48 protein-coding genes and 3 riboswitches (2 of these 51 running past the window's edge) are annotated in these 57,671 nt (G+C 66.6%); of the genes, 33 read left to right on the top strand and 15 right to left on the bottom strand.

From position 1 onward, the window contains the following. Together FNV92_RS23730 and FNV92_RS23725 are read left to right on the top strand one after the other, a co-directional pair. Positions 1-5,725, top strand: partial view of a leukotoxin LktA family filamentous adhesin gene (locus tag FNV92_RS23730; RefSeq protein ID WP_143844323.1) — the 3' end only. The gene continues 10,586 nt to the left of window position 1, outside the view; only the last 5,725 of its 16,311 coding nucleotides appear in the window; the start codon falls outside the window, past its left edge; it ends in the stop codon at positions 5,723-5,725. 11 nt (positions 5,726-5,736) lie between these two features. Continuing rightward, positions 5,737-7,425: a ShlB/FhaC/HecB family hemolysin secretion/activation protein gene (locus tag FNV92_RS23725; protein WP_143844324.1), complete on the top strand. Its 1,689-nt coding sequence runs from the start codon at positions 5,737-5,739 to the stop codon at positions 7,423-7,425. Between the two features lie 118 nt (positions 7,426-7,543). Here the strand turns inward: FNV92_RS23725 and bluB are convergent, their stop codons facing one another. The 3 genes from bluB to cobU are packed head-to-tail and all read right to left on the bottom strand — an operon-like array spanning position 7,544 to position 9,466. Next, positions 7,544-8,176: a 5,6-dimethylbenzimidazole synthase gene (gene bluB / locus FNV92_RS23720; RefSeq protein ID WP_143844325.1), complete on the bottom strand. Its 633-nt coding sequence runs from the start codon at positions 8,174-8,176 to the stop codon at positions 7,544-7,546. Between the two features lie 4 nt (positions 8,177-8,180). Then, positions 8,181-8,963 (bottom strand): adenosylcobinamide-GDP ribazoletransferase, encoded by a 783-nt coding sequence (gene cobS / locus FNV92_RS23715; RefSeq protein ID WP_143844326.1) that lies wholly within the window; start codon positions 8,961-8,963, stop codon positions 8,181-8,183. Then, positions 8,960-9,466: a bifunctional adenosylcobinamide kinase/adenosylcobinamide-phosphate guanylyltransferase gene (cobU, locus tag FNV92_RS23710; RefSeq protein ID WP_143844327.1), complete on the bottom strand. Its 507-nt coding sequence runs from the start codon at positions 9,464-9,466 to the stop codon at positions 8,960-8,962. Before cobU ends, cobS begins: the two co-directional genes overlap by 4 nt. A 151-nt stretch (positions 9,467-9,617) precedes the next feature. Between cobU and cbiB the strand changes: the two genes are divergently transcribed. Continuing rightward, the gene (gene cbiB / locus FNV92_RS23705; RefSeq protein WP_143846228.1) at positions 9,618-10,553 is read left to right on the top strand and encodes an adenosylcobinamide-phosphate synthase CbiB; all 936 of its coding nucleotides are present in this window, start codon (positions 9,618-9,620) and stop codon (positions 10,551-10,553) included. Between the two features lie 11 nt (positions 10,554-10,564). Further along, positions 10,565-11,530 carry a threonine-phosphate decarboxylase CobD gene (cobD, locus tag FNV92_RS23700; RefSeq protein ID WP_168213591.1) on the top strand — a complete coding sequence of 322 codons (966 nt, stop codon included), beginning with the start codon at positions 10,565-10,567 and terminating at the stop codon, positions 11,528-11,530. Here cobD and FNV92_RS23695 read toward each other — a convergent pair. Together FNV92_RS23695 and cobO are read right to left on the bottom strand one after the other, a co-directional pair. Next, a complete protein-coding gene (locus FNV92_RS23695; protein WP_143844329.1) occupies positions 11,519-12,967 on the bottom strand; it encodes a cobyric acid synthase in 1,449 nt (482 codons plus the stop codon). The two genes, cobD and FNV92_RS23695, sit on opposite strands and share 12 nt — an antisense overlap. An 11-nt stretch (positions 12,968-12,978) precedes the next feature. Then, positions 12,979-13,614 carry a cob(I)yrinic acid a,c-diamide adenosyltransferase gene (gene cobO, locus FNV92_RS23690; protein ID WP_143846229.1) on the bottom strand — a complete coding sequence of 212 codons (636 nt, stop codon included), beginning with the start codon at positions 13,612-13,614 and terminating at the stop codon, positions 12,979-12,981. 39 nt (positions 13,615-13,653) lie between these two features. Further along, a riboswitch (cobalamin riboswitch) is annotated at positions 13,654-13,875 on the top strand. A 97-nt stretch (positions 13,876-13,972) separates the two neighbouring features. On the opposite strand from cobO, the gene FNV92_RS23685 reads away from it, so the two are divergent. From FNV92_RS23685 to cobJ, 7 genes are read left to right on the top strand one after another with little or no spacing between them, the layout of a single operon-like run. Beyond that, a complete protein-coding gene (locus FNV92_RS23685) occupies positions 13,973-14,347 on the top strand; it encodes a DUF1636 family protein (protein ID WP_143844330.1) in 375 nt (124 codons plus the stop codon). Further along, positions 14,344-15,378 carry a cobalamin biosynthesis protein CobW gene (gene cobW / locus FNV92_RS23680; protein ID WP_143844331.1) on the top strand — a complete coding sequence of 345 codons (1,035 nt, stop codon included), beginning with the start codon at positions 14,344-14,346 and terminating at the stop codon, positions 15,376-15,378. Before FNV92_RS23685 ends, cobW begins: the two co-directional genes overlap by 4 nt. Then, positions 15,378-18,626, top strand: coding sequence for a cobaltochelatase subunit CobN (cobN, locus tag FNV92_RS23675; RefSeq protein ID WP_143844332.1), 3,249 nt, complete (start codon positions 15,378-15,380; stop codon positions 18,624-18,626). Before cobW ends, cobN begins: the two co-directional genes overlap by 1 nt. Beyond that, positions 18,623-19,786 (top strand): precorrin-3B synthase, encoded by a 1,164-nt coding sequence (cobG, locus tag FNV92_RS23670; protein WP_143844333.1) that lies wholly within the window; start codon positions 18,623-18,625, stop codon positions 19,784-19,786. The genes cobN and cobG overlap by 4 nt, the downstream gene beginning before the upstream one ends. Continuing rightward, positions 19,786-20,415 carry a precorrin-8X methylmutase gene (locus FNV92_RS23665; protein WP_143844334.1) on the top strand — a complete coding sequence of 210 codons (630 nt, stop codon included), beginning with the start codon at positions 19,786-19,788 and terminating at the stop codon, positions 20,413-20,415. The genes cobG and FNV92_RS23665 overlap by 1 nt, the downstream gene beginning before the upstream one ends. 2 nt (positions 20,416-20,417) lie before the next feature. Then, positions 20,418-21,149, top strand: a complete 732-nt coding sequence (locus tag FNV92_RS23660) for a precorrin-2 C(20)-methyltransferase (protein WP_143844335.1) — start codon at positions 20,418-20,420, stop codon at positions 21,147-21,149. Then, positions 21,146-21,880 (top strand): precorrin-3B C(17)-methyltransferase, encoded by a 735-nt coding sequence (gene cobJ, locus FNV92_RS23655; protein ID WP_143844336.1) that lies wholly within the window; start codon positions 21,146-21,148, stop codon positions 21,878-21,880. Before FNV92_RS23660 ends, cobJ begins: the two co-directional genes overlap by 4 nt. On the opposite strand, the gene FNV92_RS23650 is transcribed toward cobJ, so the two are convergent. After that, positions 21,856-22,602 (bottom strand): cobalt-precorrin-6A reductase, encoded by a 747-nt coding sequence (locus tag FNV92_RS23650; protein ID WP_143846230.1) that lies wholly within the window; start codon positions 22,600-22,602, stop codon positions 21,856-21,858. The two genes, cobJ and FNV92_RS23650, sit on opposite strands and share 25 nt — an antisense overlap. Here FNV92_RS23650 and cbiE point away from each other — a divergent pair. The 8 genes from cbiE to cobT all read left to right on the top strand — a co-directional run bounded on the left by cbiE (position 22,601) and on the right by cobT (position 29,807). Next, complete coding sequence (gene cbiE, locus FNV92_RS23645; RefSeq protein WP_143844337.1) at positions 22,601-23,782, top strand: precorrin-6y C5,15-methyltransferase (decarboxylating) subunit CbiE; 1,182 nt, start codon at positions 22,601-22,603, stop codon at positions 23,780-23,782. The genes FNV92_RS23650 and cbiE overlap by 2 nt on opposite strands. Then, positions 23,779-24,147 (top strand): cobalamin biosynthesis protein, encoded by a 369-nt coding sequence (locus tag FNV92_RS23640; RefSeq protein WP_143844338.1) that lies wholly within the window; start codon positions 23,779-23,781, stop codon positions 24,145-24,147. The genes cbiE and FNV92_RS23640 overlap by 4 nt, the downstream gene beginning before the upstream one ends. Then, positions 24,144-24,926 carry a precorrin-4 C(11)-methyltransferase gene (gene cobM / locus FNV92_RS23635; protein WP_143844339.1) on the top strand — a complete coding sequence of 261 codons (783 nt, stop codon included), beginning with the start codon at positions 24,144-24,146 and terminating at the stop codon, positions 24,924-24,926. Before FNV92_RS23640 ends, cobM begins: the two co-directional genes overlap by 4 nt. Continuing rightward, the gene (locus FNV92_RS23630) at positions 24,926-26,236 is read left to right on the top strand and encodes a cobyrinate a,c-diamide synthase (protein WP_143844340.1); all 1,311 of its coding nucleotides are present in this window, start codon (positions 24,926-24,928) and stop codon (positions 26,234-26,236) included. The genes cobM and FNV92_RS23630 overlap by 1 nt, the downstream gene beginning before the upstream one ends. Beyond that, positions 26,233-26,964: a uroporphyrinogen-III C-methyltransferase gene (cobA, locus tag FNV92_RS23625; protein WP_143844341.1), complete on the top strand. Its 732-nt coding sequence runs from the start codon at positions 26,233-26,235 to the stop codon at positions 26,962-26,964. The genes FNV92_RS23630 and cobA overlap by 4 nt, the downstream gene beginning before the upstream one ends. 45 nt (positions 26,965-27,009) lie before the next feature. Then, positions 27,010-27,228, top strand: a riboswitch (cobalamin riboswitch). 37 nt (positions 27,229-27,265) lie between these two features. Then, positions 27,266-27,943 (top strand): energy-coupling factor ABC transporter permease, encoded by a 678-nt coding sequence (locus tag FNV92_RS23620; protein WP_015687203.1) that lies wholly within the window; start codon positions 27,266-27,268, stop codon positions 27,941-27,943. 46 nt (positions 27,944-27,989) lie between these two features. Next, positions 27,990-28,739, top strand: coding sequence for a precorrin-6A synthase (deacetylating) (cobF, locus tag FNV92_RS23615; protein WP_143844342.1), 750 nt, complete (start codon positions 27,990-27,992; stop codon positions 28,737-28,739). Positions 28,740-28,754: 15 nt separating this feature from the next. Beyond that, positions 28,755-29,807 (top strand): nicotinate-nucleotide--dimethylbenzimidazole phosphoribosyltransferase, encoded by a 1,053-nt coding sequence (gene cobT, locus FNV92_RS23610; RefSeq protein ID WP_143844343.1) that lies wholly within the window; start codon positions 28,755-28,757, stop codon positions 29,805-29,807. Between the two features lie 6 nt (positions 29,808-29,813). On the opposite strand, the gene FNV92_RS23605 is transcribed toward cobT, so the two are convergent. Further along, positions 29,814-30,386 (bottom strand): histidine phosphatase family protein, encoded by a 573-nt coding sequence (locus tag FNV92_RS23605; RefSeq protein ID WP_168213592.1) that lies wholly within the window; start codon positions 30,384-30,386, stop codon positions 29,814-29,816. A 72-nt stretch (positions 30,387-30,458) separates the two neighbouring features. Then, positions 30,459-30,660, top strand: a riboswitch (cobalamin riboswitch). Between the two features lie 116 nt (positions 30,661-30,776). Between FNV92_RS23605 and FNV92_RS23600 the strand changes: the two genes are divergently transcribed. Both FNV92_RS23600 and FNV92_RS23595 read left to right on the top strand, forming a co-directional pair. Then, positions 30,777-33,146, top strand: a complete 2,370-nt coding sequence (locus FNV92_RS23600; RefSeq protein ID WP_168213593.1) for a TonB-dependent receptor — start codon at positions 30,777-30,779, stop codon at positions 33,144-33,146. Between the two features lie 12 nt (positions 33,147-33,158). Beyond that, on the top strand, positions 33,159-34,580 hold the full coding sequence (locus FNV92_RS23595; RefSeq protein WP_143844346.1) for a PepSY domain-containing protein: 1,422 nt from the start codon (positions 33,159-33,161) through the stop codon (positions 34,578-34,580). A 1-nt stretch (position 34,581) separates the two neighbouring features. On the opposite strand, the gene FNV92_RS23590 is transcribed toward FNV92_RS23595, so the two are convergent. Continuing rightward, positions 34,582-35,949, bottom strand: coding sequence for an amidase (locus FNV92_RS23590; protein ID WP_143844347.1), 1,368 nt, complete (start codon positions 35,947-35,949; stop codon positions 34,582-34,584). Then, complete coding sequence (locus FNV92_RS23585) at positions 35,930-37,126, bottom strand: MFS transporter (protein ID WP_143844348.1); 1,197 nt, start codon at positions 37,124-37,126, stop codon at positions 35,930-35,932. Before FNV92_RS23585 ends, FNV92_RS23590 begins: the two co-directional genes overlap by 20 nt. Before the next feature lie 29 nt (positions 37,127-37,155). On the opposite strand from FNV92_RS23585, the gene FNV92_RS23580 reads away from it, so the two are divergent. After that, positions 37,156-37,491, top strand: a complete 336-nt coding sequence (locus FNV92_RS23580) for a hydroxyisourate hydrolase (RefSeq protein WP_168213594.1) — start codon at positions 37,156-37,158, stop codon at positions 37,489-37,491. Here FNV92_RS23580 and FNV92_RS23575 read toward each other — a convergent pair whose 3' ends face one another. From FNV92_RS23575 to FNV92_RS23560, 4 genes are read right to left on the bottom strand one after another with little or no spacing between them, the layout of a single operon-like run. Then, entirely contained in the window at positions 37,492-38,307 is an 816-nt protein-coding gene (locus FNV92_RS23575; RefSeq protein WP_143844350.1) for an ABC transporter permease, read from the bottom strand. Next, a complete protein-coding gene (locus tag FNV92_RS23570; protein ID WP_143844351.1) occupies positions 38,304-39,170 on the bottom strand; it encodes an ABC transporter permease in 867 nt (288 codons plus the stop codon). Before FNV92_RS23570 ends, FNV92_RS23575 begins: the two co-directional genes overlap by 4 nt. Before the next feature lie 21 nt (positions 39,171-39,191). Further along, positions 39,192-40,238 (bottom strand): ABC transporter substrate-binding protein, encoded by a 1,047-nt coding sequence (locus tag FNV92_RS23565; RefSeq protein WP_143844352.1) that lies wholly within the window; start codon positions 40,236-40,238, stop codon positions 39,192-39,194. Between the two features lie 30 nt (positions 40,239-40,268). Further along, the gene (locus FNV92_RS23560; RefSeq protein WP_143844353.1) at positions 40,269-41,363 is read right to left on the bottom strand and encodes an ABC transporter ATP-binding protein; all 1,095 of its coding nucleotides are present in this window, start codon (positions 41,361-41,363) and stop codon (positions 40,269-40,271) included. 88 nt (positions 41,364-41,451) lie between these two features. Between FNV92_RS23560 and FNV92_RS23555 the strand changes: the two genes are divergently transcribed. Then, the gene (locus FNV92_RS23555) at positions 41,452-42,843 is read left to right on the top strand and encodes an amidase (RefSeq protein WP_143844354.1); all 1,392 of its coding nucleotides are present in this window, start codon (positions 41,452-41,454) and stop codon (positions 42,841-42,843) included. On the opposite strand, the gene FNV92_RS23550 is transcribed toward FNV92_RS23555, so the two are convergent. Together FNV92_RS23550 and FNV92_RS23545 are read right to left on the bottom strand one after the other, a co-directional pair. Beyond that, positions 42,840-43,589, bottom strand: coding sequence for an aspartate/glutamate racemase family protein (locus FNV92_RS23550; protein WP_168213811.1), 750 nt, complete (start codon positions 43,587-43,589; stop codon positions 42,840-42,842). The two genes, FNV92_RS23555 and FNV92_RS23550, sit on opposite strands and share 4 nt — an antisense overlap. 2 nt (positions 43,590-43,591) lie before the next feature. Further along, complete coding sequence (locus tag FNV92_RS23545; RefSeq protein ID WP_244623646.1) at positions 43,592-44,323, bottom strand: GntR family transcriptional regulator; 732 nt, start codon at positions 44,321-44,323, stop codon at positions 43,592-43,594. Between the two features lie 175 nt (positions 44,324-44,498). Here FNV92_RS23545 and FNV92_RS23540 point away from each other — a divergent pair, with 175 nt between their 5' ends. From FNV92_RS23540 to FNV92_RS23495, 10 genes are all read left to right on the top strand, one after another. Continuing rightward, positions 44,499-45,503 carry an ABC transporter substrate-binding protein gene (locus tag FNV92_RS23540; protein WP_143844357.1) on the top strand — a complete coding sequence of 335 codons (1,005 nt, stop codon included), beginning with the start codon at positions 44,499-44,501 and terminating at the stop codon, positions 45,501-45,503. Further along, a complete protein-coding gene (locus tag FNV92_RS23535; RefSeq protein ID WP_143844358.1) occupies positions 45,487-46,338 on the top strand; it encodes an ABC transporter permease in 852 nt (283 codons plus the stop codon). The genes FNV92_RS23540 and FNV92_RS23535 overlap by 17 nt, the downstream gene beginning before the upstream one ends. Further along, a complete protein-coding gene (locus FNV92_RS23530) occupies positions 46,338-47,114 on the top strand; it encodes an ABC transporter ATP-binding protein (protein WP_129272936.1) in 777 nt (258 codons plus the stop codon). The genes FNV92_RS23535 and FNV92_RS23530 overlap by 1 nt, the downstream gene beginning before the upstream one ends. 3 nt (positions 47,115-47,117) lie before the next feature. After that, a complete protein-coding gene (locus FNV92_RS23525) occupies positions 47,118-47,855 on the top strand; it encodes a maleate cis-trans isomerase family protein (RefSeq protein WP_143844359.1) in 738 nt (245 codons plus the stop codon). Next, on the top strand, positions 47,855-49,276 hold the full coding sequence (gene hydA / locus FNV92_RS23520; protein WP_186355533.1) for a dihydropyrimidinase: 1,422 nt from the start codon (positions 47,855-47,857) through the stop codon (positions 49,274-49,276). Before FNV92_RS23525 ends, hydA begins: the two co-directional genes overlap by 1 nt. Positions 49,277-49,310: 34 nt before the next feature. Further along, positions 49,311-50,858, top strand: a complete 1,548-nt coding sequence (pdxR, locus tag FNV92_RS23515; RefSeq protein ID WP_143844361.1) for a MocR-like pyridoxine biosynthesis transcription factor PdxR — start codon at positions 49,311-49,313, stop codon at positions 50,856-50,858. Positions 50,859-51,282: 424 nt separating this feature from the next. Then, complete coding sequence (locus FNV92_RS23510; protein WP_143844362.1) at positions 51,283-53,292, top strand: hydantoinase/oxoprolinase family protein; 2,010 nt, start codon at positions 51,283-51,285, stop codon at positions 53,290-53,292. Further along, a complete protein-coding gene (locus FNV92_RS23505) occupies positions 53,289-54,869 on the top strand; it encodes a hydantoinase B/oxoprolinase family protein (protein ID WP_168213596.1) in 1,581 nt (526 codons plus the stop codon). Before FNV92_RS23510 ends, FNV92_RS23505 begins: the two co-directional genes overlap by 4 nt. Before the next feature lie 11 nt (positions 54,870-54,880). Further along, a complete protein-coding gene (locus FNV92_RS23500) occupies positions 54,881-56,176 on the top strand; it encodes a class-III pyridoxal-phosphate-dependent aminotransferase (RefSeq protein WP_168213597.1) in 1,296 nt (431 codons plus the stop codon). Next, a protein-coding gene (locus tag FNV92_RS23495; protein WP_143844365.1) for a long-chain-fatty-acid--CoA ligase crosses the window boundary here: on the top strand, positions 56,173-57,671 show its 5' portion. It continues 184 nt past the right edge of the window; only the first 1,499 of its 1,683 coding nucleotides appear in the window; the start codon lies at positions 56,173-56,175; its stop codon lies beyond the right edge, outside the window. The genes FNV92_RS23500 and FNV92_RS23495 overlap by 4 nt, the downstream gene beginning before the upstream one ends.

Here is a 57,671-nt window from a genome sequence, read left to right as displayed (position 1 = left end):
TTCGGCGATCTTCCTGCCGATGGGCAACGGCTCGCCCAACGGAGGCGGCGGCAGCGTGGGAAGCACCTCCACGCTTGCGGCGATGGAAGGCCCGACGGTCCAGACCATCTCGACCGCGCCGTGGGAGCGGAATACCTATACCGGCCAAGGCGTCTACAGCAACACGACCTACGACTATACGACGACCTCGACAGACGCCCAGGGTCACACCACCACCACCAACCACACGTCCACGTTCTACTCGCCGTTCAATTGCTCGGGATGTTCGGCCTATTTCCAGGTCGTCAATATCCAGAACGACGTGATCACGCCGAGGACCGCGAACACGAACGCGTCTTCGAACTGGGCCTCGACCACGCCCTCGGGGTACCAGAACCCCGAGGACCGGCCCTTCATTCTCGGCCAGGCGATCATCATTTCGGCGGGGGTCATCAACGTCAACGGCCTCATCCAGAGCGGAACGAGCAGCAACTACTCGGTCGATATCGGCAGCGGCGTGCTGTCCGCCATCAACGGCCTCAAGACCAGCAACAATGGCGCGGATTTCGCCCAGGCCCAGGCCAATGCGCGGAACGGCAGCTATTACGACATCACGGCGGCTGCGACGACGCAGTTCTCCAGCGATATCAAGATCGGGGTGAAGTACAACGCGCTCACCGACCAGATCATGGTGAACGGCGTGGTGCAGGGCTCGGGCGGCTACGTCTACCTGAACGGCAAGATCATCTCGACCTCGACCGACGGCACCTCCCAGGGCACGATCGCGGTCAAGGGTGGTGCCGGTACGATCAATGTCAACAACACGACCGGGCTCCAGCTCGTCACTAACACGATCAATACGGGCGTTAGCGCGCCCAGCGTGATCCAGATCGTCGATCAGCTCCAGCAGCAGACGACGTGGTACGTCTACAATCCGTCCGCGTCGGGCGGCCAGCAGGTGTCGACGTATCGGACCAATGGCGTCAATGCGAGCCAGTACACGGGCTCGATGCTGACCGGCCTCAGCGGCACGGCAGGCATCCAGTACGCCGTGAAGCCCAACATGTACTATCAATGGGTCGACACGGCGACGCTGGATCGTCCGACGACCAGCACGCAGTTCGACTATGGCTGGCACTACACGCCGAACGCGTCCGGAGACAACTGGACCCGCACCGTCAGCCTGGTCGAGAACGTGATGCAGGCCACGGGCGGTGGCGGCAACACCGGCCAGTTACAGACCGCGAACTTCCAGGAAGTCGTCACCGCGACCGGCAGCTATCACGGGGGTGGCTACAACACGTCAGCTGGCCTGTGTTGCGGTGCGGATGGTCATTACGAGTGGTACCAGCAGATCTACGATCACCTGACCCTGACGCTGACCAACACGGTCAAGGCGTCGAACCCGATCAACATCCAGTTCAGCGGCGGCGGCGTGAGTACGGTCAACGTCAGCTCGAACTCCGGCATCGTCATCAACGGCCCGATCAACAACCTCTCGGGTGATACGACGGTCATCGCCACCGGCGCCAATTCGGCCATCACATCAGGCGCGGGTGCCAACAACCCGATGATATCGGGCAAGAACGCGACTCTGTCGGCGGATGGTGGCATCGGCACGCGCGGCACGAACGGTGTTCCCGTCCAGGTGCAGGTCTACGGCGGCAGCCTGAAGGCCGATACGATCGACCGCGACATAGCGATCGCGGCCACCGGCTCATTGTCGATCGACCACGTGAGGGCGAACGCGTCAGGCGCCACGCCGCAAGGCAGCGTCTTCATCTCGGCGACGGGCGACATCAACTCGGCGGCCCCCTACAACGTCGCCAATCCCGTCGTGGTCGGCAAGAACATCGAGATCAATTCCTCCGGCGGCGCGATCGGCGCGACCAGCAGCGTCGTCAATGGCGCGACGACCCTCACCAATATCAATCCGCTGGTGATCCAGGCGACGGGCACGGTTCAGGCCGGCGGCACCGTCGATGGCGGCGTTCTCGACAGCGCTTCGGCCACCGGCACCTACATCGTCCAGTCCAAGGGTGATTTGCGGCTCGGCACGATCCAGTCAAGCGGTGGCCCGGTCTTCCTCGAGGCGGCCGGCTCCGACAACAACCCGGCCAGCATCCTGAACGGCCGCCCGGCCGCCGGTATCAGCGCGGCGGAGAGCGCCCATCTCCAGGCGGTGTGGGACAATCTCGGCCTGCTCAACGGCAATCCCGCCACCGCTGCCGTCAACAGCTACCAGTCCATGGTCACGGCGGCCTACAACGACTACTTCCAGCTCAAGAACATCGCCTTCGCGAACGGCACCTACAATCCGACCTCGGTGGGCCTGACGGTGCTGCGCGCGCAGGTGGCCGCCAAGCTCGGCATCGATCCCGCCAACGTCTCGACGACGGATATGAAGGTCGAGGCGACGACGCGGTTCCTGAGGGACCAGTTCCTGCTCGGCAAGATCTCCACCGCCGAGCTCAAGAGCTCGCTGACGGCGCTGCTCGGAAACGCGCCCACCGACGCGCTCGCGACGGTGTTTGGCACCACGCTCTCGTCGGGCCTGTTCACGAACCTGTTCCAGGGCGTCGCCGCCGCCGACCAGCGCCTGCCCACCAATACCGCGCTGCAGGCCGCGCTGACCACCTACAGCGCGAATTACAGCTACACGCTGGCATCGACCGAGCGGGTCTACGGCATCATCACCTCGGGTTCGCAGTGGACGCATGACCAGCTCGCCTACACGGTCTCGTCGTCCGCCGTCGGCGCAGCGCCGCCGCCGATCGATCCGAATGTCGCGGCCAATGTCAGCGCGAGCCAGATCATGCTCTACGCGCCGAAGGGTTCGGTCGGCAATTCGGCAGCGCCCCAGACGTTCACCTTCACCAGCGTCGATTCCTCGGCGCTGTCGACGGAGCAGAAGGCGTTGCTCTCGTCGGCCGGCCCCGGCCAGCTCACGGTCGGCGCGACCACTGATACGACCACCCATGTCACGACCTATACGGTCAGCCTGTCGCAGCAGAACCTCGTCGTCCTGGACAACCCGATCGCCATCTCGGCCAAGGCGCTGACGAACATCTATCTCGGCAGCAAGAACAGCCTCACGCTCGGCGGCATCACCGCGAGCTACGGCCCGATCGCGGCGGCGCAGGCCAACGGCATCGCTGTGACCGGCCGCGGCGATGTCAAGCTCGACGCCGTGACCGGCATCACCGCCGCAGCCGGCGTGACCGGCGTGCCCGTGATCACAGGCGATATCGCCAACCTGACCCTGATCGCCGAACACGGCAATATCGGTGCCCCCTCGGGAGCCGCCGGAAGCAATCCCGCGAGCAACGCGAACGCGATCCAGATCGCTTTCGCCGACGCCGCCAACGATCAGCTCGACCAGGTCTCCTCCGGGCAGGGCATCTATGTGAAGCAGACCACCGGCGATCTCATTCTCGGCAATATCTCGGCCGGCAGCGACATCCAGATCGCCGCGGCCGGCAGCATCTACGCCGAAGCCGGCTTCACGGACCGTACGGCGATCCACATTCTCGGCGCCGACCTCGACCTGCGCGCCGGCGGCAGCATCGGCTTCAATGGCGCGTCCTTCCAGCCGCTGCAGGTGAATATCTCGGGCGCCGTGACGGGCTCGGCGGTCGGCGATCTCAGCATCCTTGCGGTGACCGGCGATCTCGCGGTCGGTGCGAGCGGCGCCTATGGGACGCTGAGCGCCGGTGGCGCGCTGACGCTGAACGCGGCGCGCGGCGCGCTCACCATCAACACCAGCCTCACCAGCTACGGGCTGATGCAGCTGCTCGCCAACCGCGCCATCACCATTCCGGACGGCACCAGCGCGGCGCCGGTGCTGGTGACCAGCAGCACGGAGGGCGTGACGCTGGCCGCCGCGACGCTGTCGATGGGCGCCTATTCCGCGATCGATGCGGCCAAGGTCATCACGATCGCCACGACGGGCGACGCGATCCTTGGCCAGCTCAACACGCCGCTGTCCTATGCCGCGGCCGGCAATGCCCCGTCGATCGTCGTCAGCGCCGGCGGCGTGGCGTCACTTGGTGCGATCCTCGGCAATGGCGACGGCCAGACCACCTTCATGACCTCAGGAGCCGGCGCCAGCCTCGACCTCACGGCGTCGAACGGCATCGGCAGCGCGACGCGGCGGCTCGCCTTCAATGCGTCGCTGCTCTCGGCAAGCACGACCGATGGCGGTATCTACCTCCAGGCCTTGACCGGCACCGAAGCGACGCTGCTGTCGGCGCTGAAGGGCAACGTCGATATCATCGGCACCCAGGCGCTCACGCTCGACCGGGTGCTGGCGGGCACGGCAACCGGCGCCAGCGGCAAGTTCAGCGCCGTCATCGACAGTGGCAGCATCGTCATCGGCACGGTCGACAGCAGCGGCTCGCAGACGGTCCATGCCAGCCAGAATGTGACGTTCAAATCGCTCACGGCCACCGGCTCTGCCAGTGATGCCGGCAACATCGACGTCACCGCGGACACCGGCTTCATCCTGGCGCAGACGGTGGTGTCGGGCGGCGTGACCACGCTCGGCTCGGTCTCGGCCCACGGCTCGGCCAGGCTGATCGCGGCGGGAACCAACACCGGTCATAACCTTGCGGCGGCGACCGGCAACGCGGTCCTGAGCGGCACGGTCGTTCACTGGGATAATCTCATGGCCGGCGGCACGCTCGACGTCACCGCGACGGCCGGAGGGATCACCGTCGGCACCGCCATCAGCGGCGGCACGCAGAACTTGCATGCTGTGAACGACATCGTCTTCAGCCAGCTCACCACGACCGGCATCCCGAGCGATGCCGGCGACCTCAACGTCAAGTCGGACACGGGCTCGCTCCATGGCGGATCGATCACCGCCAACGGCGAGACACGTTTCGATGTGGCCGGATCGGTCTCGTTCGACCGGATCAGCGGCGACACCGTCAAGATGACCTCGTCGGGTGACCTGACGATCAACTGGGTCAGCGTCGTCAGGGAACTCGACCTCGCGGCCGATACGATCAACGTCAAGGGCGAACAGGTCCGCTCGAACCCGGCGATCCCGCTGATCCTGAATATCACCGGCTACAACGGCGGCGTCGCCAAGTCCGCCAACGTCTCGATCGATCCTGACAGCATCATCATCAACCAGCTCAGGGTGGTGGATGCCAACGTCTTCACCGACGCGCATGCGGTCACGATCCTGAACGGCTACGTTCCGGGTCAGCTGATGCTGACCACGGCCACCCAGCAGGTGCTGCTCGACAACCGCGCGCCGGCGCCGTCGAACTGGCCGACACTGCAGCTCTACCAGCCGGGCGGCGTGTTCACGATGACCCAGATCGGCAACGCCAATGTCACCAATGCCTATGTGGTGTTCTACAGCGGCGACGTCTCGGCGACCGTGACCAATTACGGGCCGGGCCACACCTGCTGCGACGATTTCACCGGCGCCAGCATGGTGCGCAACATCCCGGTCGACGGCGAGGGCAGGGAGAGCATCGAGACCTGGATCGCCAGGAAGGACGGGGCAGGGTCGTTCTATCTGCTCGGCCTCTCCGGCAAGGCGCGGCTCGATGCGCTGATGACGCCGCGGCCGGTCGAGACGATCGGCTCCGGTCCCGCCGTCAACATCGAGGGGCTGAGCGACCTGCGCAAGCTGCGCCGTCAGGGACAGCGCGCCGGTCGCCCGGGCTGGAAGGACGCTTCTGTCGAAACGACGCGGCCGGCCGTCGGCCGCCTCGCACAGGCATGGTAGCGGGATTCGGGATGCGGATTTGGAGGGCAGCGTTGGGGGTGGGGCTTGCAGCTTGCTGCATCGCATCCGCGCGCGCCCAGTCGATCAATCCCGGCGTGATCCAGAACGACGTCGACCGGCAACGCCGCCAGCTTGAACAGCAGAGCGCGCCACCCAAACTCACCGGTCCCGCGGTGATCGGCGGCGAGCGGGAGAAATCCCAGTTGCTGAAGCCGGGAGGGCCAAAATTCCGCCTGCGCAAGGTCGAATTCGACCCGTCCAAGTTCATCACGCCGGCGGAGCTCGAAGAGATCGCGAAGAAGTATGTCGGCAAGAACGTCGACATCGCCTCGCTGCTGCAGCTCGTCGCCGACATCAACGCCATCTACACCGAGCGCGGCATCGTCACGGGCATCGCGACGCTGCCTGACCAGGATGCCAAGGGCGGCATCGTCCGGATCAAGCTGACCGAGGGCCGGCTGCAGAAGACGACCATCGAGGGCAACAAGCAGACCCGTACCGACTACATTCTGCAGCGCGTGAAGGAGCCGGAAGGCGAGGTCCTCGACGTTCCAAAACTCAACCGCGACGTGACCTGGTTCAACCGCACCAACGACGTGCAGATCAAGGCGCTGCTGCAGCCCGGCACGAGCTTCGGCCTGACCGACCTGCAGTTCGCGGTGATCGAGCCGCCGGTCGACACCTTGCAGCTCTTCACCGACAACCAGGGCCCGGAGAACACCGGGCGTTGGGAGGGCGGGGCCTTCTACAAGCGCCACGGACTGTTCGGCGTCGACGATCGCCTGACCTTCTACGGCGTCCGCTCCGACGGCAATCTCAACGGCAACGTCGCCTACAGCATTCCGGTCAATCCGTGGGGCGGCCGCGTCGGCGTCAGCTACACCGAAGGCAAGATCAAGATCGTCAACGGACCGTTCGTCGCGCTCGACGTCACCGGACGTTCGAGCCAGGCCGCGATCAACTTCAGCCAGCCGGTCTGGGTGTCGCAGAACTGGCTGGTGCTGCTCAATGCCGCCGAGACCGAGGGCAAGACGGTGAGCCGCTTCGCCACGGTCGACGTCACCAACGACCACTACGACAAGGCCACGGCCGGCGTCTCGGTGACGAATTCAGGCAACACCTATTCGATCACGGTCTCGCCGGCGGTGAACTACATCGAGTGGCAGGACCACGTGCTCGGCAACAACCGCACGTTCAATACCTATACCGGCTCGCTGATCGCGACCAGCGCCGCAGGGCCGGCGAATTTCAGCACCAACGTGCTGGCGAGCTGGCAATACACGCAGGAAAAGCTGCTGCCGGGCGACCAGATTTTCTCGATCGGCGGCCCCACCACCGTGCGCGGCTATCCCTCCAACGCGGCATCCGGCGACAGCGGCTATTATTTCAACGCCGAGCTGCACTACAACTGGTCGCAATGGCTCAGGGGATTTGACACCTACATCTTCACCGACTGGGGTGCGGTGTATTCGACATTCCCCGGTGTCACCGAGATGGGTTCGGTCGGCGTCGGCTTCTCCTGGACCTACGCGTCGTTCATGACGTTCGAGGCGAATTACGCGACGCCGCTGAAGATGGCGGTGTCGACCCAGAACCACTATGAGGCCTACGGCCGCGTCATTTTCCGGCCGTTGCTGATGTTCCAGAAGCAGGAAAGCCCCCCGCCCATGGCGGCGGTTGCGGGCAAAAGCAGGTCGTAGCGGCATGTCACCGCTCTCTCCACGTCATTGCGAGCGCAGCGAAGCAATCCAGAGTCCCTCCGCGGAAAGACTCTGGATTGCTTCGCTGCGCTCGCAATGACGGAGGATGGTGCGGCGCTCAGCGCCGCAGCGTGAATTCGTCCGCGCTGCGCCGGTGTTCCCACTTCGCCTGCTCCAGCTCGGGCTGGTCGCATTCGGCCTCGGGATAACCGATGCAGAGATAGGCGATGAACTTCCAGGTATCAGGCACGTCGAGAACGGCGTGAATGCGCGCCGGGTTCAGGATCGAGACCCAGCCAAGTCCGATACCCTCGGCGCGCGCGGCAAGCCACATCGCGGTGATCGCCGCGACCACGGAATATTCCGTCGTCTCCGGCATGGTGGCGCGGCCGAGGCCGTGGCCGATGTCGCTGGCCTTGTCGGCGAACACAGCGAGGTGGCCGGGCGCCTGTTCCAGGCCCGACAGCTTCAGCGCGGCATAGCGTTCGGCGCGTTCACCGGCGTAACAGTTCAGCGCGTCGGTGTTGCAGACCTTGAAGTCGTCGATGACGGCGCGGCGTCTAGCAACGTCATCGACGACGACGAAGCGCCAGGGCTGGCTGAGGCCGACCGAGGGCGAAAGGCAGGCGGTCTCGATCAGGCGATCGATAGCACCATCCGGCAACGGATCGCCGCGAAAGCGGCGCACGTCGCGGCGCCACACGAACAGCTCGCGCAATTGTCGGCGGAAGGTGTCGTCGAATTCGACCATGAGGTCAGTGTCCCCCCAACAAGGCCGCGGCGACCAGCAGGATCAGGATCTCGCCGAGCTGCTCGAACGCACCGAGGATGTCGCCGGTCTGCCCGCCGATCTGGCGGATCGCAAGCCGCGCCAGCAGCAGGCCGGCGAGAGACAGCAGGATCAGGCCGGCGAGGGCCTTGCCCGGACCAAGCGCGAGAGCGAGCACGAGCGTGCCGAGCGCAAACGCAATGGCAACGCTGCGGCCCGGCGGTGATCCCGCGCTCGCCGACAGACCATCGGGCCGCGCTGGCGGCACCAGCGACATGAAGGCCGGCACGCCCGCGCGCGCGCCTGCGTGCGCGGCGCATAGCGCGAGCGTGACCAGCCACGGATTGGCGATTGTTGCGAGCGCGCTCCAGCGCAGGCCGAACGACAGGATCAGCGCGCAGGTGCCATAGGTGCCAATCCGGCTGTCGCGCATGATCTCGAGCTTGCGTGCACGGGTGCGGCCGCCGCCGAGCCCATCGGCGGTGTCGGCAAGCCCGTCCTCGTGCAGCGCGCCGGTGATGAGCGTGGTCGTCGCGAGTGCGAGGAGGGCGGCAAGGTTCGGTGTCAATCCGCACCGGCTGGCGATCTTGTAGACCAACGCGCCGGCAAGGCCGACCAGCAGTCCGGCGACGGGCAGTGCCCAGGTCGCGCGCGCGACGGCGCCGTCGGCCGCAGGCTTCGATGATGCGACGGGGAGGATCGTCACGAACGAAGCCGCCATCCTGAGATCGGCGACGACGTCTTTCAAGAACTCGGCGCGCGGCGTCATTTTAACTTCATCGGCAAGCCGGCGACAACGAATTCGACTTCGTCGGCAATTGCCGCGATGGTCTGGTTCATGATCCCGGCGGCGTCGCGATAGCTGCGCGCCAGTGCGTTGTCGGGCACGATGCCGAGGCCGACTTCGTTGGTCACGAGGACGACGGGACTCTTGAGGCGCGGCAGGGCACCTGCGAGCTCGCTCACCTCGCGCTCCCAGTCGCGCTCCGCATGCATCAGGTTGGAAAGCCATAATGTCAGGCAATCGACCAGCCTGGCGCCGCCGCCATCGCTTGTGGCCAGAACTGGCACGAGATCGAGCGGCTCCTCGTGCTCGACCCAACCGGTTCCGCGTCGCGTGCGATGCCGGGCAATGCGTGCTTCCATCTCGGCATCGAGCGCCTCGGCCGTCGCGATGTAGATCGGCGGCTGGTCCGGAAAGCTGCGCGCAAGCGCTTCCGCGCGGGCGCTCTTGCCCGATCGCGCTCCGCCCGTGATCAAGATGACAGCCATGAAGGTCTCCTGCGGGCCTGACTAATCACCAAACGCGGCCAAAGACAAAGCCGAAATCAGACGGGCAGGGGCTTGCGCTCCGCCGTCGCTTTGCGCAACAGGGGCGGGACAGGAGGCAGCCTTGGGAGTGGGTGTGGGCTTTGCGGGCGCGATGGTGGTGGCGATGGCGGTGGATGCCCTGTTGGGCTGGCCAGCATGGCTGTTCGCGCGGATCGGCCATCCCGTAACCTGGCTCGGCCAGCTGATCAGCGCCATCGACGCAACGTCGAATCGCCCATCCGATCCGCCGGCATTTCGCCGCGCTGCCGGCGTCGCTGGCGCGCTCCTGGTGATCGCGCTCGCCGTCGCGCTCGGCTGGGCACTTCAGTCCCTGTTCAAGTCATTGCTGCCTTGGGGATGGGGGCAGGCCGTTCTGGTGGGCGTGCTGGCCTGGCCGCTGGTCGCGCTGCGCTCGCTTCATGATCATGTGGCTGCAGTCGCAAAGCCATTGCGCGCCGGGGACATCGCCGCTGCGCGCGACGCGGTCTCGCGTATCGTCGGCCGCGATCCTGCGGCGCTCGATGAAGCCGGTATCGCGCGTGCGGCGATCGAGAGTCTTGCCGAAAACGCTTCCGACGGCATCGTGGCGCCGGTGTTCTGGGGCGCTCTGTTCGGCTTGCCGGGGATTTTCGGCTACAAGGCCATCAACACGCTGGACTCCATGATCGGCCATCGCAGCGAACGGCACGAAGCCTTCGGCTGGGCGGCGGCCCGCATCGACGATGTCACCAATTTCATTCCGGCGCGCCTGACCGGGCTTCTGTTCGTGCTGCTGGCGCCAAGGCGATCCGAGGCGCTGTCGTGCATGACGCGCGATGCGCGCCGTCATCGCTCGCCCAATGCCGGCTGGCCGGAAGCGGCGATGGCGGGCGCGCTCGGCGTGCGGCTCAGCGGCCCCCGCATCTATCACGGCAGCACCACCAACGAGCCCTGGCTCAACGAAGCCGCACGCGATCCGCTCGCCGCCGATATCGGCGAGGGACTGACGGTCTACCGCCGTGCCATGCTGCTGCTCGCCGGCGTGCTTGCGATCCTCGCCTTCGCGTGAAAGAACGGGGCATGCGCGAGCACGGTGGAAATCTCGATCTGGCCCAGCAGCGTTTTGACGGACGCGCCGAGCACTGGATCGATCTCTCGACGGGGATCAACCGGCTGCCTTATCCGGTGGGCGAGGTGAGCGCGCATCATTGGCAGGCTTTGCCGTCGCGGTCCGAGATCGAAGCCCTGCACCACGCGGCGCATCATGCTTATCGCACTAGCGCGCCGGTCGTCGCGATGGGCGGTGCGCAGGCTGCCATTCAACTGTTGCCGCAACTGGCGCCATCCGGCCGTGCCCGTATCCTGGCGCCGACCTACAACGAATACGCGGGTGTGCTGTCGGCCGCTGGCTGGGACGTGCAGGAGGTCGGCGAACTCGACGCGCTGGCGGGAGCGGATGTTGCTATCGTCGTCAATCCCAACAATCCCGACGGCCGGTGTCATCTGCCAAAGGATTTGCTCGCCCTGCTGCCGCGCGTCGGCCGTCTCGTGATCGACGAGAGTTTTGCCGACACGGTTCCGCAATTGTCGCTCGCGCCCGAAGCGGCTCGGCCTGGACTGCTGATCCTGCGCTCGTTCGGAAAGTTTTACGGCCTCGCCGGCCTGCGGCTTGGCTTCGCCATCGGCAATGCGGCCGACATCGAGAAGCTCGCTGCGATGTCGGGTCCATGGCCGGTCTCGGGAGCTGCGATCTCGATCGGCTGCCGCGCCTTGCGAGATGATGCCTGGGCCGAGACGACGTCGGCGCGACTTGCGCGCGACTGTGTTCGCCTCGACGGCATGGCGCAGTCGCAAGGCTGGCGTCTCGTCGGCGGCACGCCGCTGTTTCGTCTCTACGAGACGCCCGACGCGGTTGCCGCGCAGGACAGGCTGGCGCAGAGCCAGATCTGGTCGCGCGTGTTTGCGCAAAAGCCGGGATGGCTGCGCCTCGGGCTTCCCGGAAGCGAAGCCGAGTGGACGCGCCTTGCCGAGGTGCTAGCGTGCTAGCGCAAGCAGGCCTTCGACGTCGAGATGCTGTTCGATGTGATCGGCCAGCGCCTCGAGCGCGCTCTCGACCCTGTCGTGATAAGGCTCGTCGCCGGCGGGAATGTCGAGCTTGGTGAGATACGCCTTGCGGAAGTCGTCCGACGTGAACAGGCCGTGCAGATAGCTGCCCTGCACGCGCCCGTCGCGCGAGGTCGCGCCTTCGGGCTCGTCATTCAGTTTCGCGAAGGCGTGGGCGCGATCGGGCCCGTCGGTGCGGCCGATGTGGATCTCGTAGGCCTCGATCGGCTGATCCGTGGCGGCATGCACGGCCGCGACACGCGTCAGCGTCTTTTGCGGGGTCATCACCGTATCCACGTCCAGAAGCCCGAGGCCCGGCGTGGCGCCTGCGGGGCCCTCGATGCCATCGGGGTCGGCGACGCTGCGGCCGAGCATCTGATAGCCGCCGCAGAGGCCGAGCACATGGCCGCCGCGACGGTGGTGCGCGAGCAGATCGATGTCCCAGCCCTGCGCGCGCAGGAAGGCGAGATCGCCGCGGGTGGATTTTGAGCCCGGGATGATGACGAGCCTGACGTCGCCGGGGATCGCTTCGCCCGGACGCACCATGATGAGATCGACGCCGGGCTCGAGCTTGAGCGGATCGAGATCGTCGAAATTGGCGATCCGCGACAGCGCGAGGCAGGCGATCTTGCATTGGCCCGGCTTGCGCGCGTCGCTGAGGCCGAGTGCGTCCTCGGCCGGCAACTCGCCGGCGCGGGCGAACCAGGGCAATACGCCAAGCCCGCGCCAGGCCGTCGACTGTTCGATCAGCTTGTAGCCGTCGTCGAACAGCGTGGGATCGCCGCGAAACTTGTTGATGACAAAGCCCTGGATCATCGCGGCGTCGTCCGGATCGATCACCGTCTTGATGCCGACGAGCTGAGCGATGACGCCGCCGCGATCGATATCGCCGACCAGCACGACGGGAACGTCGACCCTGCGGGCAAAGCCCATATTGGCGATGTCGGCCTTTCGCAGGTTCACCTCGGCGGGACTGCCGGCACCTTCCACCAGCACGAGATCGGCGCGCGCCTTCAGGCGCTCGAAGCTTTCCAGCACGGCGCCCATCAGCGAAGGCTTCATCGCCGCGTAGTCGCGCGCACGCGCCGTCGCGACGCGCTTTCCGTGGACGATGATTTGCGCGCCGACATCGGTCTCGGGCTTCAAGAGCACCGGGTTCATGTCGGTGTGCGGCTCGACCCCGGCGGCGAGCGCCTGCAGCGCCTGGGCGCGGCCGATCTCGCCGCCATCGACGGTGACGGCGGCGTTGTTCGACATGTTCTGCGGCTTGAACGGCAGAACGCGCAAACCGCGCCGCGTGAAAGCGCGCGCAAGGCCGGCGACGATGAGCGATTTGCCCACGTCCGAGCCGGCCCCCTGGATCATCAATGCGCGCGCCATTGGAAGCGTCTTCAGAACTCGACGCCGGCTTGTGCCTTGATGCCGGAGCGGAAGGGGTGCTTGACCAGTGTCATCTCGGTGACGAGATCGGCGATCTCGATCAGCTCGTCCTTGGCGTTGCGTCCGGTGAGCACGACATGCGTCATCTCAGGCTTCTGCGTCGTCAGGAATTCGACGACCTCGGCGATGTCGAGATAGTCGTAGCGCAGCGCGATGTTGATCTCGTCGAGGACGACCATGCGCAAATTGGCATCGAGGATCAGCTCCTTGGCCTTCTCCCAGCCGGCCCGCGCCGCCGCGATGTCGCGGGCGCGGTCCTGCGTCTCCCAGGTGAAGCCTTCGCCCATGGCGTGGAACTGGCAGAGGTCGCCGAAATGGCCGGTGAGCAGGCGCCGTTCGCCGGTGTCCCAGGCCCCCTTGATGAACTGCACGACCGCACAGGGGAAGCCATGGGCAACGCAGCGGACGATCATGCCGAAGGCCGAGGAGGACTTGCCCTTGCCGGCGCCGGTGTGGACGATGATGAGGCCTTTTTCGCCGCTCTTGGTCGCCATAATCTTGTCGCGGGCGGCCTTCTTCTTCGCCATTTTCTGGGCGTGGCGGACGTCGGTTTGCTCACCCGTCTGGGTATCCGGTTCAGGCGTCATCATACCGGTCCTTCGGCTTGACAAGAGGCGGCCGGGGGCAAATGGTGACCCGGCGTTGGTTCCTGTCCTATGACAGGCGAAGAGGGAATGCGATAGGGTCCGAATCTGCAAGATTCGGGTTCAAACTGCAGCCGCCCCCGCGACCGTGACCGGAGAGATGCCCAAAGCCACTGATCCCCCAGGGGATCGGGAAGGCGGGGATCGAAGGGCCAAAAGCCCTGCTCCGCAAGCCGGGAGACCTGCCAGCGCGGACGATTTTTGGACCGGCGGACGGGGTGTTCCGCGACGGGGAAAACGGGCCTTTCGGGGGAATGGTCCGTGTGCCTCTTCGCCTCCCGCTGACTATCCTGGAGAGGCGATGACCGTCACACTTCACGTCTGCATTACCTGCCGCGCCGGCGAAACGCCCAGCGAGGGCGAGGCCACGCCCGGCAAACGCCTGCATGGTGCGATCCTCGACGCAGGCGTGCCCGCCGGTGTCGCGGTGGTTCCCGTCGAATGCCTATCTGCATGCAGCCAGGGCTGTTCGGTCGCACTCAGCGCGCCCGGCCGTTGGTCCTACGTCTATGGCCGCCTCTCGGAAGCCCATGCGAACGACGTGGTCGCCGGTGCCGCTGCCTATGCGGCCGCGCCCGACGGTCTCGTGCCCTGGCGCAGCCGACCTGAAATCTTTCGCAAGCAGTCGCTTGCGCGCATTCCCCCCATTGCCGTCGTGCCGGAGGCAGCCGAATGAATTCGCTCGCAAAGGTTCCGGTGACGGTTGTCACGGGTTTCCTCGGCTCAGGCAAGACGACGCTGATACAGCACCTGCTCGCAAACCCTGACGGCAGGAAGCTCGCCGTGCTCGTCAACGAGTTCGGCAGCGAGGGCGTCGACGGCGAGATCCTGAAGTCCTGTGCAGACGCCAATTGCCCGGAAGACAACATCATCGAGCTTGCCAATGGCTGCATCTGCTGCACCGTCGCCGACGATTTCATTCCGACCATGGAGAAGCTGCTGGCCCGGCCGGTACGGCCCGATCACATCCTGATCGAGACCTCGGGCCTGGCGCTGCCAAAGCCGCTGCTGAAGGCGTTCGACTGGCCAGAGATCCGCTCGCGCATCACCGTCGACGGCGTGATTGCGCTCGCCGATGCCGAAGCCGTGGCTGCGGGTCGTTTTGCACCGGATCCGGATGCGGTCGAAGCGCAGCGCGCGGCGGACGAGAATCTCGATCACGAGACGCCGCTGTCGGAGGTGTTCGAGGACCAGATCGCCTGTGCGGACATCGTGCTGCTGACCAAGGCCGATCTTGCCGGCGCGGCGGGACTTGAAGCCGCCAGGGCATTAATCACGGCGGAGATGCCGCGCCGCGTGCCGATGCTCTCCGTCACCGATGGCGCGATCGATGCCCGCGTGATCCTCGGTCTCGGCGCTGCCGCGGAGAATGATCTTTCCGCACGCCCCTCGCATCATGACGGCGAGGAGGATCACGAGCATGATGATTTCGCCTCCGTCGTGATCGATCTTCCTGAAGTCACCGACATCGACGCACTGGTCGCCTCGGTGCAGCGTCTGTCGCGCGAGCAGAACGTGCTGCGCGTCAAGGGTTATATCGCCGTGCAAGGCAAGCCGATGCGCCTTTTGCTGCAAGCGGTCGGCGAGCGCGTGCGCCACCAGTTCGACAAGCCGTGGGGCGCGGGCAGCAGGCAGTCGAAGCTCGTGGTGATCGGCGAGCACGGCGATATCGACGAGGCCGCGATCAAAGCGGGACTTGGTGTCTGATGCACGTCGTCTTCCGCGAGAGCCGCGGTCTCGAGGAGACTGCGACGCCAAGGGACATCGGCCAGGACGCGGCCGATCTCGTGGTGCTCTCGTATTCGGATTCCGATCTGGCCGCGTTCGCGGCCGGCTGGCGGCGCGGCCGTGACAGCCTGCCGTCGCTGCGGCTCGCCAATCTTTCGGAGCTGCGTCATCCGCTGTCGGTCGACACCTATGTCGAGCGCACGCTGGCGCAGGCGCGCGGGATTCTGGTCCGTCTGATCGGCGGCGAGTCCTATTGGTCGTATGGGCTCGCGGCTCTTCAGCAACTCGCGAAGGATCGCGGGATCGTGCTCGCCGTGCTGCCGGCCGATGGCCGCGACGATGCGCGGCTCGATGAATATTCGACCGTGCCGGTCTCGACGGTGCGGCGGCTCAAGGTGCTCTGCGACACCGGCGGTCCCGTAGCTGCCCAAGCCGCGATCGCGCAGCTCGCGCTGGCCTCGGGGCTCTATGCCGGACCGGTCGTCGGCGAGACGACCGTTCCCGAGATGGGTTTCTATGATCCCTCGCGCGGCGTCATTGCTGCGCCGGCCGTGGGCGAGGGGAAGCCACGCGCGTTCGTGACGTTCTATCGCTCCTATCTGACCGCGGCGGACACCGGCCCCGTCGATGTCCTGATCGCCGCGCTGCGCGGGAAGGGGTTCGATGCCTATGGCGTGTTCGTCACCTCGCTGAAGGCTCCGGGCGTTGCGGATTGGCTGCGGGCGCATCTTGCGCAAAACCCGCCGGCCGCGATCGTCAATGCGACGGCGTTCTCGGCGCTGGGCGATGACGGTACGACGCCGTTCGATGCCGCATCCTGTCCCGTCTTCCAGGTCGCGCTCTCGACGGCGCGGCGCGAGGACTGGGCGAACTCGCTTCGCGGTCTGTCGCCGGGCGATCTTGCGATGCATGTGGTGCTGCCCGAGGTTGACGGCCGCCTGTTCGCGGGCGTGGTCAGCTTCAAATCGGCCGGGATGCGCGATCCCGATCTGCAATTCTCGCACCTGGCCCATCGCGCCGATGACGAGCGCGTGGAAGCTGTCGCCGCGCGCGTCGCGGCCTGGCGACGTCTTGCGGAAACACCCGCCGGCGACAAGCGGCTGGCGATCGTGCTGTCAAACTATCCGGGACGCCCGCACCAGATCGCGCATGCGGTTGGTCTGGATGCGCTGGCGTCGGTCGAGGCGTTGCTGTCCGATCTCGCTGCGGCCGGATTCGGTGTCGCGCCGGTCGATGCACTCGGCGAGACGCTGTTGAAGCGGAGCTTGACCTGGAGCGTTGCCGACTACCACGCAGCGCTCTCGCGCCTGCCGCAATCCTTGCAGGATGACCTCGTGCAAGCCTGGGGCGTTGCGGAGAACGATCCGAGCTGCCGCGATGGCGCATTCCATTTCGCCGCGATCCCGTGTGGCCGATCCATTATCGCGGTCCAGCCCGAGCGCGGCGATGCCGCCACGCGGGATGGCGACTATCACGATCTCGCCCGCACGCCGCGCCACGCCTATGTCGCGTTCTATCTCTGGCTCCGCGAACAGCGCTGCGACGCGATCGTCCACATTGGCGCGCATGGCACGCTGGAATGGCTGCCCGGGAAATCCGTGGCGCTTTCGTCGGCCTGCTGGCCGGAAGCCCTGATCGGCGACGTGCCGGTCATCTATCCCTTCATCGTCAACGATCCCGGTGAGGCAGCGCAGGCCAAGCGGCGCATCGGCGCTATCACCATCGGCCATCTGCCGCCGCCGCTCGCAGCGTCTGCGGTGCCGGAGGGCCTGCGCCGTCTCGAACAGCTGCTCGACGAATATTCGACGGCCGATGGTCTCGATCCAGCGCGTCGTCAGCGATTGATCGCGGCGATCCGCGACGAGGCGCGTGCGGCGGGCCTCGAAGACGATCTTGGTCTGGATGCCTCGGCCGCGCCGGCCGAAGCGATCCCGCGGATCGATCGCTTCGTCTGCGATCTCAAGGAAAGCCAGTACGGCGACGGCCTGCACGTGTTTGGCCGCGGCGCTTGCGGCGACGCGGAGCGGGACGCGCTGCGGGCCGCGCTTGCCGGCCAGCGCGTCGCGCCGGGACCGTCGGGCTCGCCCTATCGCGGGCGCCTAGACGTGCTGCCGACCGGGCGTAATCTCTTTGCCGTTGACCCGCGCGCCGTGCCGACGCCGTCGGCGCACGCGCAGGGCATCAAGCTCGCGGAAGAACTGCTCCGCCGTCATCTGCAGGATCACGGTGACTGGCCGAAAGGGCTCGTCGTCGATCTCTGGGGCTCGGCGACGATGCGCACCGCGGGCGAGGAATTCGCCATGGCGTTGCATCTGGCTGGCCTTGCGCCGCGCTGGGACCACGCCTCCGGCCGCGTCACCGGTTACCACATCATCGCGCCGGCCGAGCTCGGCCGTCCCCGCATCGACGTCACGCTGCGCGTGTCGGGCCTGTTCCGCGATGTCTTCTCCGGCCTTGCCCAATTGTTCGAAGCCGCCGCCGAGGCGCTCGCGGGCCGCGAGGACGAGGGCGATGAAAATCCCTATCGCCACCGCGCCTCCCGCGTGTTCGCCCCGCGGCCGGGACAATACGGCGTGGGTCTCTCGGCGATCCCCGATGCTTTCACGCCCGAGACGCGCGACGCAGCCGGCGAGGCCTGGCTGTCGGCATCGTCCTGGGCGTTCTCCGCCGACGGTGAGATCAAGTCCGATCGCGCCGGCATCGAACAGCGGCTCGCGTCTGCCGACGCCTTCGTGCACGTCCAGGACTTGCCGGAGACCGATCTGCTGCTTGCCGCCGACTATGCCGCGCATGAAGCCGGCATTGCGGCGGCAGCGGTGCATCTCGGCGGGCCAACGCCGTCGCTCTATCACCTCGATACGACGCGGCCCGAGCAGCCGCATGCACGGACGCTGACCGAGGAAATCTCCCGTGTCGTTCGCGCGCGCGCGGTCAATCCGGGCTGGATCGCCGGCATGATGCGCCACGGTTTTCGCGGCGCCGCCGAGATCACGGCAACGCTGGAGCACATGGCCGCCTTCGCTCACCTGGCCGATGCCGTGCCGCCGCATCTGTTCGATCTCTATTACGATGCGACAATTGGCGATGCCGATGTTCGCGCCTTCATGGCCCGTGAAAATCCGGCGGCGCTCGCCGCAATGGAGAGCTGCTTCGCGCGCCTGCACGACGCCTCGCTCTGGCGAACGCGGCGCAATTCGATCGCGGCTGCCCTGCGGGAGGCCTCATGAGTGCAGCATCGGTGAAGGGCTGGTGTCCCGGCGCGCTGCGCCCTATGCTATCGGGCGACGGGCTCGTGGTCCGCGTGCGCCCGTTCGGCGGTCGTCTCGAAGCCGGGCAGGTCGCCGGTCTTGCCGAGCTCGCCGAGCGTTACGGCAACGGTCTGATCGACGTGACCAGCCGCGCCAACCTACAGATCAGGGGCGTCACCGAACAGGGCCACCGCCGGCTGCTCGATGGACTTGCGTTGCTGCGGCTGCTCGATCCCGACACTGACATCGAGGCCCGCCGCAACATTCTGGTGACACCGTTCTGGAATGTTGGTGACGAGACGCAGGCGCTCGCTGCCGAGCTTGAAGAAGCGCTCGCGGACAGTTCGCTTGAACTCCCCACCAAATTCGGTTTCGCCATCGATGACGGAGAATCGCGCGTACTCGCCGGCGATTCCGCCGACGTGCGGATCGAACGCGACCGCGACGGCCGCCTGCTGGTGCGGGCCGACGGCGCAAAGCTTGGCCGTTTTGTCGGGCGTGGAGAGGTCGTGAGCACCGCGCTCGCATTCGCATCCTGGTTCATCGCCTCCGGCGGCGCGCAGGGCGGGCGAGGGCGCATGGCAGCCCACATTGCGGCCGGCGCGGCGTTGCCCCAAGCATTGAACGGCGAGACTGAACCGGCACCGGTGATGGCCGCGTCGCGGCCCGGGCATTATCCGCACGGCGCCCTGGTCGGCGTTGCGTTCGGACAGATGCTGCACACGACGCTGCATCAATTCTCCGGCTGCGGTCATGCGTTGCGCATGACGCCGTGGCGGATGGTGCTGAGCGAGGGCAAGCGGGAGATGCCGAGCGGGGCGGGCCTCATCACCGAGCCTCACGACCCCGCATTGCGCGTCATTGCCTGCAGCGGCGCGCCGCGCTGCCGCGAGGCCCACGCCGACACGCGTGCGCTGGCCGCCGCGCTCGCGCCGCGCATCGCGCTCGACACGCGGCTGCACGTCTCCGGCTGCGCCAAGGGCTGCGCCCGTTCCGGCGCGTCCGCGGTGACGCTGGTCGCGACCAGCGCCGGCTTCGACCTCGTTCGCGGCGGCTCGACGCGCGACGAGCCGGTCCTGCGCGGGTTGAATGGCGCCGACATCGTCAGCGATCCCTCCATCCTGGTCGGAGGGCACTGATGCCGCACGTCTACGAAACCGATGGTGCGGCGATCTACCGGCAATCCTTCGCGACCATCCGGGCCGAGGCCGATCTTGCTCGCTTCACGCCGGACGAGGAGCAGGTCGCGGTGCGGATGATCCACGCCGCCGGCATGGTCGGCCTCGAGGCACATATCCGCTTCACATCAGGCATGGCGACCATTGCGCGAGCGGCCTTGCAGAAGGGCGCGCCGATCCTGTGCGACGCGCGCATGGTCTCGGAAGGAATTACACGCGCGAGATTGCCTGCGGCCAACGCCGTCATCTGTACGCTCGGCGACGAAGCCGTTCCTGCGCTGGCGCAATCCATGCGCAACACCCGCTCGGCGGCAGCGCTGGAGTTGTGGCGGCCGCACCTGCATGGCGCGATCGTCGCGATCGGCAACGCGCCGACCGCGCTGTTTCACCTGCTCAACATGCTGGAGGACCGGGATTGCCCGCGGCCCGCGGCGATCATCGGCTGCCCGGTCGGCTTCGTCGGCGCAGCCGAATCCAAGGCGGCGCTGATGGCCGATCCGCCGGTGCCGGCGCTGACGGTCGAGGGCCGCCTCGGCGGCTCGGCGATTACCGTTGCCGCCGTGAACGCGCTGGCGAGCCGGAGCGAGTAGCCATGGGACGCATCATCTGTTGCGGTCTCGGCCCTGGCGACCCGGATCTGATGAGCGTCCGCGCGGACCGCACGGTGCGCGGCGCGCAGCATGTCGCCTATTTCCGCAAGAAGGGTCGGCCCGGGCAGGCGCGGCGCATCGTCGAGGGCATGCTGGCGGCCGACGTCACCGAATATCCCATGGAATATCCTGTTACGACAGAGATCGCCTTCGACAGCGCGGAGTACGTGCAGCTGCTGGCCGGCTTCCACGACGAATGGGCCGAGCGCCTTGCGAGATTGTCCCGTGCGGTCGACGTCGTCGTGCTCTGTGAAGGCGATCCTTACTTCTACGGCTCCTTCATGCATCTGCACACGCGACTGCAAGGCCGGGTCGAGATCGAGGTGATCGCCGGCATTCCCGGCATGGTCGGCTGCTGGAATGGCGTCGGCCAGCCGATCGCGCTCGGCGACGACGTGACGACGGTGCTGATGGGCACGCTGGCTGAAGACGAGCTCGAACGGCGCATGCGCGATTCCGATGCGCTCGTGATCATGAAGACCGGGCGCAACCTGGCAAAGGTGCGCCGCGCGCTAGCCTCCGCCGGCCGGCTCGATGATTCCTGGCTGGTCGAGCGCGGCACCATGCCGGGCGAGCGCGTGGTGCGGCTCGCCGAGATCGATGCCGCCGATTGTCCTTACTTTGCGATCGTGCTCGTGCACGGCAAGGGCCGGCATCCGGACGCCGCCGAATGACGGGCACGCTGACCATCGCGGGCCTCGGGCCGGGCAGCGATGGCCTGGTGACGCCCGAGGTTTCCGCCGCACTCGCGGCTGCCACCGACATTCTGGGTTATGCGCCCTATGTCGCGCGCGTGCCACCGCGGGCCGGCCTCAACTTGCGCCCATCTGACAATCGCGAAGAGCTGCAACGCGCGAGCGAGGCGCTGCGGCTTGCCGCCGAAGGCGGACAGGTCGTGGTCGTGTCCTCCGGCGACCCCGGGGTCTTTGCAATGGCCTCGGCCGTGTTCGAGGCGCTCGAACAGGCGCCGCAATGGCGGGAGCTTCCCATTCGCGTGCTGCCGGGCATCACCGCGATGCTGGCGGCGGCCGCCCGCGCCGGGGCGCCGCTTGGGCATGATTTCTGCGCGATCAATCTCTCCGACAATCTCAAGCCGTGGACGGTGATCGAGAAGCGTCTGCGGCTGGCCGCCGAAGCCGATTTTGCCATCGCGATGTACAATCCGCGCTCGGCCAGCCGGCCGGAAGGATTTGTCCGCGCGCTCGCCGTGCTGAAGGAAGCCGGCTGCGGCGAGCAACTGGTGATCTTCGCCCGCGCGGTCAGTGCCGCTGACGAGACAATCGAGACCGTGAGGCTGAACGACGCAACGCCAGAGATGGCCGACATGCGTACGCTCGTGATTGTCTGCAATTCGCGGACGCGCCGTGTCGGCCGCTGGGTCTATGCGCCGAGGCAGGTCCGATGACCGAGCCACTGCATGACCTCCGCCACGCTCTCGACCCGCAACCGTTCGGGCAATCGCGGCCGCGAGATCATGATCACGGGCAGGCCGAGCATGCGGGCCGCGTCGATCTTGGCGCGCGCACCGTTGCCGCCGGAATTGCGGGCGACGATCCAGGCGATGCCGCGTGCGCGCATCATCCCCAACTCGCCGTCGAAGGTGAATGGTCCGCGCGACACGATCACGTCTGCTGGAAACGGCAGGGAAGCTTCGGGCGGATCGACGAACCGCAGCGTGTAGGCGTGCTGCGGCTTCGCCGCGAACGGAGCGATGTGCTGGCGGCCGATGGCCAAGAATACTTTTGCCGGCGCGTTGGGCAACGCGGCGACTGCCGCATTGACGTCAGCGACCTCGATCCAGTTGTCGTCAGACGCCTTGACCCATGGCGCGCGTTCCAACGCGATGAGCGGCGTGCCGGTTTCCGCGCATGCGGCGACCGCGTTTCGGCTCATCTCGGCAGCGAAGGGATGCGTCGCGTCGATCACATGCGTGATGCCTTCGCGGCGAATGTAGTCGGCAAGCCCGCTCACGCCGCCAAAGCCGCCGATGCGGGTCGGCAGCGGCTGATCGGCAGGCGCGCGGGTGCGGCCGCCGTAGGAATAGACGGCATCGATGCCGGCGCGCGCGATCTCCGCGGCGAGCAGGCTCGCATCGGCAATTCCGCCCAGAATGAGGGCGCGCATTATGGCTGATCCCTGGCTGACCATCATCGGTATCGGCGAAGATGGCCTTGCCGGGCTGTCCGAGGCAAGCCGAAAGGCGCTCGAGGATGCCGAAACCGTGTTTGGTGGTGAGCGGCATCTGGCGCTTGCCGGCGTGACGGGGCGTGGTCGTCCGTGGCCGGTGCCGTTCGATGCGGAAATCGTGCTGAGCTGCCGTGGCCGGCCGACCGCGGTGCTCGCCTCGGGCGATCCGTTCTGGTACGGCGCCGGCGCGAGTCTTGCCGAGAAGCTCCATAGTGACGAATGGATCGCGTATCCCGGTCCCTCGACATTCTCGCTCGCTGCCGCCCGGCTTGGCTGGCGTCTCGAATCGGTCGCGTGCCTTGGGCTTCATGCCGCCCCGTTCGAGCGGCTGGTGCCGCATCTCGCAAAAGACGCACGCATCATCTGTCTGGTGCGCGACGCAGCGGCGATCGGCGATCTCGCGAAATGGCTGACGGAGCGCGGATGGGGCCCTTCACTCCTGTGGACTCTTGCGGCCCTTGGCGGTCCACGCGAACGCATCGACCAGCATCGCGTCGACCTCTTTGCAGATGATCTCTCGGAGAAACTGGTTGCGGTCGCGCTGCTGGCGAGGGGAACTCAGGGCATTCCTCGCAGCTCGGGACTGCCGGACGATCTCTTCGTCCACGACGGCCAGATCTCCAAGCGGCCGGTGCGCGCCCTCGCGCTCTCGGCGCTGGCGCCGCGCCCGGGTGAACGGCTGTGGGACATCGGCGCCGGCTCGGGCTCGATCTCGGTGGAGTGGGCGCTGTGCGGCGGGTCAGCGACCGCCATCGAGGCGCGCGAGGATCGTGTCGCGAATATCCGTAGCAATGCGGCGGCGTTCGGATTGGCGCATCGTGTCAGCGTCATCCCCGGAAAAGCGCCCGAGGCCCTTGCAGCGCTGGAGGCACCGGATGCCGTCTTCATTGGCGGTGGCCTCGATGGCGCAATGTTCGATGCCGTCTGGTCGCTGCTCGCGCCCGGTACGCGCCTCGTCGCTCATTCAGTGACGCTGGAAACGGAAGCGCTGCTCGGCGAGTTGCATCAGCGCCATGGCGGCGAGCTGATGCGGGTCGAGATTGCGCATGCCGCGCCGCTCGGCCGCTTCCGGTCGTGGGAGGCGGCACGGCCGGTGGTGCAGTGGAGTGCGGTTCGATGAAGGTCGCCGGACTCGGGTTCAAGCGGAATGTCACGCTGGCTTCGCTGCGCGAGGCTCTTCTGGCGGCCGGCGGCCCTGAAGGCCTTGCGGCGGTGGCGACCGTCAGCGACAAGGCTGATGCGGAGGTGCTCAAGCAGCTCGCGCGTGAATGCGGCGTACCGATCAAGGCGGTATCAGCCGATGTCTTGGCCGGTGTCGATACGCCGACGCAGTCAAGTCTCGTCGTTGAAAAGTTCGGCACGGGCTCGGTCGCCGAAGCCGCGGCGCTCGCGGCCGCTGGCCCTCGCGCGAGGCTGATCGCGACGCGCGTGGTCTCGCAGGACCGCACCGCCACCGCCGCGATCGCCGAAGGAGACGGCGCATGACTGTACATTTCATCGGCGCTGGGCCGGGCGCCCCCGATCTGTTGACGCTGCGGGGCCGCGATCTGATCGCCGCCTGTCCGGTCTGCCTCTATGCGGGCTCGTTGGTGCCCGAAGGTGTGCTGGCGCATTGCCCGCCCGGTGCGCGCATCGTCAACACCGCGCCGCTGTCGCTCGACGACATCATCGCGGAGATCGCTGCCGCGCATGCGGACGGCAAGGATGTCGCGCGGCTGCATTCCGGCGATCTCTCGATCTGGTCGGCGATGGGCGAGCAGCTTCGTCGCCTGCGGTCCCTCGGGATTCCCTATACGGTCACGCCGGGCGTGCCGTCCTTCTCGGCCGCTGCGGCCGCACTGGAGACTGAGCTCACGCTGCCCGGCCTTGCACAGACGGTGGTGCTGACGCGCACGCCGGGCCGCGCCAGCGCGATGCCCGAGGGCGAGAAGCTCGCCGCATTCGCCGCGACCGGTGCGGTGCTCGCAATCCATCTATCGATCCATCTGCTCGACACGATCATCGCCGAGCTGACGCCGCATTACGGCGCGGACTGTCCCGTCGCGATCGTCTGGCGCGCGAGCTGGCCGGACCAGCGCATCGTCCGCGCCACGCTGGCGACGCTCGATCGCGCCGTCGGAAGCGAGATGGAACGCATCGCGCTCATCCTGGTCGGCAAGACGCTCGGCGCTGCCAATTTTGACGAGAGCCGTCTCTATGCCGCCGACTACGACCGCCGCTATCGGCCTGTCGGCGCCGAGCCGCGCTTTCCGGAGGCGTCGTGATGGCGGCCGGCCTCGTCATCTCCGCGCCGGCCTCCGGCGTCGGCAAGACGACGCTGACGCTGGCGCTCGCGCGCGCCTGGCGCAATCGCGGTTTGAACGTGCAGTGCTTCAAGAGCGGTCCGGACTATATCGACCCCGCCTTCCATGCCGCTGCGACGGGACGGGCCTCGGTCAATGTCGACAGTTGGGCGATGGACCGGGCAACGATCGCGCATCTCGTTAGCCGCGGTGCGGACGCCGATGTCGTGCTTGCCGAAGGCTCGATGGGTCTGTTCGACGGCGTTGCTGCGCGCGGTGTCTCAGGCACCGGCGCCACCGCCGATATCGCGCAGATGTTGGGCTGGCCCGTGCTGCTGGTGATCGACCCTTCCGGGCAGGCTCAGACGGCGGCAGCGATCGCCGCAGGTCTTCGCGACTATCGCCCCGGCGTGCGCCTTGCCGGCGTCGTGCTCAATCGCATCGCCAGCCCGCGCCACGAAAACCTCGTGCGGCATGCGCTGATCGAGGCCGGCATCAACGTGTTCGGCGCGCTGCCCCGCCATGCCGAGATCAGCCTGCCGAAGCGGCATCTCGGCCTGGTGCAGGCCGAGGAGCAGGCGGAGATCGGCACGTTGATCGACGAGGCGGCGCGCTTCGTCGCCGAGCATGTCGATCTCGACGCGGTGCTGCGATCGGCCGCGGCATGGTCGCCGCAGCCCGCCGCGAATGGTTTGAACGTAACACCGCCCGGCCAGCGCATCGCAATCGCGCGCGACGCGGCGTTCTCCTTCGTCTATCCGCACATGCTGGAAGCCTGGCGCGCGGCGGGCGCCGAAATCCAGCCGTTCTCGCCGCTGGCCGATGAGGCGCCAGACGCGAGCGCCGATGTGTGCTGGCTGCCCGGCGGCTATCCCGAGCTTCATGCGGGAACGATCGCGGCCAATGCGCGCTTTCGCAGCAGCTTGCGCGCGTTCGCCGAGACGCGGCCGGTGCACGGCGAATGCGGAGGCTATATGGTGCTAGGCGAGGGCCTCACCGATGCCGACGGCATCCGCCATGAGATGACGGGCCTGCTCGGCCTGGAGACGAGCTTTGCCAAACGCCGCATGCATCTGGGCTATCGTCTCGCCGCGCTCGCTGGCCCGATGCCGGGGCATCAGGTCGGCGCGCGGCTGCGCGGCCACGAGTTCCACTATTCGACGATTCTCGCGCAGCCGGACACGCCGCTCGCGGTCGTGCACGATGCTACCGGCGCCGTCATCGCCGAGACCGGCTCGCGGCGGGGGCACGCCACCGGCACGTTCTTCCATCTGATCGCGGAGGACCGGTGAGCGGATTCGTCACTTTCATTTCCGCCGGCCCCGGCGATCCGGAGCTGCTCACGCTGAAGGGTGTTGCGCGGCTGCGCGAGGCGGACGTCGTGCTCTATGACGATCTCGCTTCCGGCGCGATCCTCGATCTCGCCCGTCCCGGCGCCAATCTCGTCGCGGTGGGCAAACGGGCAGGGCGGGCCTCGACCAAGCAGCACCACGTCAACCGGCTGCTGGTCGACTATGCGGCGACCGGCGTCCGCGTGGCGCGGCTGAAATCGGGCGATGCCGGCATTTTCGGCCGGCTCGAGGAGGAGATCGAGACGCTGCGCGAGGCCGGCATCGGCTACGAGATCATTCCCGGCGTCACCACCGCCTGCGTCGCTGCGGCGCAAGCCGGAATTCCGCTGACCCGGCGCCACACCTCGCGCCGGGTGCAGTTCGTCACCGGGGCCGACGTCACCGGTGAGCTGCCCCAGAACCTGAACTGGGCGGCGCTGGCCGATCCCGAAGCGACCACCGTGGTCTATATGGGCCGCCGCACCTTTCCGGCGCTTGTCGCGAAATTGATCGAGCACGGTCTGGCGCCAGGCACTCCGGCGCTGTTCGCTGAATCTCTCGGGCGCCCCGATGAGCGGCTGGTCCGCACCACAATTGCCGAACTGGCGGAGCAGCTTGCGCGCGGCGGCGCGGCGTCGACGGCGGCCGTGATTCTGTTCGGTGCGCTCGCAGGGGATTATCCGTCATGATCGCCCCGGCCGCCGCTCGCCCCTTGACGCCGGCTCCGCGAAAGGGGCACACAGGAGATGCATGGTGCTCGACGCGGCGCAAAGCGCCGGAGCATAATCGGGAATGGGGATGGGCGGACCCAGTTGCGGCGCCCCAAACCCCAGCCGCCCCCGCGACTGTAAGCGGTAAGGGACTCCGAACCGCCACTGGGCCGCAAGGCTCGGGAAGGCCGGAGAACCCAGTGAGCCGCGAGCCAGGAGACCGGCCGTGCGTGTTTTGAGGCCAACGCCGTCGGGTGTGACGGCAGGAAGGATCTGAGCCATGCATATCGAACCCGGGATCGTGACGGGCGCCAAGCTCGTGTTGAGTTACGCAACAGGCATCGCCGCCTGCGGTGTTGCGCTGAAGCTCGCGGTCGAGACCGCGCGCGAGCAGGGCGTCGGCTCGCTTGCGTTGCGCACCCTCGCCACCACCGCGCTTGTCTTCACCTTCTTCGAGATCCTGCCGCACTTCCCGGTCGGCGTCTCCGAGGTGCACTTCATTCTCGGCTCGACCTTGTTCCTGTTGTTCGGGGCGGCCCCCGCAGCTCTCGGCCTCGCCTTCGGTCTGCTGTTCCAGGGCATCTTCTTCGAGCCGCCGGATTTGCCGCAATTCGGCATGAACGTCACCACGCTGCTGGTGCCGCTGTTTGGGATCCAGGCGATTGCAGCGCGGATCATTTCGCGCAACACCGCCTATGTCGATCTCAGCTATCGCCAGGCGCTGGCGCTTTCGACGACCTACCAGGCCGGCGTGATCGGCTGGGTCGCGTTCTGGGCGCTCTATGGCTCCGGCTTTGCCATGAGCAATCTCGCCAACATCGCGACCTTCGCCGCCTCCTATGCGCTCGTCATCGTGATCGAGCCGCTGGCTGATCTGGCGGTGCTGGCGCTGGCGAAGTCGCTGCGCGGCGTCACCGCGCCCGGCCTCGTCACCCCGCGCCTGCACAACGCGGCCTGAGAGACAAGCGAACGGGCGGCCATCGCGGTCGCCCTTCGCACTCGCGATGCTCACGCTCTCCCTGATAGGCATCGGTTGCGGCGATCCCGAGCAGCTCACGCGCGCCGCGATCCGTGCCATCAACGCGGCTGATCTCGTCCTGATCCCGCGCAAGGGGAGCGCGAAATCCGATCTCGCCGATCTCAGGCGGACGATCTGCACGAACGTTCTGACCAACGACCAGACGCGCATCGCCGAGTTCGATCTGCCCGTGCGCGACGCCGGTGAAGCGGACTACCGCAAGGGCGTGGACGATTGGCACGATGCGGTTGCAGCGATCTGGTCGCGGACGATCGCGAGTCATCTCGAAGGCGATGGCAAGGTCGCGCTGCTGATCTGGGGCGATCCCTCGCTCTACGATTCCTCGTTGCGCATCGCACGGCGACTCACTCCCTTGCCGACAATTGAGGTCGTGCCCGGCATCACCTCGATCCAGGCGCTGTGCGCAGCCCATGCGCTGCCGCTCAACGACATCGGCGAACCGTTTCTGGTCACGACGGGGCGCCGCTTGCGCGAGGGTGGCTGGCCGCAGGGCGTCGATACCGTGGTGGTGATGCTCGACGGCGGCACCGCATTCCAGTCGCTTGATCCCGAAGGCCTGCAGATCTGGTGGGGCGCCTATCTCGGCATGCCCGACCAGGTCGTTCTATCCGGCGCGCTGGTTGAGGTCGGCCCGCGCATCGTGGCCGCGCGCCAGGAGGCGCGCGAGCGGCATGGCTGGATCATGGACAGCTACATTCTCAAGCGCAGGGCGTAAGCCAAGCGAGGCAGCATGCTTCCCGAATGGGTCTATCAGACGTGCCCCGATGTCTCCGCCGTTCACCGCGAGGCGGCGATCGCGCGGCAGGCGCAACTGACAAAGCCCACCGGTGCGCTCGGCCGGCTGGAACAGCTCGCGATCGAGCTTGCGGGCCTGCAGGCGACCGAGCAGCCGCGTGCGGCGCGGGTGCCGATCATCGTCTTCGCCGGCGATCACGGCATCGTCGCGCAGGGCGTGTCGGCCTATCCGCAAGCCGTCACCATCGCGATGATGGCGAATTTCGCCTCCGGCGGCGCCGCGATCTCCGTGCTGGCGCGCGAGCTTGGCGCGAGCCTCGAGGTGGTCGATGCCGGCACGCTGGCGCAGGGGGAGATGACGGGCGTCGTCACCGACAAGCCGCGCCATGGTACCTGCGATTTCAGCGTCCAAGCCGCGCTGACGCCTGCCGAACTGGCGTTCGCCTTCGAAGCCGGCCAGCGCGCGGTGGCGCGCGCCGGGGTCAGCCAGCCTGATCTGCTGATCTTCGGCGAGATGGGCATCGGCAACACCACGACATCGGCGGCGATTGCCGCGAGCCTTCTCGGCGTGAGCGCTGAGGAGATCGCGGGCAGCGGTACCGGCATCGATGCGGCCGGCCGCGCGCACAAGGCGCGCGTGATCGACGCTGCGATTGCGCGCCATGGCGTTGCCGGGGCCTCGCCCGAAAAAATCCTGTGCGCGGTCGGCGGCCTCGAGATCGCAGCGATCTGCGGCGCGATCATTGCGGCAGCGCAACGCCGCATCCCAGTATTGATCGACGGATTCATCGTCTCGGTCGCGGCGCTTGCGGCGGCGCGGCTCAATCCGTCGTGCCAGCCATACCTGTTGCCGTCGCATCAATCGGCGGAGCAGGGGCATCGGCTGGTGCTGTGCGCGCTCGACGTGCAGCCGCTGATCAGCCTCGATCTCAGGCTCGGCGAGGGATCGGGCGCCGCCATCGCGCTGCCGCTGGTGCGGTCGGCGTGTGCGCTTCACAACGGCATGGCGACGTTTGCCCAAGCCAACGTGCCGGATCGTCCCGCCTGAACCGCCTCAGGTCATGCGCTGGTTGACCGAGACGACGCGCCAGCCGGCGGCGAGTCGGTCGATCCGGGTCAGCGACAGCGGATCGACCACGAAGCGCAACGCCGCTTCCGGCGTCAGATCCAGCGCGATGCAGAGCACGGAGCGGATGGTGCCGGAATGTACGACAAGTGTCGCTGGGCCGGAGCCGATCCGCGAAAGTCCCTGCCGCACGCGCGCGACCTGATCCTCGAAGCTTTCGCCGCCCGGCGGTCTCTTGTGGGCGGGATCGCTCCAGAATTCCGTGTAGGTCTCCCCACCGGTCGCGGCGAGTTCGTCGTGCTTCCGGCCGGTCCAGTCGCCAAAATGCTGCTCGCTGAATTCGGTCATCAATGACGGTTCGAGCCGAAGGGCGCCCGCGGTCTCGACCGTGCGCCGCGACGGGCTGGCATAGCTCGCCGCATCGCGCGGCAGGCGTTGCCGCAGCGTCTCCAGTTGCGCGCGATCGCCGAGATCCGCCGGCGCGTCGGACGCGTGGATCGTCCCCGCGACGCCGGCGACGGGCGCATGTCGTATCAGCCAGAGCAAGGTCTCGCCCTCCATGCTCGTCTCCCAGGAAGTTGGTCGCTGTGGCAATATCGCCGCACGCTGCACATTGACTCTGTCTTGCTCCTAATCCTAGATGGCCGTGACGGTTTCCCCGCGAGGGGATGAAAAGGGAATGCGGTGCGGAGACCTTGTCTCCAATGCCGTGGCTGCCCCCGCAACTGTAAGCGGCGAATCTTGCGTCACGAGCCACTGGGTATCTCGGTCCCGGGAAGGCGACGCAAGGTGACGACCCGCGAGCCAGGAGACCTGCCGTCAGCCGTGGTCACACGCGAAGATGTCGGTCGGGGAGTACAGACATTCGGCTTCATCGGAAGGCGGGAAGCCGGAAGATGGGACCTTAATTCGCTGTGACGTGCCACTGACGTCACACCGAGGTCCAAAACCGTGTTGTCCATCCGTATTGCACGACCGCGCCGCGTCCTGCTCGCGTCCGCCGCTCTCACATCGTTTGCCGTTATCGATCTGCCCTCAGCGTCGGCGCAGCAGGTCCGCGATCCCCTGCCGCCCATCGAAGTGTCCCCGGCCCAGTCCCGCAAGCAGGCGAGCCCCGCCGGCCGGGAAGGGCAGAGCCCGCGCCGCGCGGCGGCGCGCAGGTCCTCGACTGCAGCAGCCGCGCCAAAGCCCGCCGCGCCGGTCGCTTCGGCGCAGACCCAAGCGCAAACACCGCTCAACAGCAACGCTGTCGCCGAAAGCGCCTCGCGCCTTGGCCTGACGGTGCGCGAAACGCCTGCGACCGTCGAGGTCATCTCCGCAGCGACCATGCGCGAGCAGGGCTATCGCACCGTGTCCGAAGTCGCGGCAGGCGCGGTCGGCGTCACCTCCGGCGACAACCCGGCCGAGCCCGCGGCCTTCTCGATGCGCGGCTTCACCAACAGCCAGATCAACACCCTCTACAACGGCATCAAGATCGGCCCGCAGAACATGACCTCGCGGATCACCGACACGGCCAATCTGGAAGCCGTGGAATTCCTGAAGGGTCCGGCCTCGCTGATCTCGGGCGAGGGCGCCGCAGGCGGCGCGATCAATTTCGTCACCAAGCAGCCGCACACAGGCCCGATCCGGAACGAGGCGGATTTTTCCTGGGATTCGCTGAACTCCTTCCGTGCCCATTACGGGTCGGGCGGCAGCACCAATTTGCAGGGGCTCGACTATCGTTTCGACGTCAGCCGTTCCTCCCTCAATGGCTTTGCCGACGATACCAACACCAAGACGCTGGATGTGTCGGGTCAGCTCAACTACCGCATCTCGGACAGCCTCAAGGTCTGGGGCGCGATCGAGTATCGCGAGGACCGCTCGAAGGCCTATTGGGGTGCGCCGCTGGTGCCGGTGGCCTATAGCGGTTCGCACGCCACGAGCGGCATCGTCTCCGGCAATTACGTCTCGAACTATAACGGAACCAATCTCGGCGCGGTCACCATCGACGACCGTACCTTCAACACCAACTACAACGTCCTCGACAATCGCAACGTCGCGCAGGAGGTTTGGCTCCGCGGCGGGTTTGAGCTGAAGCTCGCGCCAGACCTGACCTTGAAGAGCCAGGCTTATGGCTATGGGGCCGAGCGCACCTGGTTCAACAACGAGATCGAGGCGTTCAACGCCGGAACGAACCTGGTCGATCGTGAGCGATTCTATGTCGCGCACAGCCAGCGGCTGGTCGGCAACATCACCGACCTGATCTGGGATGCGAACATCGCAGGTTTCGACAACCGGCTGGTCACGACACTGTCGTCGAGCTACCTCGACTTTGTCAGGCCGGGCGCGGCAAACTTCCCTGGCGACTCCGTCTCGCTGGTCGATCCTGTCAGAGGCTATTACGGCCTGCTTACGACGCAGCAGCAAACTGCGCGCATCGACAACGAGGCGCTGTCGTTCGAGGACCGGCTGAAGCTCACGCGGACCTTCTCGCTGATCGGCGGCCTCCGGGTCGAGCATATCGGGCTCGACCGCAACTCGACTGACAAGAACGGGCTGGAGAAGGCCGGCTTTCCGTTCACGAAGGACTGGGCGCCGGTGACGGGCCGCATCGGCTACACTTGGGAGGCCGTGCCCGGCCTGACTTTCTTCAGCCAGTACGCGACCGGCGCCGACGTTGCCGCAAACACCAGCTTCCTGCTGTTGCCGACCCAGCCGCTGGACTTGACGACCTCGCGAACCTACGAGACCGGGGTCAAGCACCTGTTCTGGGACAACAGGGCGGAGTGGTCGTTCTCGGCCTACGACATCCTGCGCAAGAACGTCTACGCCGCGGCGGGTGGGATGCAGCTCAACATCGCCGGGCGGCAGGAATCCAAGGGCGTGGAGCTCGCCGCCGCGGTGCGTCCGATCGAATCGCTGCGCCTGTGGGGCAACATCGCCTATGTCGATGCGCGCTACGCCGACTACGATTTCGTCGGCGGCTCGTTCTCGGGCAACACGCCGCCGAACGTGCCGCGCATCGTTGCCAACGCCGGCGCGTCATGGCGGTTCTTCACGCCCTGGCCGGTTGAGCTCGGAATCACCGGACGTCATGTCGGCGACCGCTACAACACCGATGCCAACGTCGTGACGATGAAGGCGTACACGGTGGCCGACGTCTATGCCTTCGTCGATATCCCGAAGACGGTGTTCAACGCGGTCGATCAGGCCCGCCTGACCTTCCGCGTCCGGAACATCGCCGACAAGCGCTATGCGATCTGGGGCGATCCGTTCTATCCCGACCAGATCCTGCTCGGCGCACCGCGCACCTACGAGCTTTCGGCCGCGTTCAAATGGTAGGGCGCTGACCACATGATGGGCGCGATCGTCCTGCTGCACCGCTGGCTCGGGATCGCGTTCTGCCTGCTGTTCGCGATGTGGTTCGCAACCGGAATTGTGATGCATTTCATTCCGTTTCCGTCGCTGACGGAAGCAGAGCGATTTGCCGGACTGGCACCGGTGGGCGGCGCGCAGGTGACCATGTCGGCCCAAGACGCCGTGGTCGCCAGCGGGATCACCGATGCCAGGCGGGTTCGCCTGATCCGGCGAAGCGACGGACCGGTCTACATCGTCTCGGGGCCGTCGCGTATTCGCGCGGTTCGTGCCCTGGATGGGGCTGACGCGCCGGTGATGTCGTCCGATGTCGCACTCGCCATCGCGCGGGAGCACGCTCGACGGCGCGGACTCGATGTTACCGGCGCCGCAATTCTCGCGCGTGCGGATTACGATCAATGGAGCGTGCCGAACGGCTTTGACCGCCACCGGCCCCTGTTCCGCGTCGCGCTGGGCGATGCCGCCGGGACGGAGGTTTACGTTTCATCACGGACCGGCGAAGTCGTTCTGGATACGACGCGAAGCGAGCGCGGGTGGAATTGGGCTGGGAGTGTCCTGCACTGGATCTATCCGACAGTGCTGCGAAGCAACTGGGCGCTATGGGATGGCGTGGTCTGGACGCTGTCGCTGCTGGCCTTGATTGCGGCATTGCTCGGCGCGGTGATCGGGCTCGCGCGGCTCAGGCTTCGCGGTCGGCAACTGTCATCGCCTTATCGCGGCTGGCACGCCCTGCATCACGTCATCGGCCTCGTCGCGACAGCTTTCGTGCTGACCTGGATCTTCAGCGGCTGGCTCTCGATGGATCACGGCCGGCTGTTCTCGCGCGGGGAGTTGACCCCGGCTGAAGCCGGCGTGATCGATGTTTCGCCGGCCTGGACGACAGCCGCGTCGCTCGATCGGACGCCGGTATCGTCGGCGGCCCGCGAGGTCGAATGGTTTGTTTTCAACGGCAAGCTCCATCGACGCGAGCGGGTTGGTCTCGACAAGCAGGTTCTGATCGGACCCGATGGCGGAGAGTCTGATTTCCTCAGCGCGCCGGAAGTCGAAAACCTGGTGAGGCGTGTCGTAGCTGGCTGCGGCGCTACGTCCATTCTCCCCGATGATGATGCCTATCCCGCACAGTCCATCGTCGCGCGTGCGCCGGTCTATCGCTCCCGCTGCGGCGACCTCTGGTTCGATATCGACGGGGCCGACGGCCGCGTGCTGCAGAGGCTCGATGCGTCGCGGCGGGCCTATCGCTGGGTCTATAGCGCGCTGCACACGCTCGATTTCCCGGTCCTGCTCGCGCATCCGCGTTTGCGCGATGTTCTGATCGTCGGGCTCTGCGTGCTCGGGCTGGTGTTCTCCATCACCGGCATCGTCATCGGCTGGCGCCGCCTGCGATCAACGTTTGCAGCCTGATCTACGCCCTGAGCACTGACTCGAGGCGTTGGGCGGCTCGCAGCAGCGTGCGGTCCTGTCCGCGACGGGAAATGATCTGCAGGCCGAAAGGAAGTCCGCGCTCATCGGTCCCGCAAGGGATCGAAATCGCCGGCAGCCGGGCATGATTGACGAACGGCGTGAATACGGCGTGCGCGCGGGGACTCGCCGGGCGGCCGCCGATCGTGTCGGGGCCGAGCTGGGTCAACGGCCACGCAACGCAGGGCACCGTCGGAGCCAGTAGCAGGTCGGCCTCGCTGAAGAAGGCAGCAAAGGCATTGGCGATCGCAGTGCTGGCGACGAGGGCTCCGGCAACTTCTGCCCCCGACCACGACAGCCCTCGCTCGATCTGCCTGGCGATATCAGGATCGAAGACATTCGGGTCCTTACGAAAGGTGTTGCCATAGAGAGCGGCGAGGCCGGCATGCTGAAGCGGCATGATGGCCTCTTCCGTGGCGCCCGCCGGCCAGACCGGATCGCGAGTTGCGATACGCAAGCCTGTGGCGGCGATGCGTTCAACTGCGGAAACGAGCCCGTTCGCAACGACGTCGTCAACGGCGACGTCAAGCCCGAGCCGGGGCGAAAACGCGATGCGCAAGTCCGCGATGTCTTCAGCCTCTCTCGCGACAACTGCCGAGTCCGGATCGCGCGGATCGATTCCGGCCATGACCTCGAACGCCAGCGCGATATCCGCGACGTCGGCGGCGATCGGTGCGATGAGGGAGAGGCCGAAGAACGGCTCGGCGAAACCCGGCCCATACGGAATCGCGCCATAGGACGGCTTGAAGCCGGCGACACCGACATGGGCGGGCGGCCTGCGGCTGGAGCCGCCGGCATCGGTACCGATCGCGAGCGGCACGAGGCCGGCGGCGACGGCGGCGGCCGGACCGCCCGATGAACCACCCGGTGTCAGCGTGGGATCGAGCGGATGGCGTGTGGGTCCGAACAGCTGTGAGGTCGTCACGCCCTTGCTGGCGAATTCGGATGTGGCGCCGATGCCGACAATGACGGCGCCGGCCTGGCGCAGGCGCGCGATCGCAATGGCGTCCTTTGGCGCGACGAAATCGGCGAACAGGCGCGAGCCCTGTGTGATGCGCCAGCCTGCGGCCCAGATGTTGTCCTTGACGATTACGGGGACGCCGGCGAGCGGCATCGCTTCGCCGGAGTGCAGGCGTGCATCGACCGCTGCCGCGTCGGCAAGCGTGCGGGTGGGATCGATCGTCACCACCGCGTTCAGCGCCCTGGCTGCCTCGATGCGCGCAAGCGCTGCCTCGGCAATTTTGACCGCGCTGGTTCGCCCGGCCGTCACATCGGCCGCGATCTCGCGCGCGCTATTGTTTCGCTCTGTCATGGCCTCCCCAGATCAGCGCCAATGTGCCGCACAGCGCAAGGCAAGCCAAGGCGAAGAGCGCCGCGCCGAGACCGGCAACACCATCCAGCACCGAAACCAGCGCCGGCGCGGCGAGCAGGCCGGCATAGGATGCGGTCAGCACGGCGCCCGTTGTCTCGCCGATCCTGTCCTGCGGGGCGAGGCGCGCGATCTCGGCGATGAAGACGCCGTTCCAGCCCGATGCCGTCAGGCCGAACAGGCCTGCAATGGCAAATTGCCCGGTGCGACCGAGCGATGCGCCATCGAGGCCGAGCAGCGCGGCGCAGAAGGCCATGCCGAGGCCGATGACGACGAGTACCATGCGCGAGGCATCGAGGCGCATGGCGACATAGCCCCAGCCGAGCCGGCCGACGAGGCCGCCGGCCTGCGCGCAGGCGAGCGCCATGCCGGCCTCGATATGGCTCAGGCCAAGCTCGCGTGTGCCCAGCATGACGAAGACGGTGTTGAGCGACACCTGCATCGCGCTGAACGGCATCGAGGCCAGCGCCAGCATCGCGATGCGCCGGTCCCCGGTGACCAGTGCCAGCCGCGCGCGGAGATCAAGTTGCGGAAGCGGGGCGGACTTGCCGGCATAGGCCGGCCGCAGGCGCTCGAACAGCAGGATCGCGACGAGCGCGCAGGCACCGACGGCTGCGTAGCACCAGGCCGGTCCCAACCAGATCGCGATCGCGGGCAGGGCCAGCGAGCCGCAGACGGCACCGATCTGGTTGCCGGTCTGGCGCACCGAGAACACGAAGGCGCGTCGCTCCGACGTCACCAGCCGCGACAGCAGTGCCGCGCTCGCGGGCGTCTCCGGTCCGAAGGCAAGGCCGAGGCAGAGGCCGGCGGCGAGCAGGGCCGCGGTCGATCCGAGTGAAGCCAGTGCCATGCTGATGACGATCGCCGCCGCGCACAGGCTCGCGATCCGGAGCGAGCCCATCCGCGCGATGAAGCCGCCGCCCCAGAACGAGGCGGGGATGCCGACGGCGAACACCGCGCAGGAGAACATCGAGAGCTGCCAGACCTCGATATGGGCGCGCGGCGCGACCACGCCCGGGGCAAACAAGGCGAGCGCCACCAGGGCCTGAAGCGAGGTCATCGCGCCGAGGGCCGGCAGCAACGGCGGCGCTGGCCGAACGGCGGTGTTTGCGTCTACCATGGCGCGGCGCTAGCAGGAGGAACGGCACGATGGCAGGCGGTATTTCCATTCACGCGGTCGACGTGGCCGGCGGACGACCGGCGCAGGGGCTGCGCGTCGAGATCTGGCGGATCGATCCTGACTCCTCGCGCGTCGCCGACGGCCGGCTCGGCGCCAACGGTGTGCTCGATCACCCCATTGCGCAGGGCGCGGGCGTGACGGCAGGCGAGTACGAGGTCCTGTTTCATCTCGGCGAGTTCTTTGCTGACAGCGACGGCTTTCTCACGGTGACGCCGTTCCGCTTCCGCATCAAGCATGTCGACGAGCATTTTCATCTGCCGCTGAAATTCACGCGCTGGGGCTATTCGCTGTTCCGCGGCGCCTGATCAGTTGGTCAGCCGCCGCGACAGGCCCGTGACGCGCTCCATCACCGCGACCATCGCAACGGTGGCGATGATCAGCACGCTCGATAGCGCGGCAATGGTGACGTCGAGCTTGCCCTCGAGGTCCTGCCACATCCGGATCGGCAGCATGTCGGTTGCGGCGTCGCGCAGGAACAGCGAGACCGGCACGTTGTCGAACGACGACATGAAGGCGATGAAGGCGCCCGCGATGATGCCCGGCCGGATCAGCGGCAGCACGATCCGCCGGAACGTGTAGAGCCGGCTCGCGCCCAGCACCGCGGAACTCTCCAGCAGGGTTGGCTCGAGCTGGGCGAGCGCTGCGACCGTGTTGCGCACGACGTAGGGTACGCAAACGACCGTGTGGCCGATCACCAGCGTCAGTAACGACACCTGCATCCCGACCAGCGAGAACAGCATCAGCGCAGCCAGACCAAAAGCCAGCGCCGGCAGCACCAGCGGCGACATGAAGAGGGAGTCGAGCAGCCGTGCCGACAGCGTCCGCGAGCGCGAGATCGCGAGCGCCGCCCCAACACCGAGCACGACCGACAGGACTGTCGCCCACAGCGCGACGATGAGGCTGTTCTTGGCCGCGAAGTGCAGCTGCCAGGCGTTCCACAGCTCGGCGTACCAGCGCAGCGAATAGCCCGGCGGCGGGAAGCGCAGCGAGAACCCGCTGGTAAAGGAGACAATCAGCACCACAAGCGAAGGCGCGATGATGATGATCAGTGCGATCACCGCGATTGCCGTCATCACGAACTCGAAGCTGATGGCTTCCAGGGTGCGCTTGCGTCCGCTCATGACGCGCCTCCGTAGCCGCGCGACAGGCGGCCGAGCGTGGTGAAGACCGAGCCGACCGCGAGCACGGCCAGCAGGAAGATGATCGAGATCGCGGAGGCAAAGGGCCAGTTCTGCAGCGTCGAGGCTTGCTGATAGAGATACATCGGCATGAACAGCATCTGCCCGCCGCCGATCAGCGACTGGGTGATGAAGGCGGTGATCGCCGCGGCATAGGTCAGCGTGCAGCCGGCGATCACGCCGGGCAGCGACAGCGGCAGCACGACCCTGAAAAAGGTCCGCCAGCTTCCGGCACCGAGCGAGCAGGAGGCATCGTCGAGATTGGGATCGATGCGGCCGAGCGCGGTGATCAGCGGCAGCGTCATCAGCGGCATCTGCACCTGCGCCAGCGCGATCACCACGCCGAACTGGGTGTAGAGCAGCTTTATGGGTGTATCGATCATCCCAAGGGATTGCAGCGTCGCATTGATGATACCCTGGCGGCCCAGGATGACGATCCAGGCGAAGGTGCGGACCACGACGCTGGTCAGGAGCGGCAGCAGCACGATCAGGATGATGATGGTCTGAAGCTTCGGTCCGACCCGCTGGTAGAGACAGGCGATGGGAAAGCCGAGCACGAGGCACACGGCCGTCACTTCGGCGCCGAGCAGCAGGGTCGAGCCGAGCACGCTCAGGCTGAAGGGATCGGTGAGGAAGTGCAGGTACTGGCCGAGCCCCCAATGGAGCGCGGCCGTGTCGTTGTGCAGCGAGAGCCAGAGCAATTGCAGCAGCGGTGCCACGAAGAAGACCAGGAAGAACAGCGCCAGCGGCGCTGCCAATCCCATCCCGTAGGAGGTGACGTCTCGTGAAGCCGGTGCTGAGCCCATGACAAATCCTCGGAAATGCCTCTAGATCTTGATCTCGCGGTTGAAGCGCTCGATCCAGGCCGAGCGCTGCTCGTTGATCTTCTTCCAGTCCTGGAACACGAATTTCTGCTTCAGCTCGGCGGTGTCCTTGGCGAGCACGCGCGCGATTTCACCGCCCATCTTGACCTTGGAATTGGTCGGCACGATCAGATAGGGCGGGTTCATCAGCGTGGTCTGTACCTCCGGCGTCAGCGACGCTTCGATCAGCTTGAAGGCGAGCTCGCGGTTGGGCGAGTTCTTGACGATGTGGATCGTGGTCTTGAAGGCGATGGCGCCTTCCTTCGGCGCCACGAACTCGACCGGGACGCCGCGCGCCTTGAGGATCTGGATGGCGTTGAAATTACCGGGCGAGATGTCGATCTGGCCCTGCTGGAACAGGGTCGCGAGCGCGCCAGGATTGGCGGCCACCGCGGCGAGATTGGGCTTCAGCTCCTCGATCGCCTTGAAGCCGGGATCGACATTGGCTTCCGAGCCGCCGCGCATCTTGGCGATCTCGACCAGCCAGCCGGTGCCGAGCGTCGAGTTGAGGTTGGTGATGCCGACGCGGCCCTTGAACTCCGGCTTCCACAGATCGGCCCAGGAGGTGGGCGGCGTCTTGACCGCTTCCGGATTGTAGGTGAGGCCGACGACCTGGAAGAACGGGGCAGGGCCCATCGGCTCCTGCGCCTCGGAGATCAGGTCTTTGTAATAGGCGCTCTTCTCGACCGGATAGGGCTCGACGAGGTCCTGCCCGATCGCGACGAGGGCCGGGCCGGGATCGTGCAGCATCACGTCGATCGGCGGATTGGCCTTGGCGGCATTGACCTTCGCGATCTGGTCGACCGAGAGCATGGGGTCGAGCACGATTGCGGCGTCGGCGTTTGCCTTGCGGAAGGCCGGCACCAGTACCGCCTTGTGCGCCTCCTCCCAGCTGCCGGTGAAGGTCGCAAACACCAGCGGGCGGGCCTGGGCGTAGCTTAAGCCAGGAAACGCCTTCATGGCGCCGAGTGTGAGCGCGGTCGTCATCAGGCTGCGGCGGTTCATGATCATGGTCGAACTCCCTCTGGACAAAGATTGAATCTAAAGTGTTGCGGGAAAGGCGTTGGCGAGCGATGGGGCGAGCGGTGCGAGGCGCACCGCGGCGCCGCTCTCCAGCGCGCGCGTCTCGCCGATGCGCGCCTGGGAGACCTTGACGCCGGAGCCGTCGGCGGTGGTGACTTCGTGGACGACGGTCGCGCCCAGCGGCAACGACATGCCGACCACGCCGGCAAAGCCGGTCTCGTCACCGACGAAGTGCAGATGCTCGGGTCGGATGCAGACGGTGACGCGGCCGCCCTCGGTGAGGGTGCCGCCCGCGGGCCGCGCAATGATCTCCGCGCCGGCATCGAGGCGAACTTTTGCAGCCGTGCGGTCCGCCGAGACGACCACGCCGGGCATGCGGTTGCTGGAGCCGACGAAGGTGTTGACGAACAGGGTTTGCGGACGGTCGTAGACGTCGGACGGCGATCCGAACTGTTCGAGCTTGCCATGGCTGAGCACGGCGACGCGGTCGGCCATCGACAGCGCTTCTTCCTGGTCGTGCGTCACGATCAGCGTGGTGATGCCGGAGACGCGCTGCAGCCGCTTGACCTCGATCTGCATGTCGAGCCGCAAATTCTTGTCGAGCGCAGCAAAGGGCTCGTCGAGCAGCAGGATCGACGGCTTGATCGCGAGCGCGCGGGCCAGCGCAACGCGCTGCTGCTGGCCGCCGGAGAGCTGCCGCGGCAGCCGTTCCGCCATGGCAGGCAATTGCACAAGGTCCAAGAGGCGCTGCGCCTCGCGCTGGCGCGTCGCCTTGTCGATGCCGCGCGCGGCAAGTCCGTAAGCGACGTTCTCGCTGATCGACAGATGCGGAAACAGCGCATAGTTCTGGAACACGATGCCGACGGCACGGCGGTTCGGCGGCAGCGCATCGACGATGTCGTCGCCGATGATGATCCGCCCCTGCGTCTGTGCGATGAAGCCGGCGATGATCCGCAGCAGGGTGGTCTTGCCACAGCCGGAGGGGCCGAGCAGGGCGATGATCTCGCCGCCCTTGATGTCGAGATTGATATTCTCGACCGCGAGCGCACCGCTTGGGTAGCGATGGGTAACGGCGTCGACGACGAGTGAGCGACCGCCTTGCGCTTCAGCCATGGTGTTGCCTCCCGTTCTCCCGAAGAAGAAAGCAAATCTCGTGCCCGGCGCGGTCGCTTTTTGCGGCGCGTTTTGGCATTGTCGTTTGATGACCTCGGATCAATCCATTTGCGACCTCACGGCCACAACCCTTGCGCGCGCCATTGCCAAGCGCGAGCTGTCCTCGCGCGACGCCGTTGAGGCACATCTCGCGCGGATAGCGCACAGCAACGTGCAATTGGCGGCATTCGTGACCGTCGACGCGGAGGGCGCCCGCCGTGCGGCGCAAATCTGCGACGCGGCGCCCGCGCCGATCGGCCCGCTGCATGGGGTGCCGGTTGCGATCAAGGACCTCACCGACACCGCGGGACTTGCGACCACCTATGGATCGGTTTTGTTTCGCGATCACGTCCCGGCTGAGGATGATCTCGTGGTGGCGCGGCTGCGACGCGCCGGCGCGATCATCTTGGGAAAGACCAACACCCCGGAATTCGGCTTCGGTGCGGTCTGCACCAACAAGCTTTGCGGGCCAACGCGTAATCCGTTCGATCCCGCGTTGACCTCCGGCGGATCGTCCGGCGGCTCCGCCGTCGCGGTCGCGGCCGGCATGGTGCCGCTGGCGCACGGCACCGATTTCGGCGGCTCCGTCCGCACGCCCGCCAGCTTCTGCGACGTCGCCTCGATCCGGCCGACGCCCGGCCGCATCCCGTCGCGGCGCCGTCCACTCGGCTGGGACATGCTCGCCACCCACGGCTTCCTCGCCCGCGATGTCAACGATCTCGAACTCGCGCTGTCGGTCTGTGGGGGAGGCGATACCAGCGATCCGCTCTCGACCGGCGTCGTCAATGACGACCGGCCGTTTGCGAGACGTCCCAGAATCGCAATGACGCCCGATTTCGGCGTCGCGCCGGTCGCGCGCGATGTTCGCGCCCGTTTTGCTGCCGCCTGCGATGCGCTCGCCGGCGTCGCCGATGTCGTTCCATCCTCGCCCGATTGCGGCGGTGCGATCGAGACTTTTCGCACGTTGCGCGCCGCGCACATTGCCAACAGTTACGGCGAATTGTTGAGGACGCGCCGCCCCGAACTCACGCCCACCGTGATCTGGAACATCGAGGCGGGCGCGAAGCTCTCGGCCGAAGATTACCTCAACGCCGAACGTCGCCGCACCGCGGTCTATCGCAGTTTTCGCGAGCTGTTCACCCGTACCGATTTCCTGGTTGCGCCGGCGGCGTCCGTCTTGCCCTGGCCGAACGAGATCAGTGACGTCACCGCCATCGACGGCGCGTCGCTGGAGACGCCGATCGACTATCTCGCGGTGACCTTCATCGTCTCGCTGGTTGGATTTCCGGTACTGACTCTGCCAGTGCGGCGAGAAGACAACGAGCTGCCCTTCGGCATCCAGATCATCGCGCCGCCGGGATGCGAATCCCGCCTGTTTGCCTTCGGCCGTACCCTCGAACACGAACTGGGTTTTTCGCATCGCCGGCCAAAGCTCCCCTAGCTATCGCGATGCTCGAGCCGGGCAGCGAGTGCCCCGGCAAGACCAAGGGTGGGTTTGGCGGCGGGTCGGCGGAACGTGCCCGCGGTTGCCTTGCGCAGCCGCAGCGCGACCAGTGCTTCGGCCTGCTTCACGGCGGCGACGACCTGGTCGACGACAGGAACGGGGATTCGGTCGGCGACGCGCTCGGCGAGGCCGGAGAGCGGGGCGCCCGCGAAGATCAGCACGTCAGCCTCGTCCTCGACGATCGCGCGCTGCGCGAGTTCGACCAGCAGATCCTCCTTCTCGGTGCCGACCTCGGAGATCGCCTTGAAGGGCGTGTCGAGCATGCGAATGCCGGCGCAGCGCTCCCGCAGCCCGTGGTCGCGGACGCATTCCTCGTACCAGGGCCCCAGCGCCTGGGCGAAGGTGACGATGGCAAAGCGCCGTCCGGCCATGCAGGCGGTCAGCATCGCGGCTTCCGCCATGCCGACCACGGGAATGTCGAAGGTTTCGCGCGCGGCGAACAGGCCGGGATCGCCGAAGGCGGCGATGATCGCTGCATCCACCTTGGTGTGCTGCTCGGCCAGCATCTCCAGCGCAATGGCCCCGCCGATCTGCGCCTCGGTCCGGGTGGCGATGTAGGGCACGCCGCGCGTCGCGGTGCAGGGGATCAGCTCGGTGCCGGGCGCGGCGGCGCGCTGCCCGACATCCGTCATCAACTGGGTGACCCCCGCGCTGGTGTTGGGGTTGAGCAGCAACAGCTTCATGGTCATGCCGCCGTCAGCTTGGGTTTGGGTGCGAGAGTCTCGAGCAGCGCGGTGCCGGTCTGGCGGACATGGGCGCCGAGCAGGCGTCCTGCGGCTTCGCTGTCGCGCGCCTCCAGAGCCGCGAGGATGCCGGCATGCTCGTCGACCGAATTGCTCCAGCGGCGGTCGGCACCAAGGGCGAGGTAGCGCGCGCGTTCGGCGCGGGAGATCAGCGTCTCGTGCGCCTCCCGCAGCGGCGTATTGCGGGCCATGCGGACGATGGTGTTGTGGATCTCGCCGTTGATGGCGAAGTAATCGTCGAGCTTGCCGTTGCGGTGGTGGCCCTCCATGCGGGTCTGGAGCGTGCGCAGGCGAGCGAGATCGCGTTCGGTTGCGCGCTCGGCGGCAAGCTCCGCGGCAATCCGCTCGATCCCGGCCAGCGCCTCGAACAACTCCGTGATGCCCTCGACCGCGAGGCCGGCGATGCGGGGGCTGCGGTTGGGGCGCAGCTCGACCAACCCTTCCGCCGCCAGCACCTTCATCGCCTCGCGCAGCGGCGTTCGCGACACGCCGAGCTCCTTCGACAGCCTGGTCTCCTGGGTCTGCGATCCCGGCGGCAGCTCGCCGCGAATGATCATCGTCCGCATCCGCGCAGCGGCGCGCTCATGCAGGCCCATCCTCTTGAGTTTGGGCGACTTTCGGCCCTTCGGGGTTTCCGACTTCTGCTGCACGCGCGCCTCGTTGCTTCGGTTCATCCTAGCCGTTTCCGGCCTTTTGGCTTGCCCAAAATACCGACGCATGTAGCTGAAAACAATGGCATAGCGCGCAAATTGTATGCAGCATGCAAAAACCGGATTGCGCTGCCGCAAAGGCCGGTCGATGATTGTGCGCGACGCGCGAGATCTCGCGCCTTCCGAAACGGAGTGAGCGATGCGGACGAGTTTGCGACTGGGCCTCGTGGTGATGGCGGCGATGTTCGGCGGAGGCGATTTCGCCAACGCGCAAGCCCCCAAGATCAAGCTCGGCTATGCCAAATGCGCGCACTGCCTGCCGATGTCGCTGATTTCAGGCATGGCGAAGGGTGTCGAGGTCGAGGCCACCGGCTTCAACTCGGGCAATGACGTGCTGACCGCGCTGATCTCGAAGAGCATCGACGTCGCGCAGGTCACCTACCTCCATTACATCACCGCGCTCGACAAGGGCTTTGACGTCGTTGCCGTCTCGGGTCAGATCAACGGCGGCTCGGAATGCCTCTCCTCCACGAAGCTGAACCTGCCGCCGGATGACTGGACCGCGTTCAAGGCCATCGTTGCCAAGGGCAAGAGTGACGGTCAGCTGTTGAAGGTCGCGGCTTCCCGCGGCAACGCGCAGGACATCCACATGCGCGGCGCGTTCCTCAAGCAGGGCGTCGATCCCAACAAGGACGTGCAGTTCATCAACATTCCCAACCCGTCCGACCATCTGGCGGCTCTGCAGCGCGGCGAGGTCGACATGATCTGCTCGGTCGAGCCGTTCGCCTCGCAGATCCGACTTGCCGGCGCCGGCAAGCACTTTGTGCTGCCGTACGACCAGGCGGCCGGCAATCTCACCAACCTGATCGTGACGCGCTCTGACGTCATTGCCAGCCAGCGCGCCGGTGTTCAGGGCGTCGTCAGCGCCGTGGTCGAGCTCGACAACAAGCTGATCGCCGACAAGACGCCGTGGATCGAGGTCATCAACAAGCTGACTGGCCTCGACAAGAGTGTGGCGACCGAGGCCTTGAAGAACGCTTCGCCAGATCCCGCCATCCATCGGTCGCAGACGCTTGCGATCGCCGCGATGATGCGCGATCTCAAATACATCCAGAAGGATGTCTCTGCGGAAGCCGAGAAGAACATGGACTATTCGTTCCTGGAGAAGGCCACCGGAAAGGCCAAGAATGACCTCGGTTACTGACACGGCGCCTGCAAGGCCGGCGTTTCGGTTGACGCGGGCATTGCAGGGGCTCGAACGCCTGATCGTGCCTGCGCTGCTGATCGCGGGCTGGGAAGTCTTTGCCCGCAGCGGCGTGCTGCCGCCGGCGCTGCTGCCGGCCCCGAGTGCCGTTTTGCATGCGCTCGGCGACTGGGTGCTCGGCTTCGACGAGACTACGCAGACCTATTCCGGGCATTGGCTACGCGATGCGCTCGCCAGCGCGCTTCGCGTGTTCGGCGGCTTTGCGCTGGCAAGCCTGCTCGGCATTCTCGCCGGTGTCGCCATCGGCTGGTCGCGCCTGTTCGAGAAGACGCTGGAGCCGACGCTGCAGATGCTGCGGCCGATCCCGCCGGTGTCCTGGATTCCGCTCGCGATCATCTGGTTCGGCATTGCCGACAAGCCGGCGATCTTCCTGGTCTTCCTCGGCGCCTTCTTTCCGGTGCTGATGAACACCATCCATGGGGTGAAGACCGTGGACCACAATCTGGTGCGGGCCGGTGCGATGATGGGCGCAAGCCAGCGGCAGATGCTGACCGACATCGTGCTGCCGGCGGCGCTGCCCTCGATCTTCGCCGGCCTGCGCATCGCGGTCGGGTCGGCCTGGATGCTGACGGTCACCGCCGAGATGGTCGCGGTCAAGAGCGGCCTCGGCTACGTGCTGTGGGATTCCTATTACTTCCTGCGCTACGACATCGTGCTCGCGGCAATGATCTCGATCGGGCTGCTTGGCTATCTCTCCGACCTCGGTCTCAAGGCGATCATGGCGCGCACGCTGCGCTGGCAGCAGACAACCACGGTGCAGGGCAGGGCGGGCTGATGGCGGCAATCGAGCTTCGCAACATCGTCAAGGTGTTCTCCGACAAGCGGCGCGGCCGCGACCTGCTGACGCTGGACAACATCAATCTCGACATCGAGGCCAATGATTTCGTCTGCCTGCTCGGCCCGTCCGGCTGCGGCAAGTCGACCCTGCTGAACATCATTGCCGGCTTCGAACAAGCCACGTCCGGGCGCACGCTGGTCGACGGCAAGCAGGTGGAGCGGCCGGGCTCGGATCGCGGCGTGGTGTTCCAGCAGCCGACCCTGATGCCGTGGCTGACGGCGATCGACAACATCGCCTTCCACCTCAAGCTCAAGGGCGTCGCCAAGGCGGAACGCTACGACCGCGCCATGGAGTTCATTGATCTCGTCGGCCTGCGCGGCTTCGAGCACCACCATCCCTCCGAGATGTCGGGCGGCATGAACCAGCGCGTCGGCATCGCCCGTGCGCTACTGATGAATCCCAGCGTCATCCTGATGGACGAACCGTTCGCGGCGCTGGATGCCCAGACCAAGCTCGAGATGCAGGAAGAACTGGTGGCGATCTGGCAGAAGCGCCGCTGCACCATCGTGTTCGTCACCCACAGCGTCGACGAGGCGCTGGTGCTCGGCAACAAGATTGTGGTGATGACGAAGCGGCCCGGCCGCATCCGCGAGGCCGTCAATTTCGACCTGCCGCGCCCGCGCGACATCACCAGTCCCGAATTCAATGATGCCAAGCGCCGCATCCTCTCCCTGATCCGGGAGGAGTCGACGCGCCTTGCGCAGGCGTCGTAAGGTATGGCCATGCGCAGACGCCTCGGCATGATCACGCCGTCCTCCAACTCGGTGCTCGAGCCCGTCACCAGCGCCATGCTGCATGGCGTGGTCGATGTCACGGCGCACTTCTCGCGCTTCCGCGTCACCGAGATCGCGCTGGATGCCGCTGCGCTGAACCAGTTCGACGCCTCGGTGATGCTGCCGGCGGCCGATCTGCTGGCGGATGCCAAGGTCGACGCCATCGCTTGGAACGGTACCTCCGCGAGCTGGCTTGGCATCGGCCGCGACAGGAGCTTGTGCGAGGCGATCACGGCGCGCAACGGCATCCCCGCGACGACATCGACGCTCGCCTGCATCGAGGCGGCCCGCGCGCTCGGGGCCCGGCGCGTCGGCCTGGTCTCGCCCTATACCGACGACGTGCAGCGGCGGATCGGCGATGTCTGGGCCGAGGAGGGCATCGCGCCGCATGCCGAGCGGCACCTGGGCCTGCGGGACAATTTCTCCTTCGGCGAGGTCGCGCCTGCGACGATCGCGGACATGATCCGCGCCGTGGCAGCCGACGGCGCCGACGCCGTCGTCATCCTCTGCACCAATCTCGACGGCGCGGCGCTTGCGGCCTCGCTCGAACGGGAATTGAATGTCGCGGTGCTCGACTCGGTCGCGGTCACACTGTGGCGGACGCTGGAGCTTGCCGGCGGCGACATCGCGGCCCTTGCGCAGTGGGGCCGGATCTTCCAGACATCGGCGGTCATCAAGTGATGGAGACTTCTGTGACGCAGCTCGATCTCGCCATTCGCGGCGGCACCATCGTGACGGCCAGCGACGAGTTCCGCGCCGATATCGGCATTCGCGACGGCCGGATCGTCAGCATCGCCGACCATCTCGAGGGAGCGGCGCGCGAGATCGATGCGACGGGCCTGCTCGCGCTGCCGGGCGGCATCGACAGCCACGTCCACATCTCGCAGCCGTCAGGGCCCGATGTGGTCATGGCCGACGACTTTGCCTCGGCGACGCGCGCGGCTGCTGCAGGCGGCAACACCATGGTGCTGCCCTTCGCGCTCCAGGAGAAGGGAACGTCGCTCCGGACCTGCGTCGAGAACTACCGCAAGCTCGCCGAGGGCGAGTGCTACATCGACACCGCCTTCCACCTCATCATCTCCGATCCGACCGCGGTCGTGCTCGGGCAGGAGCTGCCGGCGCTGGTGAAGGACGGCTACACCTCGTTCAAGGTGTTCATGACCTATGACGACCTCGTGCTCAGCGACAAGCAGCTGCTCGAGGTGTTCGACGTAGCGCGCCGCGAGGAGGCGCTGGTGATGGTCCATTGCGAGGGCTACGATGCGATCCGCTTCCTGACCAGCAAGCTGGAGCGCGAGGGCCATATCGCGCCCTACTACCACGGCACCTCGCGGCCCCAGGCCGTCGAGCGCGAGGCGACGCATCGCGCCATCAGCCATGCCGAGGTGATCGGCGTTCCCATCATGATCGTTCACGTCTCCGGGCGCGAGGCCATGGAGCAGGTGCGATGGGCGCAACAGCGCGGATTGCCGGTGCATGCGGAGACCTGCCCGCAATACATCACGCTGACGGCCGACGACATGAAGGGCCTCAACATGGACATCACGGGCGCGAAATATGTCTGTTCGCCGCCGCCGCGCGATGCCGAGAGCCAGCAGGCGATCTGGGAAGGCATCACGACAGGTGTGTTCCAGACCTTCTCGTCCGATCACTGCCCGTTCCGCTACGACGATCCCAAGGGCAAGCTGACGCCGAATTCGCGCACCTCGTTCCGCTGGGTGCCGAACGGCATTCCCGGCGTCGAGACCCGGCTGCCGATCCTGTTCTCGGAAGGCGTGTCGAAGGGACGGATCAGCTTGCAGAAATTCGTCGAACTGACCGCGACCAATCATGCGCGCATCTACGGTCTCTATCCGCGCAAGGGCTCGATCGGCGTCGGCTTCGATGCCGATATCGCGTTGTGGGACCCGAAGCTGACGAAGAAGATCCAGCAGACCGATCTGCACCACGGCTCAGACTACACGCCCTGGGAAGGCTTCGACGTCACCGGCTGGCCCGTCACCACCATCGCGCGCGGCCGTGTGGTATACGAGCAGGGCAGGATCGTCGGCGACAAGGGCGCGGGCGAGGTGCTGAGCCGCGGCAAGTCGAGCCTGGTGTGAGGCGGGCTGCAATTTCCTGTCTGACAGGCGAGACATGGACAACAGCCGTCACCCGAGCAAGCGCGTGTCCCTTGCCGGCATCCATATTGACCGGACGTCGACTGTGCCGCTGCATCTGCAGATCGCGGCCCACATCCGCGACGGCATCCTGCGCGGCGTCTTTCCGGCCGGAACGCAATTCCTGGGATCGCGCGAGATCGCGCGGGAATTGGGCTGTTCACGCACGGTGGTGCTGACCGCGTGGGATCTGCTCTACGCCGAGGGCTACCTCGTATCAACGCCGCGCGGCAGCGTCATGGTCGCCTCCGTCGCGGCCCCGCATGCGCAACCTCCGTCCACCGCGTCGCCTGCGACCCGGCCCGCCCGGATGTCGGAGCGCTGGCGATCGCTGCTTGGATTGGACTACGAGACCAACTGGCCGTCGGCGTTCGCGCCCGGAGCGCCCGATATCTCGACTTTCCCGTTCAAGGACTGGTCGCGCCTGCTGCGTCAGGCCTGGCAGAATCCGAAGGAGCAGGAGTGCCTCGATCTTCCGCCCGAAGGCCATCCGCGTCTGCGAGCAGAGATCGCGAACTTCCTCGGCTCGGTGCGCGGGCTGGTCTGCTCTCCGGACGAAGTCGTCGTCACTTCAGGTACATCAGGCGCGCTGGATTTTTGCAGCCGGATGATCCTCGATCCCGGCGACGAGGTCTGGGTCGAGGAGCCCGGCTTCATCGAGGCGCGCTGGGCGCTCACGGCGGCGGGTGCGAAGCTGGTGCCGATTCCGGTCGATGACAAGGGTCTCGTCGTCTCCGAGGGAATCCGCCGCGCACCGCGCGCGAAGCTGATTGTCGTCACGCCGTCGCACCAATATCCGCTCGGCGTCAGCATGGGGCTGGAGCGGCGGCTCGAGCTGCTCGACTGGGCCAACAAGAATGACGTCCGGGTCATCGAGGACGATTACAATTCGGAGTTCAGGCATCAGGACAGCATGATTGCGTCGCTCCGCTCGCTCGATCGCGAGGGGCGGGTGATCTATTTCGGCACCTTCTCGAAGATCATGATGCCGAACCTGCGGCTCGGCTACCTCGTGGCCAACAGGCATTTCATCGAAGGGTTTTCCAGGGGCCGGGCACGGATTGACGTGCACACCTCCGGCATCGGCCAGCTCGCGCTCGCCGAGTTCATGCGGGAAGGACATTTGTTGCGGCATCTGCGCGGAATGCGACGGGTCTATGCCAGCAGGCGGAAGGCGCTGATCGATGCCATCGTGGCGCTGATGCCGGACGATCTGACCGTGTCCTCCGCCGTCACCGGACTGCATCTGGTGGCGCTGTTCACCGAGGCGATGCAGGCGCGGATGAGCGACCGCGAAGCGGCAGCAAGCCTGAAGCAGGCGGGTATCCACGTGCAGCCTTTGTCACAGAATTTTCTGGAGCAGCCGACGCGGCAGGGATTGGTGTTCGGCTACGGGCGGCTGCATGTCGAAGATGCTGCGCCGCTGCTTGCAAGAATCGCGGTCTGCATCGGCAGCGGCCCCCGCAATGCGCCACCCAGCCCGGTGAAATCCTCGCTTACTGTTCGTACAATAAAGAGAAGCTGAGCCGACCGCTATGCATAGCTCATAGGCATCCGAATATCCGGCGATGCCAGTCAATCGCCTGCAAATTAGACAGGCGATAGGGGATCCTGAATTGCAGTGCAGCGGACTTGCGATTTGCGCCCGAGAATCCGTGGTGCGTCGCACTATTTCCACGAACGAGCGGCTCGCCCCCATGTGCTTGCTGCGCAGGCATGGCTGCACCAAAACGTGCAGAGGGTGCCGCGGCGCGCGGCGGCGCCCGTACGCTGGTCTAGTGATTTGCCGCAACTCTGGCCCTGTTCCGAGCCAGCCGCTCTGTCGCACGCTCGCCGGCGATGGCATGACAGGGGATGATGATGAGCGCTCTCGGTTTGGCATTGGACGTTATGACGGACGGCAAGAACCCGGCGTCCGGTTCGGACGTCATCGGCAGCTGACCCCGCACATGAATGATTTCGACAGTCACTGGGAAGTCGGCACCGATATCGGTGGCACCTTCACCGATATCATCGCGATCCGGCGCGATTCCAGCGAAGCGCGGATCGCGAAAGTCCCGTCGCGCCCCGACGCGCCGGTTCAGGCGATGCTCGAGGCGATCGAGGCGGTGGGCCTGCGCAAGAGCGAGGTGAAGCGTTTCGTCCACGGCACCACGCGCGTGACCAACGCCATCGTCGAGAACCGGCTGCCGAAGGTGGCGCTGGTTGCGACCGAAGGCTTTGCCGATGTGCTGGAGATCGCGCGCTATCGCCGCCGCGATCTCTACCGTCTCGATGTCCCGCCGAAATCACCGCCGCTGGTGCCGCCCGAACGATGTTTTGGACTCGCCGAACGCCTCGACCACGAAGGGAATGTGCTGAAGGCGCTGGATGAAACGGAGATCGAGCGGCTGGTGGCGTGGCTGAAAGAGACTGGCGTGCAGAGCGTCGCCGTCGCTCTGCTGCACGCCTATGCCAATCCCGTCCACGAGAAAATGCTGGGCGAGCGCCTCAAGGACGTCGTCTCCCATGTGTCGTTGTCGCATGAGGTCAATCCGGAGGCACGCGAATACGAGCGAACCTCGGCCACCGTGTTCAACGCAGCCGCAATGCCGATCGCGGTGGAATATCTCAGCGAGCTGGAACAGCGCCTGCCGATCGGGCCAGGCCTGCAGGTGTTTCATTCGGCCGGCGCCATGATCCCGATCTCGGCGGTGAAGCGGCGGCCATTGGTGATGGCGATGTCGGGCCCGGCCGCCGGTGTCTCGGCCTCCGTCAGCATCGCGCGCCAGCTTGGCACCTCGCGCATGCTGACCTTCGACATGGGCGGCACTACGACCGACGTCTGCCTGATCGTCGACGGCCAGGCCGAGATGACCGACGGCCGCATGCTCGGCGACAAGCCGCTGCGCCAGCCCATGCTTGCGGTTCATTCGATCGGGGCGGGCGGCGGATCGATCGTGCGCAACGGTCCCGGCGGCCTGACGGTCGGCCCGGAGAGCGCCGGTTCCGAACCGGGGCCGGCCTGCTACGGCCGCGGCGGCACCGAACCCACGATCACCGACGCCAATGCCGTGCTCGGCTATCTCAATCCCGAAACGAAACTCGGCGACCGCATCGGCATCGACGTCGAGGCCGCCAAGCGCGTCATCGCGCCGATCGCGCGCGCTCTTGACCTCAGCCTCACCGAAACGGCGCTCGGCATTATCAAGGTCGCGAACGCTACGATGGCCCGCGCGCTCCGCCGCGTCACGGTCGAGCGCGGCATCGACGGACGCGATTGCGCGCTGCTCGCCTTCGGCGGCGGTGGTCCGATGCATGCGGCGGGTCTTGCCGATCTCTACGGGATCGCCGAGGTCGTCGTGCCGAGCGCATCGAGCGCGTTTTCGGCGCTGGGCTGTCTCACCGCCGATTTCAGCTTCCTGCAGCAGCAGACCTTGCGCGCCGCCCTCGACGGCATCGACCTTGTGCGCACCTCGGAGCGGATCGGGACGCTGATCGACGATGCATCGGCGCCACTGATCGCCAACGGCGTTGCGCAGGCGGAGATCCAGGTCGAGCTGGTCGCCTTGATGCGCTACGCGGCGCAGAACGACGCCATTCCGGTGTCATTCACGCTGCCGCTCGATGTTGCCAGGCTGAAGACGGATTTCCTGACGCGGCATCACGAGCTGTTCGGCTACGCGACGGGCGAGCCCTGCGTCATCGAATCCGTGCGGGTGCAAGCGCGCCGCCCCTCGACGACGACAGTGAGCCGTCCGGCGACGGCGGCGCGGGCCGTGTCCACCGGCAAGCGCATTTGCTCGTTCGACGGCTTGCATGAGATCGAAACCGCGATCATCGACCGCGCCGCGCTGACCGACATCGTCAGCGGCCCCGCGATCATCGAGGACGCCTGGTCGACCGTGGTGGTGCCGCCGGGCTGGCAGGCGAAGCCCGATATATCAGGCAATCTGTTCCTGACCCGGAGGGCGGCATGAAGCTCGATCCGTTTGTCGTCGAGGTCATCAGGCACGGCCTCTCGGCCGCCGCCGAGGAAATGAGCCTGGTGATGACGCGCTCGGCGCGCTCGCCACTGCTGCGTGAAGCCGGCGATCTGTCGTCCGCAATCACCGACGGCCATGGCGGCCTGGTCGGGCAGGGCCGCGATATCCCGATCCATCTCGGCGCGATGGCCTATACCATCCCCGAACTGCTGAAGGTCATCCCGCGCGACAGCCTGAATGACGGCGATGTGCTGATCTACAATGTCGGCGCGCTCGGCGGCAATCACCTCAACGACGTCAAGGTCGTGCGGCCCGTCTTCGTCGACGGCGAGATCGTGGCCTTCGCCATCAGCCTGGCGCACTGGCCCGACATCGGCGGCACCTGGCCCGGCAGCTATTTTGCCAAGGCCATCGACACGTTCCAGGAAGCGATGCGGATTCCGCCGGTGCTGATTGCGACCGCGGCCGGCGTCAATACGCCGATCGTGCAGCTGCTCAAGGCCAACGTCCGCGACCCCGAATCCTGCGAGGGCGATCTGCTCGCCCAGATCGCGGCGACCAAGGCCGGCGAGAAGCGCCTCGTCGAGCTCTGCCGCGAGCACGGCAAGGCCGTCTTCACAGCGACGCAGTCGCGCCTGCACGATCTCTCCGAGATCGAGATGCGTGAGGCGATCCGCGACTTGCCGGATGGCTTCTATGAAGGCGAGGATCATCTCGACGATGGCAGCGCCGACAATGCGCCCGCGCGTATCCATGTGAAAATCACCATAGCGGGAGACGAGGCGACGTTCGACCTCTCCGGGAGCTGCGATCGCGTTTCCAATTTCTGCAACACGACGCCGTTCATGGCGCGCTCGGCGGTCGCCTACGCCGCGCGCATCATGAGCGGTCGCGACATGCACCAGAATGCCGGCGCGCTGCGGCCGCTCACCATCATCACGCGTCCGGGCTCGATCCTGGAGCCGGGCTGGAATGCCTCTGTTGCCGCCGGCAACCACGAGACCTCGATGCGCATCGTCGATGCGATCTTCCGTGCCATGCAGCACACGATCCCCGAGCGGCTTTCGGCTGGCGGGGCGACCACGGCGGGCGTTCTGTTCTTTGCTGAGCCGCGTCCAAACGGCTCATGGAAGATGCTCTACGAGGTCCACGGCGGCGGCGAGGGCGCCCGGCACAATCGCGCCGGCATGTCGGCGACCCGGGTGCATCTGTCCAACACGTCCAACACGCCGGTCGAGGTCATCGAGGCGAGCTACGCGATCCGCCTCGAGCAGCAGGCCATTCGCTGGAACTCGGGCGGTGCGGGCGCTCATCGTGGCGGTGACGGCTCCGTTCGCACCTATCGCATCCTCGCACCCTCGATGCACCTGACCACCTGCATCGAACGGATGGTGATTGCGCCCTTCGGCATGCAGGGCGGCGAGTCAGGGAAGGCTTGCCGCATCTCGCTGGTCCGGCAAGGCGAGAACGTCGCCATCGACGGCAAATCGAACCTGGTGTTGCAGCAAGACGATCTCGTCACGATCGAGATGTGCGGCGGCGGCGGCTACGGCGCCGCGGCGGCAGAGTGAGGAGACCCGCGATGAGCAAATTGTTGCGAACTGGACTGAACGCGGGCGAGGCCGCGCCGATGGCCGTCGTCGGCGGCGAAGGCGTCTACTTCCACTTGTCGGACGGCCGCAAGCTGATTGACGGCAGCAACACCGGCGGCGGTCTTGGCCATCGCCATCCCGCGATGGTGGAAGCGATCCGCAATGCGGCGGACACGCCCGTCGTGAACGAGGGCTGGACCTGGGTCGGCCGGGAGCAGGCTGCTGACGATCTGATGAACACCGCCTTCAAGGGCGAGGAAGATTGGGTCGGCGCGGTGCGCTTCTGCATCAGCGGCAGCGAGGCCAACGATATGGCGCTGTCGCTGTGCCAGGCACTGACGCAGCGCTCGGCGCTGGCGACGCGCGAGCGCGCCTATCACGGCATCACCGGCCTGTCGCGCAGCATGACGGTGCAACCGCAATGGCACGGCGGCCTCGCGGTGCATGCCGGCGGCTCGAAGCTGCCGGCGACGATGGCACCGGTGCGGGTCCTGCCGGCGCCCGACGGCGCGATCTATGGCGCGCCGGCCAACAACACCCCGCCGAGCGAATATCTCGCGGATGCCGCTGGCCTGCTCTCGGATACCGCGGCAACGATCATCGACTACACGCAGGGCGGCATCTATTACGACGGCGCTTATCAGGATGAGGTGGCGCGTCTTGCGCGGCAGGCCGGCTCTTACTGGATCGCCGACGAGGTCGTCACCGGCGCAGGGCGAGCGGGGCGCTGGTTCGCATTCCAGGGCGCCCAGAGCCGCCCCGATATCGTGACGCTCGGCAAATCGCTCGGCGGCGGTGCCGCCGCGGTTGCCGCGGTCGTGGTATCGAAGGACATCGTCGAGCGGCTCAAGGGCTCGAGCTGGCAGAATTACGGCACGCTGCGTGGCCATCCGATCAGCATGGCCGCCGTCAGCGCCTATCTGAAGGTCGTCAGCGAGGAGAAAATCCTGGAGCACGTGAAGAGCCTCGAAAAGCTGTTCACCCGCCGCCTGCTCGCGATCGCGCAGAAACATCCGAGCGTGCAGCGTGTGGCCGGGCAGGGGTTGCACTGGACAGTGGAGCTGCATGGCCCGGACTGGCGCAACTGGCATGCCGACACCACCGAAGTGCCGATCGCCTCGCGCGTGGCTGCGCGGGCACTCGAGGCTGGCGCCGTCATCGGCACCAGCGGCGAGCAGACCTCGCTGTTCCTGGCGCCGCCGCTGGTGATCTCCGAGCATGAGGCCGAGTGGCTGCTGGATGCGCTCGACCACGGCCTCGATATCGCCGACGAGGAGCACGGATGAGCGCGGACCACGCAACACTTCTGCGATCGCCGGCCTGGCCGGCGGACGAGCCTTGGCATCTCGCGATGCCGGAGGGGACGCTGTACGACGCGCTGGCACGAGCCGCTCAAAATCGCCCCTCGCATCCGGCGGCGGTGTTTTACGGCGCAAGCTTGAGCTATGCCGAGCTGCGCGATCGCGTCGATGCCATGGCCGGGTTCCTGCAGAAGGTCTGCGGCGTCGCGCGTGGCGACCGCGTCATGATCGCGCTGCAGAACTCGCCGCAATATGTCATCGCCTATTATGCGGTGATGCGGGCGGACGCCGTGATTGTTCCCGTCAATCCCATGAACAAGACGGGCGAGATCGCATATCTCGCCGAAGACAGCGGCGCCAGGGTCGCGATAACAGGCAGCGAGCTGAGCGATGTCTTTGCGCCGCTGGTGGGCGAGGCCATCGCGCATGCCATCGTCGCGCAGTACCGCGACGAGGTGCCCAGCGCGACGCCTTATACGCTACCGTCATGCGTCACTGAAGCGCCATCGGAGGTGCCATCCTCGCCGGGCTGGCATGCCTGGTCGTCCGCGATCGCGCAAGGCTTGCAACCCGGTGCGATGGCCGCCGGTCCGGACGATCTGATGATCCTGCCCTACACGTCGGGGACGACGGGCAAGCCCAAGGCCTGCATGCATACCCACCGCAGCGCGTTGTTCACCGCGGTCCTGCAGGCGCGCTGGTATGGAATGGGCGCCGATGACGTGATGACCGGATTCATGCCACTGTTCCATGTCGCGGGCATGCAGGGCTCCATGAATGCGGCGATGGTGGCGGGCGCGACGCTGCTGTTGATGGCGCGCTGGGACAAGGATCTGCTGCCGGATCTGTTCGAGACTTACGGCGTGTCGTTCTGGAACGCGGCGCCGACCATGATCGTCGACGTGCTCGCCAGCGCGCGGTTTCGTGATCGATGCTTTGCCAAGCTGAAAGTGCTGACCGGCGGTGGCGCGGCGATGCCGACCGCGGTGGCTGAGCGGTTGAAGGGCCGGTTCGGCCTCGATTTCGTCGAGGGCTACGGCATGACCGAGACGATGTCACCGACGCACATCAATCCGATGGCCGCGCCGAAGCGCCAGTGTCTCGGCATTGCGGTGCACGAGACCGATGCGAGGATCATCGACCCCGAAAGCCTGATCGAGCTCGACGACAATGTCGTCGGCGAGATCGTGGTGCACGGGCCGCAGGTGTTGCAGGGCTATTGGAACAGGCCGCAGGCCAATGCGGAGTCCTTCATCGAGCTCCAGGGAAAGCGGTTCCTGCGTACGGGCGATCTCGGCTATCGCGATGCCGAAGGTTATTTCTTCGCGGTGGATCGCCTCAAGCGGATGATCAATGTCAGCGGCTTCAAGGTCTGGCCGGCCGAGGTGGAGGCGGCGATGTACCAGAACCGGGCGATCCGGGAATGCTGTATCATCTCGGCGCCTGACAGCTACCGCGGCGAGACGGTCAAGGCGCTGGT

The organism is Bradyrhizobium cosmicum (assembly GCF_007290395.2).
Lineage (GTDB): Bacteria > Pseudomonadota > Alphaproteobacteria > Rhizobiales > Xanthobacteraceae > Bradyrhizobium > Bradyrhizobium cosmicum.
The sequence above is the reverse complement of the archived record's forward strand: the minus strand, read 5'-3'. Positions and strand labels throughout refer to the sequence as shown.

Coding starts and splice junctions, on each gene's coding strand:
- FNV92_RS23570 (WP_143844351.1), bottom strand. CDS start 39,170: ATGGGCTCAGCACCGGCTTCACGAGACGTCACCTCCTACGGGATGGGA.
- cobW (WP_143844331.1), top strand. CDS start 14,344: ATGAATTCGCTCGCAAAGGTTCCGGTGACGGTTGTCACGGGTTTCCTC.
- cobN (WP_143844332.1), top strand. CDS start 15,378: ATGCACGTCGTCTTCCGCGAGAGCCGCGGTCTCGAGGAGACTGCGACG.
- FNV92_RS23540 (WP_143844357.1), top strand. CDS start 44,499: ATGCGGACGAGTTTGCGACTGGGCCTCGTGGTGATGGCGGCGATGTTC.
- FNV92_RS23545 (WP_244623646.1), bottom strand. CDS start 44,323: ATGAACCGAAGCAACGAGGCGCGCGTGCAGCAGAAGTCGGAAACCCCG.
- cobS (WP_143844326.1), bottom strand. CDS start 8,963: ATGACGCCGCGCGCCGAGTTCTTGAAAGACGTCGTCGCCGATCTCAGG.
- cbiE (WP_143844337.1), top strand. CDS start 22,601: ATGGCTGATCCCTGGCTGACCATCATCGGTATCGGCGAAGATGGCCTT.
- cbiB (WP_143846228.1), top strand. CDS start 9,618: ATGGTGGTGGCGATGGCGGTGGATGCCCTGTTGGGCTGGCCAGCATGG.
- FNV92_RS23555 (WP_143844354.1), top strand. CDS start 41,452: ATGACCTCGGATCAATCCATTTGCGACCTCACGGCCACAACCCTTGCG.
- FNV92_RS23685 (WP_143844330.1), top strand. CDS start 13,973: ATGACCGTCACACTTCACGTCTGCATTACCTGCCGCGCCGGCGAAACG.
- cobD (WP_168213591.1), top strand. CDS start 10,565: ATGCGCGAGCACGGTGGAAATCTCGATCTGGCCCAGCAGCGTTTTGAC.
- FNV92_RS23605 (WP_168213592.1), bottom strand. CDS start 30,386: ATGGAGGGCGAGACCTTGCTCTGGCTGATACGACATGCGCCCGTCGCC.
- cobF (WP_143844342.1), top strand. CDS start 27,990: ATGCTCACGCTCTCCCTGATAGGCATCGGTTGCGGCGATCCCGAGCAG.
- FNV92_RS23725 (WP_143844324.1), top strand. CDS start 5,737: ATGCGGATTTGGAGGGCAGCGTTGGGGGTGGGGCTTGCAGCTTGCTGC.
- FNV92_RS23525 (WP_143844359.1), top strand. CDS start 47,118: ATGGCCATGCGCAGACGCCTCGGCATGATCACGCCGTCCTCCAACTCG.
- FNV92_RS23695 (WP_143844329.1), bottom strand. CDS start 12,967: ATGGCGCGCGCATTGATGATCCAGGGGGCCGGCTCGGACGTGGGCAAA.
- FNV92_RS23575 (WP_143844350.1), bottom strand. CDS start 38,307: ATGAGCGGACGCAAGCGCACCCTGGAAGCCATCAGCTTCGAGTTCGTG.
- cobM (WP_143844339.1), top strand. CDS start 24,144: ATGACTGTACATTTCATCGGCGCTGGGCCGGGCGCCCCCGATCTGTTG.
- cobO (WP_143846229.1), bottom strand. CDS start 13,614: ATGACGCCTGAACCGGATACCCAGACGGGTGAGCAAACCGACGTCCGC.
- FNV92_RS23665 (WP_143844334.1), top strand. CDS start 19,786: ATGCCGCACGTCTACGAAACCGATGGTGCGGCGATCTACCGGCAATCC.
- FNV92_RS23550 (WP_168213811.1), bottom strand. CDS start 43,589: ATGAAGCTGTTGCTGCTCAACCCCAACACCAGCGCGGGGGTCACCCAG.
- cobG (WP_143844333.1), top strand. CDS start 18,623: ATGAGTGCAGCATCGGTGAAGGGCTGGTGTCCCGGCGCGCTGCGCCCT.
- FNV92_RS23620 (WP_015687203.1), top strand. CDS start 27,266: ATGCATATCGAACCCGGGATCGTGACGGGCGCCAAGCTCGTGTTGAGT.
- FNV92_RS23660 (WP_143844335.1), top strand. CDS start 20,418: ATGGGACGCATCATCTGTTGCGGTCTCGGCCCTGGCGACCCGGATCTG.
- FNV92_RS23585 (WP_143844348.1), bottom strand. CDS start 37,126: ATGGTAGACGCAAACACCGCCGTTCGGCCAGCGCCGCCGTTGCTGCCG.
- FNV92_RS23510 (WP_143844362.1), top strand. CDS start 51,283: ATGAATGATTTCGACAGTCACTGGGAAGTCGGCACCGATATCGGTGGC.
- pdxR (WP_143844361.1), top strand. CDS start 49,311: ATGGACAACAGCCGTCACCCGAGCAAGCGCGTGTCCCTTGCCGGCATC.
- bluB (WP_143844325.1), bottom strand. CDS start 8,176: ATGGTCGAATTCGACGACACCTTCCGCCGACAATTGCGCGAGCTGTTC.
- hydA (WP_186355533.1), top strand. CDS start 47,855: ATGGAGACTTCTGTGACGCAGCTCGATCTCGCCATTCGCGGCGGCACC.
- FNV92_RS23505 (WP_168213596.1), top strand. CDS start 53,289: ATGAAGCTCGATCCGTTTGTCGTCGAGGTCATCAGGCACGGCCTCTCG.
- FNV92_RS23595 (WP_143844346.1), top strand. CDS start 33,159: ATGATGGGCGCGATCGTCCTGCTGCACCGCTGGCTCGGGATCGCGTTC.
- FNV92_RS23535 (WP_143844358.1), top strand. CDS start 45,487: ATGACCTCGGTTACTGACACGGCGCCTGCAAGGCCGGCGTTTCGGTTG.
- FNV92_RS23530 (WP_129272936.1), top strand. CDS start 46,338: ATGGCGGCAATCGAGCTTCGCAACATCGTCAAGGTGTTCTCCGACAAG.
- FNV92_RS23590 (WP_143844347.1), bottom strand. CDS start 35,949: ATGACAGAGCGAAACAATAGCGCGCGCGAGATCGCGGCCGATGTGACG.
- cobT (WP_143844343.1), top strand. CDS start 28,755: ATGCTTCCCGAATGGGTCTATCAGACGTGCCCCGATGTCTCCGCCGTT.
- FNV92_RS23630 (WP_143844340.1), top strand. CDS start 24,926: ATGGCGGCCGGCCTCGTCATCTCCGCGCCGGCCTCCGGCGTCGGCAAG.
- FNV92_RS23640 (WP_143844338.1), top strand. CDS start 23,779: ATGAAGGTCGCCGGACTCGGGTTCAAGCGGAATGTCACGCTGGCTTCG.
- FNV92_RS23500 (WP_168213597.1), top strand. CDS start 54,881: ATGAGCAAATTGTTGCGAACTGGACTGAACGCGGGCGAGGCCGCGCCG.
- FNV92_RS23565 (WP_143844352.1), bottom strand. CDS start 40,238: ATGATCATGAACCGCCGCAGCCTGATGACGACCGCGCTCACACTCGGC.
- FNV92_RS23560 (WP_143844353.1), bottom strand. CDS start 41,363: ATGGCTGAAGCGCAAGGCGGTCGCTCACTCGTCGTCGACGCCGTTACC.
- cobJ (WP_143844336.1), top strand. CDS start 21,146: ATGACGGGCACGCTGACCATCGCGGGCCTCGGGCCGGGCAGCGATGGC.
- cobU (WP_143844327.1), bottom strand. CDS start 9,466: ATGGCTGTCATCTTGATCACGGGCGGAGCGCGATCGGGCAAGAGCGCC.
- FNV92_RS23580 (WP_168213594.1), top strand. CDS start 37,156: ATGGCAGGCGGTATTTCCATTCACGCGGTCGACGTGGCCGGCGGACGA.